Source organism: Pseudomonas sp. Q1, from assembly GCF_009935975.1.
Classification (GTDB): Bacteria; Pseudomonadota; Gammaproteobacteria; order Pseudomonadales; family Pseudomonadaceae; genus Aquipseudomonas; species Aquipseudomonas palleroniana.
Map to the genome: position 1 here is coordinate 110,592 of NZ_QODI01000011.1, position 57,671 is coordinate 168,262.

The 57,671-nt window shown below is 60.5% G+C and carries 55 protein-coding genes and 1 tRNA gene (2 of these 56 cut by a window edge); 28 read left to right on the plus strand and 28 right to left on the minus strand.

Translation table 11 applies throughout. The features are described from left to right. The 4 genes from scpB to DK870_RS18600 form a co-directional block, all read right to left on the minus strand. On the minus strand, positions 1-226 hold the beginning of the coding sequence (scpB, locus tag DK870_RS18585) for an SMC-Scp complex subunit ScpB (protein ID WP_161549369.1). 719 nt of this gene lie to the left of the window's left edge; only the first 226 of its 945 coding nucleotides appear in the window; it begins with the start codon at positions 224-226; its stop codon lies beyond the left edge, outside the window. Between the two features lie 12 nt (positions 227-238). Further along, on the minus strand, positions 239-937 hold the full coding sequence (locus DK870_RS18590; RefSeq protein ID WP_174554055.1) for a ScpA family protein: 699 nt from the start codon (positions 935-937) through the stop codon (positions 239-241). 120 nt (positions 938-1,057) lie between these two features. Next, positions 1,058-1,687 (minus strand): L-threonylcarbamoyladenylate synthase, encoded by a 630-nt coding sequence (locus DK870_RS18595; protein WP_060754154.1) that lies wholly within the window; start codon positions 1,685-1,687, stop codon positions 1,058-1,060. Positions 1,688-1,700: 13 nt separating this feature from the next. After that, the gene (locus DK870_RS18600) at positions 1,701-2,564 is read right to left on the minus strand and encodes a PHP domain-containing protein (RefSeq protein WP_060754155.1); all 864 of its coding nucleotides are present in this window, start codon (positions 2,562-2,564) and stop codon (positions 1,701-1,703) included. A gap of 87 nt (positions 2,565-2,651) precedes the next feature. Here DK870_RS18600 and DK870_RS18605 point away from each other — a divergent pair, with 87 nt between their 5' ends. From DK870_RS18605 to DK870_RS18635, 7 genes are all read left to right on the plus strand, one after another. Next, the gene (locus DK870_RS18605) at positions 2,652-3,248 is read left to right on the plus strand and encodes a septation protein A (protein ID WP_060754156.1); all 597 of its coding nucleotides are present in this window, start codon (positions 2,652-2,654) and stop codon (positions 3,246-3,248) included. Between the two features lies 1 nt (position 3,249). Beyond that, the gene (locus DK870_RS18610) at positions 3,250-3,549 is read left to right on the plus strand and encodes a YciI family protein (protein WP_060754157.1); all 300 of its coding nucleotides are present in this window, start codon (positions 3,250-3,252) and stop codon (positions 3,547-3,549) included. Positions 3,550-3,655: 106 nt separating this feature from the next. Beyond that, positions 3,656-4,063 carry a hypothetical protein gene (locus DK870_RS18615; protein ID WP_060754158.1) on the plus strand — a complete coding sequence of 136 codons (408 nt, stop codon included), beginning with the start codon at positions 3,656-3,658 and terminating at the stop codon, positions 4,061-4,063. Positions 4,064-4,070: 7 nt separating this feature from the next. Beyond that, positions 4,071-4,748 (plus strand): response regulator transcription factor, encoded by a 678-nt coding sequence (locus DK870_RS18620; RefSeq protein WP_090368910.1) that lies wholly within the window; start codon positions 4,071-4,073, stop codon positions 4,746-4,748. A 182-nt stretch (positions 4,749-4,930) separates the two neighbouring features. After that, a complete protein-coding gene (locus tag DK870_RS18625; protein WP_090368908.1) occupies positions 4,931-5,395 on the plus strand; it encodes an LTXXQ domain protein in 465 nt (154 codons plus the stop codon). A 66-nt stretch (positions 5,396-5,461) separates the two neighbouring features. After that, a complete protein-coding gene (locus DK870_RS18630; protein ID WP_104994674.1) occupies positions 5,462-6,805 on the plus strand; it encodes a HAMP domain-containing sensor histidine kinase in 1,344 nt (447 codons plus the stop codon). A 40-nt stretch (positions 6,806-6,845) separates the two neighbouring features. Further along, on the plus strand, positions 6,846-8,195 hold the full coding sequence (locus DK870_RS18635) for a CoA transferase (protein ID WP_161549370.1): 1,350 nt from the start codon (positions 6,846-6,848) through the stop codon (positions 8,193-8,195). Between the two features lie 102 nt (positions 8,196-8,297). Here DK870_RS18635 and DK870_RS18640 read toward each other — a convergent pair whose 3' ends face one another. Together DK870_RS18640 and arcD (DK870_RS18645) are read right to left on the minus strand one after the other, a co-directional pair. Next, positions 8,298-9,161, minus strand: coding sequence for a DNA-3-methyladenine glycosylase 2 family protein (locus DK870_RS18640; RefSeq protein WP_161549371.1), 864 nt, complete (start codon positions 9,159-9,161; stop codon positions 8,298-8,300). Then, on the minus strand, positions 9,158-10,585 hold the full coding sequence (gene arcD, locus DK870_RS18645) for an arginine-ornithine antiporter (RefSeq protein WP_161549372.1): 1,428 nt from the start codon (positions 10,583-10,585) through the stop codon (positions 9,158-9,160). Before arcD (DK870_RS18645) ends, DK870_RS18640 begins: the two co-directional genes overlap by 4 nt. Before the next feature lie 432 nt (positions 10,586-11,017). On the opposite strand from arcD (DK870_RS18645), the gene arcD (DK870_RS18650) reads away from it, so the two are divergent. The 12 genes from arcD (DK870_RS18650) (at position 11,018) to DK870_RS18705 (ending at position 25,441) form a co-directional block, all read left to right on the plus strand. Further along, positions 11,018-12,445 carry an arginine-ornithine antiporter gene (gene arcD, locus DK870_RS18650; RefSeq protein WP_060754165.1) on the plus strand — a complete coding sequence of 476 codons (1,428 nt, stop codon included), beginning with the start codon at positions 11,018-11,020 and terminating at the stop codon, positions 12,443-12,445. Between the two features lie 40 nt (positions 12,446-12,485). After that, a complete protein-coding gene (arcA, locus tag DK870_RS18655) occupies positions 12,486-13,742 on the plus strand; it encodes an arginine deiminase (protein WP_060754166.1) in 1,257 nt (418 codons plus the stop codon). 69 nt (positions 13,743-13,811) lie between these two features. Beyond that, the gene (locus DK870_RS18660) at positions 13,812-14,822 is read left to right on the plus strand and encodes an ornithine carbamoyltransferase (protein ID WP_161549373.1); all 1,011 of its coding nucleotides are present in this window, start codon (positions 13,812-13,814) and stop codon (positions 14,820-14,822) included. Between the two features lie 152 nt (positions 14,823-14,974). Next, positions 14,975-15,904, plus strand: a complete 930-nt coding sequence (gene arcC / locus DK870_RS18665) for a carbamate kinase (RefSeq protein WP_104994678.1) — start codon at positions 14,975-14,977, stop codon at positions 15,902-15,904. 18 nt (positions 15,905-15,922) lie between these two features. Further along, entirely contained in the window at positions 15,923-16,285 is a 363-nt protein-coding gene (locus DK870_RS18670) for a DUF5064 family protein (protein WP_104994679.1), read from the plus strand. Between the two features lie 130 nt (positions 16,286-16,415). Beyond that, on the plus strand, positions 16,416-17,924 hold the full coding sequence (locus tag DK870_RS18675; protein ID WP_104994680.1) for a sigma-54-dependent transcriptional regulator: 1,509 nt from the start codon (positions 16,416-16,418) through the stop codon (positions 17,922-17,924). Between the two features lie 406 nt (positions 17,925-18,330). Beyond that, positions 18,331-18,714 (plus strand): glycine cleavage system protein GcvH, encoded by a 384-nt coding sequence (gene gcvH, locus DK870_RS18680; protein WP_060754171.1) that lies wholly within the window; start codon positions 18,331-18,333, stop codon positions 18,712-18,714. A 10-nt stretch (positions 18,715-18,724) separates the two neighbouring features. After that, positions 18,725-21,565 carry an aminomethyl-transferring glycine dehydrogenase gene (gene gcvP / locus DK870_RS18685; protein ID WP_161549374.1) on the plus strand — a complete coding sequence of 947 codons (2,841 nt, stop codon included), beginning with the start codon at positions 18,725-18,727 and terminating at the stop codon, positions 21,563-21,565. 148 nt (positions 21,566-21,713) lie between these two features. Beyond that, positions 21,714-23,090 (plus strand): L-serine ammonia-lyase, encoded by a 1,377-nt coding sequence (locus DK870_RS18690; RefSeq protein ID WP_104994682.1) that lies wholly within the window; start codon positions 21,714-21,716, stop codon positions 23,088-23,090. 39 nt (positions 23,091-23,129) lie between these two features. Further along, positions 23,130-24,254 (plus strand): glycine cleavage system aminomethyltransferase GcvT, encoded by a 1,125-nt coding sequence (gene gcvT, locus DK870_RS18695; protein ID WP_060754174.1) that lies wholly within the window; start codon positions 23,130-23,132, stop codon positions 24,252-24,254. Positions 24,255-24,644: 390 nt separating this feature from the next. Beyond that, a complete protein-coding gene (locus DK870_RS18700) occupies positions 24,645-24,857 on the plus strand; it encodes a cold-shock protein (protein WP_034109143.1) in 213 nt (70 codons plus the stop codon). Between the two features lie 95 nt (positions 24,858-24,952). Then, the gene (locus tag DK870_RS18705; RefSeq protein WP_104994683.1) at positions 24,953-25,441 is read left to right on the plus strand and encodes an RDD family protein; all 489 of its coding nucleotides are present in this window, start codon (positions 24,953-24,955) and stop codon (positions 25,439-25,441) included. Positions 25,442-25,505: 64 nt separating this feature from the next. Here DK870_RS18705 and nadA read toward each other — a convergent pair whose 3' ends face one another. Next, on the minus strand, positions 25,506-26,564 hold the full coding sequence (gene nadA, locus DK870_RS18710) for a quinolinate synthase NadA (protein WP_161549375.1): 1,059 nt from the start codon (positions 26,562-26,564) through the stop codon (positions 25,506-25,508). Between the two features lie 703 nt (positions 26,565-27,267). Between nadA and DK870_RS18715 the strand changes: the two genes are divergently transcribed. The 6 genes from DK870_RS18715 (at position 27,268) to pstB (ending at position 37,920) form a co-directional block, all read left to right on the plus strand. Beyond that, entirely contained in the window at positions 27,268-28,980 is a 1,713-nt protein-coding gene (locus tag DK870_RS18715; protein WP_372241680.1) for a ShlB/FhaC/HecB family hemolysin secretion/activation protein, read from the plus strand. Between the two features lie 99 nt (positions 28,981-29,079). Beyond that, entirely contained in the window at positions 29,080-34,023 is a 4,944-nt protein-coding gene (locus DK870_RS18720; protein ID WP_161549376.1) for a hemagglutinin repeat-containing protein, read from the plus strand. Positions 34,024-34,195: 172 nt separating this feature from the next. Next, positions 34,196-35,212, plus strand: a complete 1,017-nt coding sequence (gene pstS, locus DK870_RS18725) for a phosphate ABC transporter substrate-binding protein PstS (RefSeq protein ID WP_081086997.1) — start codon at positions 34,196-34,198, stop codon at positions 35,210-35,212. 64 nt (positions 35,213-35,276) lie between these two features. Then, a complete protein-coding gene (gene pstC / locus DK870_RS18730) occupies positions 35,277-36,272 on the plus strand; it encodes a phosphate ABC transporter permease subunit PstC (protein ID WP_104994687.1) in 996 nt (331 codons plus the stop codon). Further along, positions 36,269-37,141 carry a phosphate ABC transporter permease PstA gene (gene pstA, locus DK870_RS18735; protein WP_161549377.1) on the plus strand — a complete coding sequence of 291 codons (873 nt, stop codon included), beginning with the start codon at positions 36,269-36,271 and terminating at the stop codon, positions 37,139-37,141. Before pstC ends, pstA begins: the two co-directional genes overlap by 4 nt. Then, positions 37,141-37,920: a phosphate ABC transporter ATP-binding protein PstB gene (gene pstB, locus DK870_RS18740; RefSeq protein WP_161549378.1), complete on the plus strand. Its 780-nt coding sequence runs from the start codon at positions 37,141-37,143 to the stop codon at positions 37,918-37,920. Before pstA ends, pstB begins: the two co-directional genes overlap by 1 nt. A 105-nt stretch (positions 37,921-38,025) precedes the next feature. Here pstB and DK870_RS18745 read toward each other — a convergent pair. From DK870_RS18745 to DK870_RS18825, 17 genes are all read right to left on the minus strand, one after another. Beyond that, positions 38,026-38,101 (minus strand) — tRNA-Lys (locus DK870_RS18745). A gap of 215 nt (positions 38,102-38,316) precedes the next feature. After that, positions 38,317-38,964 (minus strand): 7-carboxy-7-deazaguanine synthase QueE, encoded by a 648-nt coding sequence (gene queE, locus DK870_RS18750; RefSeq protein WP_104994690.1) that lies wholly within the window; start codon positions 38,962-38,964, stop codon positions 38,317-38,319. Positions 38,965-39,128: 164 nt separating this feature from the next. After that, a complete protein-coding gene (gene ybgF / locus DK870_RS18755) occupies positions 39,129-39,965 on the minus strand; it encodes a tol-pal system protein YbgF (RefSeq protein WP_161549379.1) in 837 nt (278 codons plus the stop codon). A 6-nt stretch (positions 39,966-39,971) separates the two neighbouring features. Continuing rightward, positions 39,972-40,472, minus strand: a complete 501-nt coding sequence (pal, locus tag DK870_RS18760; protein ID WP_003209827.1) for a peptidoglycan-associated lipoprotein Pal — start codon at positions 40,470-40,472, stop codon at positions 39,972-39,974. 55 nt (positions 40,473-40,527) lie between these two features. Continuing rightward, complete coding sequence (gene tolB, locus DK870_RS18765; RefSeq protein WP_060754185.1) at positions 40,528-41,808, minus strand: Tol-Pal system beta propeller repeat protein TolB; 1,281 nt, start codon at positions 41,806-41,808, stop codon at positions 40,528-40,530. 17 nt (positions 41,809-41,825) lie between these two features. Next, a complete protein-coding gene (tolA, locus tag DK870_RS18770) occupies positions 41,826-42,899 on the minus strand; it encodes a cell envelope integrity protein TolA (protein WP_090368866.1) in 1,074 nt (357 codons plus the stop codon). Next, positions 42,899-43,351: a protein TolR gene (tolR, locus tag DK870_RS18775; protein WP_161549410.1), complete on the minus strand. Its 453-nt coding sequence runs from the start codon at positions 43,349-43,351 to the stop codon at positions 42,899-42,901. Before tolR ends, tolA begins: the two co-directional genes overlap by 1 nt. A 23-nt stretch (positions 43,352-43,374) precedes the next feature. Then, entirely contained in the window at positions 43,375-44,070 is a 696-nt protein-coding gene (gene tolQ / locus DK870_RS18780) for a protein TolQ (RefSeq protein ID WP_060754188.1), read from the minus strand. A 1-nt stretch (position 44,071) separates the two neighbouring features. Further along, the gene (ybgC, locus tag DK870_RS18785) at positions 44,072-44,527 is read right to left on the minus strand and encodes a tol-pal system-associated acyl-CoA thioesterase (protein ID WP_060754189.1); all 456 of its coding nucleotides are present in this window, start codon (positions 44,525-44,527) and stop codon (positions 44,072-44,074) included. Between the two features lie 139 nt (positions 44,528-44,666). Further along, a complete protein-coding gene (gene ruvB / locus DK870_RS18790) occupies positions 44,667-45,725 on the minus strand; it encodes a Holliday junction branch migration DNA helicase RuvB (RefSeq protein ID WP_090368863.1) in 1,059 nt (352 codons plus the stop codon). Next, positions 45,726-46,337: a Holliday junction branch migration protein RuvA gene (ruvA, locus tag DK870_RS18795; protein ID WP_003193868.1), complete on the minus strand. Its 612-nt coding sequence runs from the start codon at positions 46,335-46,337 to the stop codon at positions 45,726-45,728. 67 nt (positions 46,338-46,404) lie between these two features. Further along, positions 46,405-46,929 (minus strand): crossover junction endodeoxyribonuclease RuvC, encoded by a 525-nt coding sequence (gene ruvC, locus DK870_RS18800; protein WP_025854762.1) that lies wholly within the window; start codon positions 46,927-46,929, stop codon positions 46,405-46,407. A 154-nt stretch (positions 46,930-47,083) separates the two neighbouring features. Continuing rightward, complete coding sequence (locus DK870_RS18805; RefSeq protein WP_060754191.1) at positions 47,084-47,830, minus strand: YebC/PmpR family DNA-binding transcriptional regulator; 747 nt, start codon at positions 47,828-47,830, stop codon at positions 47,084-47,086. A 150-nt stretch (positions 47,831-47,980) separates the two neighbouring features. Continuing rightward, positions 47,981-49,756 carry an aspartate--tRNA ligase gene (gene aspS, locus DK870_RS18810; RefSeq protein WP_060754192.1) on the minus strand — a complete coding sequence of 592 codons (1,776 nt, stop codon included), beginning with the start codon at positions 49,754-49,756 and terminating at the stop codon, positions 47,981-47,983. 107 nt (positions 49,757-49,863) lie between these two features. Beyond that, complete coding sequence (locus DK870_RS18815; protein WP_010208103.1) at positions 49,864-50,085, minus strand: FmdB family zinc ribbon protein; 222 nt, start codon at positions 50,083-50,085, stop codon at positions 49,864-49,866. A 182-nt stretch (positions 50,086-50,267) separates the two neighbouring features. Next, entirely contained in the window at positions 50,268-50,609 is a 342-nt protein-coding gene (locus DK870_RS18820; RefSeq protein WP_060754193.1) for a ribbon-helix-helix domain-containing protein, read from the minus strand. Between the two features lie 181 nt (positions 50,610-50,790). Next, positions 50,791-51,264: a Dps family protein gene (locus DK870_RS18825; RefSeq protein WP_003193874.1), complete on the minus strand. Its 474-nt coding sequence runs from the start codon at positions 51,262-51,264 to the stop codon at positions 50,791-50,793. Positions 51,265-51,692: 428 nt separating this feature from the next. Between DK870_RS18825 and DK870_RS29850 the strand changes: the two genes are divergently transcribed. Further along, complete coding sequence (locus DK870_RS29850) at positions 51,693-52,295, plus strand: cold-shock protein (RefSeq protein WP_090368859.1); 603 nt, start codon at positions 51,693-51,695, stop codon at positions 52,293-52,295. Positions 52,296-52,367: 72 nt separating this feature from the next. Here the strand turns inward: DK870_RS29850 and DK870_RS18835 are convergent, their stop codons facing one another. Continuing rightward, positions 52,368-52,574, minus strand: a complete 207-nt coding sequence (locus DK870_RS18835) for a SlyX family protein (protein WP_015885618.1) — start codon at positions 52,572-52,574, stop codon at positions 52,368-52,370. 3 nt (positions 52,575-52,577) lie between these two features. Beyond that, positions 52,578-53,003, minus strand: a complete 426-nt coding sequence (locus DK870_RS18840; protein WP_060754196.1) for an HIT domain-containing protein — start codon at positions 53,001-53,003, stop codon at positions 52,578-52,580. 743 nt (positions 53,004-53,746) lie between these two features. Between DK870_RS18840 and DK870_RS18845 the strand changes: the two genes are divergently transcribed. Continuing rightward, positions 53,747-55,048, plus strand: coding sequence for an OprD family porin (locus tag DK870_RS18845; RefSeq protein ID WP_161549380.1), 1,302 nt, complete (start codon positions 53,747-53,749; stop codon positions 55,046-55,048). A gap of 187 nt (positions 55,049-55,235) precedes the next feature. Here DK870_RS18845 and DK870_RS18850 read toward each other — a convergent pair whose 3' ends face one another. Continuing rightward, complete coding sequence (locus DK870_RS18850; RefSeq protein ID WP_161549381.1) at positions 55,236-56,078, minus strand: mechanosensitive ion channel family protein; 843 nt, start codon at positions 56,076-56,078, stop codon at positions 55,236-55,238. Positions 56,079-56,213: 135 nt separating this feature from the next. Continuing rightward, on the minus strand, positions 56,214-56,699 hold the full coding sequence (locus tag DK870_RS18855; RefSeq protein WP_060754199.1) for a YajQ family cyclic di-GMP-binding protein: 486 nt from the start codon (positions 56,697-56,699) through the stop codon (positions 56,214-56,216). A gap of 123 nt (positions 56,700-56,822) precedes the next feature. On the opposite strand from DK870_RS18855, the gene DK870_RS18860 reads away from it, so the two are divergent. Beyond that, a protein-coding gene (locus DK870_RS18860; protein ID WP_161549382.1) for a putative 2-dehydropantoate 2-reductase crosses the window boundary here: on the plus strand, positions 56,823-57,671 show its 5' portion. Its footprint extends 69 nt past the window's final position; 849 of the gene's 918 nt are visible here — the first part of the coding sequence; its start codon is at positions 56,823-56,825; its stop codon lies off the right edge, out of view.

Consider the following 57,671-nt stretch of genomic DNA (forward strand, 5'->3'; position numbering starts at 1 on the left):
TCTCACGGATCTGCAGGCGATAACCCGAAGCCACTTCCAGCAGCTCAAAGGCACGGCCCTCGCAGGACTTGCGCAGAATCTCCAGCGCCTTCTTGAACACTGGCGGCTCGGGGCGCTCGGCTTCTTCAAACAGTTCGAACAGGCGCTCCAGGGATTGCGGCTTGCCCGAGGCCAGGAGAAAAGCTTCCAGCAACGGCGCCAGTTCGCGGGGTTCAGTCAGATTCATCGATTCAGCTCTTTATTCGGCTCGCGCCCGCACGTGGATAGCCGCAAAAGGCTCATTCTGGACCAGCTCGACCAACGATTCCTTGACCAGTTCGAGGATCGCCATAAAGGTCACCACGACTCCCAGGCGCCCTTCTTCAGCGGTGAACAGTTCGACAAAGGGCACAAAACCACCGCCTTTCAGACGTTCAAGCACATCGCTCATGCGTTCGCGCGTCGACAGCGCCTCGCGACTGACCTGATGGCTTTCAAACATGTCGCCACGGCGCAGCACCTCGGCCATGGACATCAACAGTTCTTCCAGGCTCACGTCCGGCAACAGCTTGCGCGCCCGTGCCTGCGGGGCATCCAGCTTGGGGACCACCACATCACGACCGACCCGGCTCAAGCCATCAATGCCTTCGGCGGCGGCCTTGAAGCGTTCGTACTCTTGCAGACGGCGGATCAGCTCGGCACGCGGGTCGTCCTCTTCGGCTTCCACCGTCTCCGAGCGCGGCAACAGCATGCGCGACTTGATCTCGGCGAGCATGGCCGCCATCACCAGGTATTCGGCGGCCAGTTCCAGGCGTACCGATTGCATCAGCTCGACATAGCCCATGTATTGGCGGGTGATTTCCGCCACCGGAATATCGAGGATGTTGATGTTCTGCTTGCGGATCAGGTACAGCAGCAAGTCGAGCGGGCCTTCGAAGGCTTCAAGAAAGACTTCCAGGGCGTCCGGCGGGATGTACAGGTCCAGCGGCATTTCCATGACCGCCTGGCCATACACCATGGCGAACGGCAGTTCCTGCTGGGCGCCCGCCTGGGGGTCAACGGTTTCCACGACCGACATTCAGGCCTCGACCATAAACGGCGCCGGGTCGCCACAGCCCACGCGGACCACTTCGGGCTCGCCGTCGGCCAGGTTGATCACGGTGGAGGCCTTGTTGCCGCCGTAGCCGCCGTCGATGATCAGGTCGACATGTTTTTCCAGCAAACGGCGCATCTCGTAGGGGTCATACAAGGGCTCTTCTTCACCCGGCAGGATCAGCGACACACTCATCAATGGCTCGCCCAGCTCAGCCAACAGCGCCAGGGCAATCGGATGCTCCGGCACCCGCAGGCCGATGGTGCGTTTTTTCGGGTGCAGCAACAGGCGCGGCACTTCGCGGGTGGCGTTGAGGATAAAGGTGTAGGGCCCCGGCGTGTGTGCCTTGAGCAGGCGGAAAGTGCCGGTGTCGACCTTGGCGAACAGCCCCAGTTGGGACAGGTCGCTGCAGATCAGTGCAAAGTTGTGGTTCTTGTCCAGATCCCGCAGGCGTCTGACCCGCTCGACCGCACTTTTGTCACCGATCTGGCAACCGATGGCGTAGGACGAGTCCGTGGGGTAGATCACCACACCGCCGGCGCGAATGATCTCCACGGCCTGTTTTATCAGGCGCGCTTGCGGGTTTTCCGGATGAATCTGGAAGAATTGGCTCACGTGTTCTACCTGTTCAGACGGTGGCAGTAATGGGGTCATGCTTGAATCGCCCCCACAGGAGCGGCAGGTCTTCCGGGACTTGGCGATACTCGCCGATCTCGGACCAGCCGCCTGGGCCATGAAAATCACTGCCGGCGCTGACCAGCAGACCAAATTCGCGGGCAAGGATCGCCAGGCTGCCGACTTGTTCGGCGGGCTGATGCCCATTGACCACTTCGATTGCGTGGCCACCCGCTCCAATATAGTCGCCAATCAGCTTGCGGCGCTTGCTGCGGGTGAAATCGTAATGCCAGGGGTGCGCCAGGCTGACCCAGGCACCGGAGGCGCGCAATGTCTCGACGGTGTCTTCCAGGGTCGGCCAATGCAGCTTCACATCGCCCAGCTTGCCGGCGCCCAGCCATTTGCGGAAGGCCTCGGCACGGTCTTTGACAAACCCTTCACGCACCATCCAGTCGGCAAAATGCGGCCGGGCCGGCGCGTTGCCGCTGTCACCCAGCTCCTGCTGGATGGCGCGGGCACCGTCGAGGGCATTGGGCATGCCTTTGAGGCTGAGTTTGCGGCTTATTTCTTCGGACCGCAGCCAGCGGCCATCGTGCAATTGGGCGATGGCCTTCACCAGTGGCGGGGCTGCCTGGTCGAAACCGTAGCCCAGCACATGAATAGTGGCGCCGCCCCAAGTGCAGGACAATTCCACGCCGTTGACCAGTTGCATGCCCAGGGCATGGGCGGCTGCGCGGGCTTCATCCAGCCCCTCGAGGGTGTCATGGTCGGTCAATGACAAGACTCGCACGCCTTTTTCAAACGCTCGCGCAACCAGTGCCGCGGGCGCCAGGGCGCCGTCGGAGGCTGTGCTGTGGCAGTGCAAATCAACATTCACGGGACTGTGTAACCTCAAGTCAGCTGGCGCTTTCGCTACCAAGGATGTTTGTTATTATGCCGCCACATCCAGCTTCTGGCTCTTACTGTGAAACAATTCATCGACTTCATCCCGCTGTTGCTGTTTTTCATCGTTTACAAACTCGACCCCAGGGTCATCGATCTAGCGGGCCACGAGCTGACCGTCGGAGGCATCTACAGCGCCACTGCCGTGCTGATCATCAGCTCCGTGGTGGTCTACGGCGCGATCTTCATTTCCCAGCGCAAACTGGAAAAAAGCCAATGGCTGACCCTGGTCGCCTGCCTGGTCTTCGGCAGCCTGACCCTGGCCTTCCACAGCGAAACCTTCCTCAAGTGGAAAGCCCCGGCGGTGAACTGGCTGTTCGCCCTGGCGTTCATCGGCAGCCACTTCGTCGGCGACCGCCTGTTGATCAAGCGGATCATGGGCCATGCACTGACCCTGCCGGAGCCGGTCTGGACACGCCTGAACGTGGCCTGGATCGTGTTTTTCCTGTTCTGCGGCGCCGCCAACCTGTTCGTGGCCTTTACCTTCCAGGACTACTGGGTGGACTTCAAGGTGTTCGGCAGCCTGGCCATGACCGTGCTGTTCCTGGTCGGCCAGGGTATCTACCTGTCCCGTCACCTGCATGACACCGACCCTACCACGCCGAAAACCGAGGACTGACATGCTCTACGCAATCATTGCCACCGACGTCGCCAACTCCCTGGAAAAACGCCTGAGTGTGCGCCCAGCCCACGTGGAGCGCCTGCATGTGCTGCAAGCCGAAGGCCGCCTGGTGCTGGCAGGCCCGCACCCTGCGGTCGACAGCAACGACCCGGGCGCGGCCGGCTTCATTGGCAGCCTGATCGTCGCCGAGTTTGCGTCCCTGGCCGATGCCCAGGCGTGGGCGAAGGCCGATCCGTATGTCGCGGCCGGCGTCTACGCCGATGTGCTGATCAAGCCGTTCAAGCAAGTCCTGCCGTAATGCAAGGAGCGTCGAACCTAATCGGTTCGGCGTACTCCTAATGGCTCATTATTCCCGGTAACCTGCCGACAACGTTCTGAATATTCGTGTGGAATCAGGAGTTCCGATGCGCTTACGTCAGTTGTGTCTGTTGGCAGTGTTAACGATCGGGGCTACGGCCCACGCTGAAGAAACCTCGAGCACCGGCAGTTCCACGCCCCTGTCCTTGAGTGCCGGCAGCCAGATCACCGAGTTGCAGCAACGCTTGCAAGAAAGCGAACGACAACGGGAAGAACTGAGCAAACAACTGCAAAGCGCGGATGCCGCCCGCGAAAGCGCCCAACTGAATCGCTTGCGCCAGGAGAACCAACGCCTGGCCCAGCAACTCAAAGAAACACAGGGTGGCGCCTTGACGCGCTGGCTGACCGAACAACAACAGTGGTTCGTCACGGGTGCGGCCGTCGCGCTGATCGCCTTGCTGTGCGGGATCTTCGCCAGCGGTGGGCACCGTCGCCGTCGACAATGGCTAAATTGAGTAAGTCATGAGCGAGCTGTTACTGATAGATGATGACCAGGAGCTCTGTGAGCTGCTGAGCAGTTGGCTGAGCCAGGAAGGCTTTCACGTACGCGCCTGCCACGATGGCTTGAGCGCCCGCAAAGCCTTGGCCGACGCCGCCCCGGCGGCGGTGGTGCTTGACGTGATGCTGCCCGACGGCAGCGGCCTGGAATTGCTCAAGCAATTGCGCACCGACCATCCGGAGCTACCGGTACTGATGCTTTCGGCCCGTGGCGAACCGCTGGACCGTATCCTCGGCCTGGAACTGGGCGCCGACGACTACCTGGCCAAACCCTGCGACCCTCGGGAACTCACCGCCCGCCTGCGCGCCGTGCTGCGCCGCAGCCACCCTGCGGCCGTATCCACGCAGATGGAACTGGGTGACCTGTGCTTCAGCCCGGTGCGCGGCGTGGTCAGCATCGATGAACAGGAATTCTCTCTCACCGTCTCCGAAAGCCGTCTGCTGGAAGCCTTGCTGCGCCAGCCCGGCGAACCGCTGGACAAGCAGGAACTGGCGCAGATCGCACTGGGGCGCAAGCTGACGCTCTACGACCGCAGCCTGGACATGCACGTCAGCAACCTGCGCAAGAAGATCGGCCCGCACCCGGACGGTCGGCCACGGATCGTGGCATTGCGTAGCCGCGGTTATTACTACAGCCTTTAAGGCAGTTCTAAGTGGCAAGCTGCAAGCGGCAAGTGAAAAGCGCTGACTTGCTGCTTGCAGCTGACAACTTGCAGCTGCGCCTCTCCCTTACCAAACCTTTACCCTCTCCTGACGGCGCCTGACCTTGATCTCCTTAATCTACCCACATCCGGACTCACCGGAATAGAGACAGGAGAATCACCATGCGCAAGACCCTTATCGCTCTGATGTTCGCCGCTGCCCTGCCGACCGTTGCCATGGCCGCCATGCCGGAAGGCCCAGGCCCGATGGGCGGCCCTGAAGGTCACATGATGGGTGGCCCGGGCCACGGCGGTGAACACGGTCCACGCGGCAGAGGCGGCCCATTCCGCGAGCTGGACCTGAGCAAGGAACAACGCCAGCAAATCGGCAAGTTGATGGGTGAGCAATGGCACGCTCGCAAAGACCTGGTCAAAAAGTACCTGGACAAACTCCCGGCCGCCGACCAGAAAGCCATGCAGGATGAGATCGAGGCGGGCAAGCTGAAAACCCAGGCCGACATCCGCGCCGTGCTGAAACCCGATCAGCAGAAGAAATTCGACGAGATCGTCAAGAAACAAGCCGAGCGCCGTGCCGAATGGAAGGAATTCCAAGCCTGGAAAGCCCAACAGCCGCAAAAAGCGCAATAATGCTCTAGCTTTACTTCCCCAGCCCAGCGGCGCACCCGCTGGGCTTTTCCTGTTTGAGGGTTTCCTGTGCGCTCATTGTTCTGGCGGATCCTGGCAAGTTTCTGGCTGGCCATCGCCTTGGTTGCCGGGTTATCGATCCTGCTTGGGCACATGCTTAATCAAGATGCCTGGATTCTCAGCCGCCACCCCGGCCTGCGCAATCTGGCGCAGGAATGGACCCAGCTCTATGAAGCCCAGGGCGAGGACGCCGCGCAGGACTTGCTGCAGCAGCGCAAACGCCAGTACCACATCGACGTGCAAGTGCTGAACGAAAGCGGCGATCCAGTGGTGCGCGGCACCTTCCCGCGCCGCGCCGCCGCTTTCGAAGCCAAACAGAACGACAGCAAGGACGGCCACCTGCCGTGGCGGCGCCTGACCGCCGAGTACACCAGCGAAAAAACCGGTGACACTTACCTGCTGATCTACCGCATCCCCCACCCGGAACTGGACGCCTGGCATCGGGGCAGCCTGATGTGGCCGCTGAGCGCCTTGGCGATTGCCTTGGTGGTGCTGACCTTGTTCAGCCTGCTGGTGACGCTGTCCATCACCCGTCCGCTCAGCCGTCTGCGCGGGGCCGTGCACGATCTTGGCCAGACCACCTACCAGCAGAACAGCCTGGCGAAACTGGCCAACCGCCGCGATGAGTTCGGCGTACTGGCCAACGACTTCAACCGCATGGGCGCACGCCTGCAAAGCCTGATCGGCAGCCAACGCCAGTTGCTGCGCGATGTGTCCCACGAACTGCGTTCACCGTTGGCCCGCCTGCGCATCGCCCTGGCCCTGGCCGAACGCGCCAGCCCCGAAGAGCGCGAGCGCCTGTGGCCGCGCCTGACCCGCGAATGCGACCGCCTGGAAGCGCTGATCAGCGAAATCCTGGTGCTTGCCCGCGTCGATGCCGACAACGCCAGTGCCGAAGAAATGGACCTGGTCCCGCTGCTCAAAACCCTGCAAAAGGACGCCCAGCTCGGTGCACCGGAGCAGGTAGTCGCGCTGAACGCCGACGCCGACCTGCACCTCAAAGGCTGGCCGACCATGATCGAACGGGCGGTGGATAACCTGTTGCGCAATGCCCAACGCTTTAACCCACCGGGGCAGCCTATCGAGTTGCAAGCCCAACGCCAGGGTGAGCGCATTCTGATCAGCGTGCGTGACCATGGCCCCGGCGTCGAAGCCGAGCACCTGAGCCAGCTGGGCGAACCGTTTTACCGCGCCCCCGGGCAGACCGCCCAGGGCCACGGTCTTGGCCTGGCCATTGCGCGCCGCGCCGCCGAACGCCATGGCGGCAGCCTGCTCCTGAGCAACCATCCCGACGGCGGTTTTATCGCCAGTATCGACCTGCCGTTGCAACCTGGGGTTGTCACGCCGGTGTGATGATCTTCTATAGTGGCCCTTCTCTTACGGAGGGCCTTTGATGATTGACTTGCTGACACCCATCCAAGCCGCACTCGATTTACCGCCGACCCCACTGGCCAGAACCTCGGCCGGTGCCCTGCCCTCGACCTTCGCCGTCACCGAACTGGCCGTTGCCAGCATCGGCGCCGCCGGCCAGGCCGTCGCGCAGCTGGTCCAGCAACAGACCGGGCGCTTGCCTGCGGTCACGGTGGACCAGCGCCTGGCGTCCTTCTGGTTCTCGTCGTCGATTCGCCCGGTTGGCTGGCAGGTACCGCCGCTGTGGGACCCGGTAGCCGGTGACTATGCCAGTGCCGATGGCTGGATTCGTTTACACACCAACGCACCCCATCACCGCGCGGCCGCCGAAAGCATACTGGGCAAAGTCACCGACCGAACCGACATGGCCGGCAAAGTGGCAACCTGGAACGCTGCAGACCTGGAGCAGGCGATCGTCGATGCGGGCGGTTGCGCCGCGCAGATGCGTAGCTGGCAGGCCTGGCAAACCCACCCCCAAGGGTTGGCGGTGAATGCCGAGGCGTTGGTACAGCGACGTACCTTCGACACGGTGACTGAACAACCCTGGCTCGGCTCCGTCGCGCGCCCACTGGCGGGGATCAAGGTGCTTGACCTCACCCGGGTTTTGGCCGGCCCCGTGGCCAGCCGCTTCCTGGCTGGCCTCGGCGCCGATGTGCTGCGTATCGATTCACCCAGCTGGAACGAACCGGGCGTGGTGCCGGAGATGACCCTGGGCAAACGCTGCGCCCGTCTGGACCTGAAAAGCGCCGAAGGCCGGCAGATCTTCGAGACGCTGCTCAAAGATGCGGACATCCTGTTCCACGGCTATCGCGCCGACGCCCTGGAGCACCTGGGCTACAACGCCGAGGAACGGCAACGACTCGCCCCCGGCCTGATCGACGTGAGTCTCAACGCTTACGGCTGGAGCGGGCCGTGGCGCAATCGGCGGGGTTTCGACAGCCTGGTGCAGATGAGCAGCGGGATTGCCGAAGCCGGCCTGGCCTGGCAACAGGCGGACAGACCGGTGCCGCTACCGGTACAGGCGCTGGATCACGCTACCGGGTATCTGCTGGCGGCCGGTGCGATTCAAGCCTTGAGTGAGCGCTTGAAAACCGGGCGTGGCAGTTCGGCGCGGTTGTCATTGGCCCGCACGGCGAAGTTGCTGGTGGACGCCGGGCAAGTGCCCGCGCAACCGGCGCTACGCGCTGAAGGGCCGGATGATCAAGGCTTGGTGGTGGAGCCGACGGCCTGGGGCCCGGCGCATCGGTTGCTGGCGCCGTTGAGCATCAGCGGGACGCCATTGCAGTGGGAGTTGCCGGCTGGGGAACTGGGTTCGCATCGACCGCAGTGGTGACCTTAAGACTGCTATCGGGAGCAAGCCCCCTCCCACACTCGACTGCATTGCAAATCAAGTGTGGGAGGGGGCTTGCTCCCGATGAGGCCAGTACTGCCACACTCAATCCCCCCGGCTCAGCGACGTCCACAAATGCTGCGCCGCATAGGCCCTCAAAGGCCGCCATGCCTCGGCGCGGGCCAGCAATTGTCGCGCCGAAACCGGCCCGCCCTCTAACGCTGCCAACGCATTGATCAAGCCGATATCGCCGGAGGCAAACGCATCCGGCTCGCGCATCTGACGCATGGCGATGTACTGCGCGGTCCAGTCGCCGATGCCCGGCAAAGCCACCAGCCGCGCCACGCCCTCCTTGAGAGTGGCCTTGGGCTCGAATACTTGCGGATCATCCAGCCACGCCTGGGCCACTCCCGACAAGGTCCGTCCCCGCGCCTTGGGCATGCCCAGGCTCGCCAGGTCCGCTGCGGCGAGGACCTGGGCCGTGGGGAACGCATGGGTGATGCCCGGGTGCGGTGTTTGCAGCGGCCGCCCATAGTGCGCCACCAACTTGCCTGCCAGGCGGATAGCCGCAACCACTGTGATCTGCTGCCCCAGCACCGCGCGAATCGCCAGCTCCAGCCCATCCCAAGTGCCTGGAACCCGAAGCCCCGGGCGAGCGGCGACCAATGCGGCCATCAGCGGATCGGCAGCCAATTGCGCGCCGATCAACTCGGGCTGTGCATCCAGATCAAACATTGCCCTCAAGCGTCGCTCGATCTCGGGCAGGGCCTGCGCGTCGGGAAACGCCACCTCAACCTCCAACCAATCGCCCGAACCCGGCGCCACACAGATCCAACCCAACTGCCCATTCACACTGATGCTGCGCCGATACACGCCGTCGACCAGGGTTTCCAGGCCGGTAATTGCACGCATCGTCAGAAAATCCACCATCGCAGCCCAATCATATGGCGGCTGATACACCAGTCTCACAACGACAACACCCCGCTGTACAAGCCATACGCCGCCAGGCCTGCGCCAGCGATCACGCCGCTGAAAATGCCTTTTTCCATCAGCGTGAACAAGGGGCGGCCCTGTTCGCGCTTGGCCTGGGCGAACAGAATCACCCCCGGTGCGTAAAGCAGTGCTGACAACAACAGGTATTTCAGGCCCGCGGCGTAGAGCAGCCAGAGGGCATAACCGAGGGCGATCAGCCCGACCAGTAAATCCTGCCGGCGTCGGCGCTGGGCGCCTTCATAGGTTTCGCCGCGCCCACTCAGCAACACGGCATAGGCCGCCGACCAGAGGTAGGGCACCAGAATCATCGAAGACGCGAGGTAAATCAGGGTGGTGTAGGTGCTTTGGGAAAACAGCGTCACCACCAGAAAAGCCTGGATCATCACGTTGGTCAGCCACAAGGCGTTGACCGGCACCTGGTTGGCGTTTTCCTTTTTCAGGAAGGCCGGCATGGTCTTGTCCTGCGCCGTGGAGTAGAGGATCTCGGCGCAGAGCAACGCCCACGAGAGCAAGGCCCCCAGCAATGACACCGCCAGGCCGAGGCTGATCAGCATCGCGCCCCACGGGCCAACGATATGTTCCAGCACGCCGGCCAGGGACGGGTTTTGCAATTGCGCCAACTCCGGCCGGCTCATGATGCCCAGGGACAACACATTCACCAGCACCAGCAGCGCCAGCACGCCAAGAAAGCCGGTCACCGTGGCGCGCCCCACATCCACGCGTTTCTCGGCCCGCGCCGAATACACGCTGGCCCCTTCGATGCCGATGAACACAAACACGGTGACCAGCATCATGTGGCGCACCTGGTCGACCACGCTGCCGATCTTCGGGTTGCCCAGGCCCCAGATATCCCGGGTGAAGATATCCGCCTTGAACGCCACGGCGGCGATCACGATAAACATCAGCAGCGGCACGATCTTCGCCACGGTAGTGATCTGGTTGATGAACGCCGCCTCCTTGATCCCGCGCAGTACCAGAAAATGCACCGCCCACAGCAACAGCGACGCACAGCCGATGGCGACCGGCGTATTCCCCTGGCCGAACACCGGAAAAAAGTAGCCGAGGGTGCTGAACAGCAAGACGAAGTAGCCGACGTTGCCCATCCAGGCACTGATCCAATAGCCCCACGCCGATGAGAAACCCATGTAGTCGCCAAACCCGGCCTTGGCATAGGCATACACTCCGGAATCCAGCTCGGGCTTGCGATTGGCCAGGGTCTGGAACACGAACGCGAGGGTCAGCATGCCGACGGCGGTGATGGCCCAACCAATCAATACGGCACCCACCTCGGCGCGGGCAGCCATGTTTTGCGGCAGAGAAAAGATCCCGCCGCCAATCATCGATCCCACCACCAAGGCAATCAGGGCACTGAGTCGCAGTTTCTGCGGCGATTGGGACATGAACACTCCTGATGAACAACAACTTGAGCTGAAAACTGTGCACTTCGCTCATTGACTCGGCGAGCGCAACGTTTATTAGAAACCGCGATAAAACTTACTTATTCATAACGTAGCGGCATTTCAATTAATCCGATTCGGGTTTATTTAGAATTTAAATACTGCAATCTATGGCCTATCGCCATCTTTCTGTCAAAAGTTTGCACAATCGAGAATACAGACTAGTTTAAAACATCCATACCGCTGCCCACTGATTAACCACAAAGAAGAGAGCGCTCTAGAAAGCGTTTCTCCGAGGATTTTCATCGCCCGCGAATCGCCATCCTAAGTCATTAATTCACAATGGAATGTGCCAATGAAGTGATCTGAGTCAGCTGTTTGATTAGCGCACAGAATTATTCTGTGGTCTCTCTTCTCCTGCATTGGAGTCATGCAATGTCTGAAACTCCCGGAAAACTTAGGCTGGGTGCACTGGTTGCACTTGTCGTGGGTTCGATGATTGGCGGCGGGATATTTTCTTTGCCGCAAAACATGGCCGCCAGCGCCGACGTCGGCGCCGTATTGATTGGCTGGTTCATCACCGCCATCGGCATGCTGACCCTCGCATTTGTGTTTCAGACCCTGGCCAATCGCAAGCCCGACCTCGACGGCGGGGTGTATGCCTACGCCAAGGCCGGGTTCGGCGACTACATGGGCTTCTCATCGGCGTGGGGCTATTGGATCAGCGCCTGGCTGGGCAACGTCGGCTACTTCGTCTTGCTGTTCAGTACCCTCGGTTACTTCTTCCCGATCTTCGGCGAGGGCAACACGCCGGCGGCCGTGATCGGCGCCTCGGTGCTGCTGTGGGCCGTGCATTTCCTGGTGCTGCGTGGCATCAAGGAAGCGGCGTTCATCAACCTGGTGACTACCGTCGCCAAGGTGGTGCCGCTGCTGCTGTTCGTGTTGATCGCCCTGTTCGCGTTCAAGCTGGAGATCTTCACCGCTGACATCTGGGGCGTGAAAAACCCCGACCTGGGCAGCGTGGCGAACCAGGTGCGCAACATGATGCTGGTCACCGTGTGGGTGTTCATCGGCATCGAAGGCGCGAGCATCTTCTCGTCCCGTGCGCAAAAGCGCAGTGACGTGGGCAAGGCCACCGTGATCGGCTTTATCACCGTGCTGCTGTTCTTGATGCTGGTGAACGTGCTGTCCCTGGGGATCATGACCCAGCCGGAACTGGCCAAGCTGCAGAACCCGTCGATGGCCGCCGTGCTGGAACATGTGGTGGGCCACTGGGGCGCGATACTGATCAGCGTCGGCTTGATCATCTCGCTGCTGGGAGCATTGCTGTCGTGGGTGCTGCTGTGTGCGGAGATCATGTTCGCCGCGGCCAAGGACCACACCATGCCGGAGTTTTTGCGCCGCGAAAACGCCAACCACGTGCCGGTCAACGCGCTGTGGTTGACCAACGCGATGGTGCAGCTGTTCCTGGTGATCACGCTGTTTTCCGCCAGCACCTACCTGTCGCTGATCTACCTCGCCACCTCGATGATCCTGGTGCCTTACCTGTGGTCGGCGGCCTACGCCCTGTTGCTGGCGGTACGCGGCGAGACCTACGAAAACGCCCTGCGCGAACGCAGGAAAGACCTGTGCATCGGCGCCATCGCCCTGATCTACGCGATCTGGCTGCTCTACGCCGGCGGCACCAAATATCTGTTGCTCTCCGCCCTGCTCTACGCCCCCGGCGCGATCCTGTTCGCCAAGGCCAAGCATGAACTGGGCAAACCGATTTTCACCAACGTCGAGAAGCTGATTTTCGCCGCTGTGGTCATAGGCGCCCTGCTGGCGGCCTACGGCCTCTACGACGGCTTCCTGACCCTATAGCGCTTTATCCAAAAGAAGTGTTTCTACTGGAGGATCTGTAATGACCACCGAAAAAGTGAAGTACGGCGTACATTCCGAAGCCGGCAAACTGCGCAAAGTCATGGTGTGCTCCCCAGGCTTGGCCCACCAGCGGCTGACCCCCAACAACTGCGATGAACTGCTGTTCGATGACGTACTGTGGGTCGCCCAGGCCAAGCGCGACCATTTTGATTTCGTCACCAAAATGCGCGAGCGGGACGTTGATGTGCTGGAAATGCACAACCTGCTCACCGATATCGTCGCGATCCCTGAAGCCCTGGATTGGATCCTGGAACGCAAGATCACCGCCAATACCGTGGGCCTGGGCCTGGTCGATGAAGTCGGCTCGTGGCTGCGCAGCCTTGAGCCGCGCAAGATCAGCGAATTCCTGATTGGCGGCGTGTCGGCCGATGACCTGCCGAGCAGCTTCGGTGGCAGGACCCTCGAGATGTTCCGCGACTTCCTCGGGCATTCGAGCTTCATCCTGCCGCCGCTGCCCAACACCCAGTTCACCCGCGACACCACCTGCTGGATCTACGGCGGTGTGACGCTGAACCCCATGTACTGGCCGGCGCGACGCCAAGAGACGCTGCTGACCACCGCCATCTACAAATTCCACCCTGAATTCACCAACGCGGACTTCCAGATCTGGTACGGCGACCCCGACCAGGAGCACGGTGCCTCCACCCTGGAAGGCGGCGACGTGATGCCTATCGGCAACGGCGTGGTGTTGATCGGCATGGGCGAGCGTTCGTCCCACCAGGCGATCGGCCAACTGGCGCGCAACCTGTTCAAGAACAAGGCGGTGGAGAAAGTGATCGTTGCCGGCCTGCCGAAATCCCGTGCGGCGATGCACCTGGACACCGTGTTCAGCTTCTGCGACCGCGACCTGGTCACCATCTTCCCCGAAGTGGTCAACCAGATCGTGCCCTTCACCCTGCGCCCTGACGAGAGCAAGCCCCACGGTATCGATATTCACCGGGAGAAAACCAACTTCCTCGACACCGTCGCCGCCGCCCTTGGCCTCAAGGCCCTGCGCGTGGTGGAAACCGGCGGCAACAGCTTCGCCGCCGAACGCGAGCAGTGGGACGACGGCAACAACGTCGTCGCCCTGGAGCCGGGAGTCGTGATCGGCTACGACCGCAACACCTCCACCAACACCCTGCTGCGCAAGGCCGGTGTGGAAGTCATCACCATCAGCGCCGGTGAACTGGGCCGTGGCCGTGGCGGCGGCCACTGCATGACCTGCCCGATCATCCGCGACCCTATCGACTACTAAACGACCATCTTCCCGGCGGCGTCCACCCGAAGCCGACCGGGCCGATTACCGAATCCAAGGAGAATCATCATGGCGTTCAACATCCACAACCGTAACCTGCTCAGCCTGGAACACCACACCCCGCGCGAGCTGCGCTACCTGCTGGACCTGTCCCGCGACCTCAAGCGCGCCAAGTACACCGGCACCGAACAGCAGCACTTGAAGGGCAACAACATTGCGCTGATCTTCGAAAAAACCTCGACACGCACCCGCTGCGCTTTCGAAGTGGCAGCCTATGACCAGGGCGCCAATGTCACCTACATCGACCCGAACTCCTCGCAGATCGGCCACAAAGAGAGCATGAAGGACACCGCCCGCGTGCTCGGGCGCATGTACGACGCCATTGAATACCGCGGTTTCAAGCAGGAAATCGTCGAGGAGCTGGCCAAGTTCGCCGGCGTGCCGGTGTTCAACGGCCTGACCGATGAATACCACCCCACCCAGATGATCGCTGACGTGCTGACCATGCGTGAACACGCTGACAAGCCCATCCACGAGATCAGCTACGCCTACCTGGGTGACGCACGCAACAACATGGGCAATTCGCTGTTGCTGGTGGGCGCCAAGCTGGGTATGGACGTACGCATCTGCGCGCCCAAGGCTTTGTGGCCTCACGACGACCTGGTGGGCCGCTGCAAGCAATACGCGCAAGAAAGCGGCGCACGCATCACCCTCACCGATGACCCGAAAGCTGCGGTCAAAGGTGTGGACTTCATCCACACCGACGTATGGGTATCCATGGGCGAGCCCGTGGAAGCCTGGGCAGAGCGTATCGAGCAATTGCTGCCGTACCAGGTCAACAGCCAATTGATGAAAGCCACCGGCAACCCGCGCACCAAGTTCATGCACTGCCTGCCGGCGTTCCATAACAGCGATACCAAAGTCGGCAAGCAGATCGCCGAGCAATACCCGCACCTGGCCAACGGCATTGAAGTGACCGATGACGTGTTCGAATCGCCAGCCTGCATCGCCTTCGAACAGGCGGAGAACCGCATGCACACCATCAAGGCGATCCTGGTCTCGACCCTGGCTGATTTGTAAACCATTGAAGGAACACGGATAAAACTGTGGGAGGGGGCTTGCTCCCGATGGCGGTGGGTCAGTTAACAAATTTGCTGAATGACACACCGCTATCGGGAGCAAGCCCCCTCCCACACTGTGTTCACAACGCAGAATTACAGAGGGACTTTTGTATGCGTATCGTCGTTGCACTGGGCGGTAACGCCCTGCTCCGCCGTGGCGAACCCATGACAGCGGACAATCAACGCGCCAATATCCGAATCGCCACCGAACAGATCGCCAAGATCCACCCCGGCAACGAGCTGGTGATCGCCCACGGCAATGGCCCGCAGGTTGGCCTGCTGTCGTTGCAGGCGGCGGCCTACACCCAGGTTTCACCGTACCCGCTGGACGTATTGGGTGCCGAGACCGAAGGCATGATCGGCTACATCATCGAACAGGAACTGGGCAACCTGCTGGACTTCGAAGTGCCGTTCGCCACCCTGCTCACCCAAGTGGAAGTCGACGCCAAGGACCCGGCCTTCCAGAACCCGAGCAAACCCATCGGCCCGGTGTACTCCAAGGCCGAAGCCGAAAAACTGGCGGCCGAAAAAGGCTGGGCCATTGCTCCGGACGGCGACAAGTATCGTCGTGTGGTCGCCAGCCCACGCCCCAAACGTATCTTCGAAATCCGCCCGATCAAGTGGCTGCTGGAAAAAAGCAGCATCGTGATCTGCGCCGGCGGCGGCGGTATCCCGACGATGTACGGCGAAGACGGCAAGCTGCGCGGCATTGAGGCAGTGATCGACAAAGACCTGTGTTCCTCGCTGCTGGCCTCGCAACTGGACGCCGATTTGCTGGTGATCGCCACCGACGTCAACGCCGCCTTCATCGACTACGGCAAGCCGACCCAGAAAGCGATCGCCCAGGCCCATCCGGACGACATCGAAAAACTCGGCTTCGCCGCCGGCTCCATGGGCCCCAAGGTCCAGGCGGCCTGCGAGTTCGCCCGCCGAACTGGCAAAACCGCGGTCATCGGTTCACTCTCGGACATCGAAGCCATTGTCCAGGGCCACGCCGGTACACGCATCAGCACGGCAAAACCTGGCATCACCTATCAGTGAAGTAGAGGAGAGACGCCTATGGCTACCTTTGAACCCGGTCACTTGCACGTTGAACGTCACGCACTCAACAAGGATGACTACAGCTACAACCTGTGCATCGACTATGAAGTCAGCCAGGATCCAAAGGAAGGCAAAGGAATGCTGTTCAAGCTGCACGGTTCGGTGCAGGGCAAGGAACTCAAGGAAGAGTTCTACCTGCCCAAGGACCAGGCTTTCGACTTTGCGCGCCATGCGATGAACATTGCGCAGAAGTACGGGATGCCGAAGATCGCCGTACTCAATGGCTCGATGCACAAGCAATACGACTTGATGTTCGAGGACGTGCGGCATCAGTTGAATGTGAAGTCCGGCGACCCGATCAAGCCAGAGCACCTGGCCTGACCGCCACGACCAAGCTCTTGTAGTGAGCGGGCTTGCCCCGCTCACGACAGAGCGCCCTCCCACAGTTTGAACTCGATCGTCTGCAAGGCATACTGGCCACCTTCCGCATCACAGAACCCAACACCACCCCATGCGTATTCACGTCAGCTTCATCGACCGCGTCGGCATTACCCAGGAAGTCCTGGCCCTGCTCGGTGGGCGCAATCTCAACCTGGATGCGGTGGAAATGGTACCGCCCAACGTCTACATCGACGCACCGACCCTCAGCGCCGAGGTGCTGGAAGAGCTGCGCGATGCGCTGTTCAGCGTGCAGGGGGTGCAAGCGGTGACGGTGGTGGACATCCTCCCGGGCCAGCGTCGCCACCTGCAGCTCGACGCCCTGCTGGCCGCCATGACCGACCCGGTATTGGCCCTGGACAGTGCCGGCAAGATCCTGCTGGCCAACCCCGCACTGATCGCCTTGTATGGTCGCGAACCCGCCGGGGAAAGCATCAGCGAGCTGTTCAACGACCCGGCACTGCTGGAGACCTTGCTGGAACAGGGCTTTCGTTTGCCCCTGCGCGAGATCAGCGTCAACGGCCAGACCCTGCTGCTGGACGCCACGCCGATCACCGACGCCGGCGCCCTGCTGACCCTCTACCCACCCAACCGCATCGGTGAACAGCTGTCGGCCTTGCACCACGACCATGCCGAAGGTTTTGATGCGCTGCTGGGCGAGTCTGCGGTGATCCGCACCCTCAAGGCGCGCGCGCAGCGGGTGGCCGCCCTGGATGCACCGCTGTTGATCCAGGGCGAAACCGGCACCGGCAAAGAGTTGGTGGCGCGGGCCTGCCATGCGAGCAGTGCGCGACACAGTGCGCCGTTTTTGGCCTTGAACTGCGCGGCATTGCCGGAGAACCTCGCCGAGAGTGAGTTGTTCGGCTACGCCCCGGGCGCCTTCACCGGCGCCCAGCGCGGCGGCAAGCCGGGGCTGATGGAACTGGCCAACCAAGGCACGGTGTTCCTGGATGAGATCGGCGAGATGTCGCCGTATTTGCAGGCCAAGTTGCTGCGGTTTCTCAACGATGGCAGTTTCCGTCGTGTGGGCGGCGACCGTGAAGTGCGGGTCAACGTGCGCATCCTCAGCGCCACCCACCGTGACCTGGAGAAGATGGTCAGCGAAGGCACCTTTCGCGAAGACCTGTTTTATCGACTCAATGTGCTCAACGTCGAAGTGCCGCCATTGCGCGAACGCGGCCAGGACATCCTGCTACTCGCCCGCTACTTCATGCAGCAGGCTTGCGCGCAGATCCAGCGCCCGGTGTGCCGCCTGGCGCCCGGCACCTACCCGGCGCTGCTCGGCAACCGCTGGCCGGGCAATGTGCGCCAACTGCAAAACGTGATCTTCCGCGCCGCCGCCATCTGCGAAAGCAGCCTGGTGGACATCGGCGACCTGGACATCGCCGGCACGTCGGTAGCACGCCAGAGCGACGGCGAAGTCGACAGCCTGGAACAGGCCGTGGAAGACTTCGAGCGCAACCTGCTGGAGACGCTCTACACCAGCTACCCCTCGACCCGCCAACTGGCGAGCCGCCTGCAAACCTCCCACACGGCCATCGCCCATCGCCTGCGTAAATACGGCATCCCCAACAAACCCTGACTGAACAGCGATCCAATTGTGGGAGGGGGCTTGCTCCCGATGGCGGTGTGTCAGCCAACACATGAGGTGTCTGATTTGCCGCCATCGGGAGCAAGCCCCCTCCCACAGGTGAGTGCACTGCAAAATCAGGTCCAGGAACGACATTGGCTGTACTGAAAGCGCTACAGCGTAACGATATCGCTACAACCCTGTTTTTTGCGCGCCATGCAAGGCTTTGATCCGCATAGGCTTTTTTTCGCAGGTCGCGCTGTAGCGAAATCGCTACAGCCAAAACGCATAGCGCTATAACCATTTTTAATAACTGACTGATTTATAACGGTTTTATAAGATTGGCCGCAATATTGCTAAGCAACTCCCCATTATTCCAATCCCGTCCACCAGACGAATCTGGCCCTGAGGAGTTTCCATGAGCGAGTTGCGTTTCACTGAAGATCACGAATGGCTGCGCGCCGAAGCTGACGGCAGCGTCACCGTGGGTATCACCGCTTTTGCGCAGAATGCGCTGGGTGACGTGGTTTTCGTGCAACTGCCGGAGTTGCAGAGCTACGACAAGGGTGCCGAAGCGTCCACCGTGGAGTCGGTAAAAGCCGCCAGCGGTGTGTACATGCCGCTGACCGGCGAAGTGCTGGCAGTGAACGAAGCCTTGAGCGACAGCCCGGAACTGGTCAACGAAGACCCGATGGGCGAAGGCTGGTTCTTCCGCTTCAAACCGGCTGATGCCGGTGCAATGGCTAAGCTGTTGGATCAGGATGCGTACGACCGCCTGATCAAAGCCAACGCTGACGCTTGAGGAGCCCGCCATGACGATCAATCTCAGCACCGCCAACGAATTCATTGCCCGCCACATCGGCCCGCGCCAGGCAGATGAACAGCAAATGCTCGCCAGCCTGGGTTTCGATTCCCTGGAAGCCCTGAGCGCCAGCGTGATCCCGGAAAGCATCAAGGGCACCAGCGTGCTCGGCCTGGAAGATGGCCTGAGCGAGGCCGAGGCCCTGGCCAAGATCAAGGCCATCGCCGGCAAGAACCAGCTGTTCAAGACCTACATCGGCCAGGGTTACTACAACTGCCACACCCCCTCGCCGATCCTGCGCAACCTGCTGGAAAACCCGGCCTGGTACACCGCCTACACCCCCTACCAGCCGGAAATTTCCCAAGGCCGCCTGGAAGCGCTGCTGAACTTCCAGACCTTGATCAGCGACCTCACCGGCCTGCCGATCGCCAACGCCTCCCTGCTCGACGAAGCCACCGCTGCCGCCGAAGCCATGACCTTCTGCAAGCGCCTGAGCAAGAACAAGGGCAGCAATGCCTTCTTTGCCTCGGTGCACAGCCATCCACAAACCCTCGACGTGCTGCGTACGCGTGCCGAGCCGCTGGGCATTGACGTGGTGGTGGGCGATGAGCGCGAACTGACCGACGTCAGCCCGTTCTTCGGCGCCCTGCTGCAATACCCGGCCAGTAACGGTGACGTGTTCGACTACCGTGAGCTGACCGAGCGCTTCCACGCCGCCAACGCCCTGGTGGCCGTGGCGGCTGACCTGCTGGCCCTGACGCTGCTGACCCCACCGGGTGAGTTCGGCGCAGACGTGGCCATCGGTAGCGCGCAACGCTTCGGCGTCCCCCTGGGCTTTGGTGGCCCGCACGCGGCGTACTTCTCCACCAAGGATGCGTTCAAGCGCGATATGCCGGGGCGTCTGGTCGGCGTGTCCGTGGACCGTTTCGGCAAGCCGGCCCTGCGCCTGGCCATGCAAACCCGCGAGCAACACATCCGCCGCGAAAAGGCCACCAGCAACATCTGCACCGCCCAAGTGCTGCTGGCCAATATTGCCAGCATGTACGCCGTGTACCACGGTCCAAAAGGCCTGACCCAGATCGCGCAGCGCGTCCACCAGTTGACCGCGATCCTGGCCAAGGGCCTGACCGCCCTGGGCCAACAGGTCGAACAAGCGAATTTCTTCGACACCCTGACCCTCAACACCGGCGCCAACACCGCAGCCCTGCACGACAAGGCCCGCGCCCAGCGCATCAACCTGCGTGTGGTGGATGCCGAGCGTCTGGGAGTCTCGGTGGATGAAACCACCACCCAGGCCGATATCGAAACCCTGTGGGCGATCTTCGCCGACGGCAAAGCCTTGCCGGACTTCAACGCCAGCGTTGAAAGCAGCCTGCCGGCCGCCCTGCTGCGCCAGTCGCCGATCCTCAGCCACCCGGTGTTCAACCGCTATCACTCGGAAACCGAGCTGATGCGCTACCTGCGCAAGCTGGCCGACAAGGACCTGGCACTGGATCGCACCATGATCCCGCTGGGCTCGTGCACCATGAAGCTCAATGCCGCCAGCGAAATGATCCCGGTGACCTGGGCCGAATTCGGTGCCTTGCACCCCTTCGCCCCGGCCGAACAAAGCGCCGGCTACCAGCAACTGACGTCCGAGCTGGAAGCCATGCTCTGCGCAGCCACCGGCTACGACGCGATTTCGCTGCAACCGAACGCCGGTTCCCAGGGTGAATACGCTGGCCTGCTGGCCATCCGTGCCTATCACCAAAGCCGTGGCGAAGAGCGCCGCGACATCTGCCTGATCCCCTCGTCGGCCCACGGCACCAACCCCGCGACCGCCAACATGGCCGGCATGCGCGTGGTCGTCACCGCGTGCGACGCGCGTGGCAACGTGGATATCGAAGACCTGCGGGCCAAGGCCATCGAGCATCGCGACCACCTCGCCGCGCTGATGATCACCTACCCGTCTACCCACGGCGTGTTCGAAGAAGGCATCCGCGAGATCTGCGGCATCATTCATGACAACGGCGGCCAGGTGTACATCGACGGCGCCAACATGAATGCCATGGTCGGGCTGTGCGCGCCGGGCAAGTTCGGCGGCGACGTGTCCCACCTGAACCTGCATAAAACCTTCTGCATCCCCCATGGCGGTGGCGGCCCGGGCGTTGGCCCGATTGGCGTGAAATCCCACCTGACGCCATTCCTGCCGGGCCATGCGGCCATGGAACGCAAGGAAGGTGCGGTGTGCGCGGCGCCGTTCGGCAGCGCGAGCATTTTGCCGATCACCTGGATGTACATCAGCATGATGGGCGGCGCGGGCCTCAAGCGCGCTTCGCAGTTGGCGATCCTCAACGCCAACTACATTTCCCGTCGCCTGGAAGAGCACTACCCAGTGCTGTACACCGGCAGCAACGGCCTGGTCGCGCACGAATGCATCCTAGATCTGCGCCCGCTGAAAGACAGCAGCGGCATCAGCGTGGACGACGTGGCCAAGCGCCTGATCGACTTCGGCTTCCACGCGCCGACCATGTCGTTCCCGGTCGCCGGGACCTTGATGATCGAGCCGACCGAAAGTGAATCCAAGGAAGAACTGGATCGCTTCTGCAACGCGATGATCGCCATCCGTGAAGAAATTCGCGCGGTGGAAAACGGTACCCTCGACAAGGACGACAACCCGCTCAAGAACGCGCCGCACACCGCGGCGGAACTGGTGGGTGAATGGTCGCATCCGTACAGCCGTGAACAAGCGGTGTACCCGGTGGCGTCGTTGATCGAAGGCAAGTACTGGCCACCGGTGGGTCGTGTGGACAACGTGTTTGGCGACCGTAACCTGGTGTGTGCGTGCCCTTCGATCGAGAGCTACGCATAACCGAAAGGTCAACTCGGTCCCCTGTGGGAGGGGGCTTGCTCCCGATAGCGGTGGGTCAGCTACAGATAAGCTGGCTGAACCACTGCAATCGGGAGCAAGCCCCCTCCCACACTGACCCAGCCAAATAATAAGAAACCGGAGAACAACCATGTCCCTCAGCGTGTTCGACCTGTTCAAGATTGGCATCGGCCCCTCCAGTTCCCACACCGTCGGCCCGATGCGCGCCGCCGCTCGCTTTGTCGAGGGGCTCAAGCGTGACAACCTGCTGAGTGCCACCGCCTGCGTCAAGGTGGAACTCTATGGCTCCCTCGGCGCCACCGGCAAAGGCCACGGCAGCGACAAGGCCGTGCTGCTGGGCCTGGAAGGCGAACACCCGGATACCGTGAATACCGACACCGTGGCTGCCCGCCTGGCCCACATGCGCCAAGATGGCCGCCTGAATCTGCTCGGTGAACACAGCATTGTGTTCAACGAGAAAGAACACTTGGCGATGATTCGCAAACCCCTCGCCTACCACCCCAACGGCATGATCTTTCGCGCCTTCGACGCCGCCGGCATCCAGATCCGCAGCCGCGAGTACTACTCGGTCGGTGGTGGTTTCGTGGTGGATGAAGACGCGGCCGGCGCCGACCGGATTGTCGAAGACGCCACGGCCCTGACCTTCCCGTTCAAGAACGCCAAGGAGTTGCTGGGCCATTGCACCACCTATGGGTTGTCCATCAGCCAGGTGATGTTGACCAACGAAAGTGCCTGGCGGCCCGAAGTGCAAACCCGCCTCGGCCTGCTGAAGATCTGGCAAGTGATGCAGGACTGCGTGGACGCCGGTTGTCGCAACGAAGGGATTTTGCCCGGTGGCTTGAAGGTCAAGCGCCGTGCGGCCGCCCTGCACCGGCAGTTGTGCAAGAACCCGGAGTCCTCGCTGCGCGACCCACTGTCGGTGCTCGACTGGGTCAACCTCTACGCCTTGGCGGTCAACGAAGAAAACGCCAACGGCGGGCGCGTGGTCACGGCGCCCACCAATGGTGCAGCCGGGATCGTGCCGGCGGTGCTGCATTACTACATGCGCTTTATTCCGGGCGCGAATGAAGATGGCGTGGTGCGCTTTCTGCTCACCGCCGCCGCCATCGGCATTTTGTACAAGGAAAACGCCTCGATCTCAGGCGCCGAAGTTGGTTGCCAGGGCGAGGTCGGCGTGGCCTGTTCCATGGCGGCCGGTGCGTTGTGCGAGGTATTGGGCGGCACGGTATCCCAGGTAGAAAACGCCGCCGAGATCGGGATGGAGCACAACCTCGGCCTGACCTGCGACCCGATCGGCGGGCTGGTGCAGGTGCCCTGTATCGAGCGCAACGCGATGGGCTCGGTCAAGGCGATCAATGCCGTGCGCATGGCCTTGCGTGGCGATGGGCAGCACTTTGTGTCCCTCGACAAGGTGATCCGCACCATGCGCCAGACCGGCGCCGACATGAAAAGCAAATACAAGGAAACCGCCCGTGGCGGTTTAGCCGTCAACATTATCGAGTGCTGACGCCCCACGGCGCGCCGGCACGTTTTTCAGGAGCTGAATATGTCCACCGAAACCCTGTTGAAAACCCCACTGCATGCGCTGCACATCGAACTCGGCGCACGCATGGTGCCCTTCGCCGGCTACGACATGCCGGTACAGTACCCGTTGGGCGTGATGAAGGAGCACCTGCACACCCGTGAACAGGCCGGGTTGTTCGACGTGTCCCACATGGGCCAGATCCGCCTCACCGGCGCCAATGCCGCCAAAGCCTTGGAAACCCTGGTACCGGTCGACATCATCGACCTGCCGGTCGGCATGCAACGCTACGCGATGTTCACCAATGAGCAAGGCGGCATCCTCGACGACCTGATGGTGGCCAACCTGGGTAACGACGAACTGTTCCTGGTGGTCAATGCCGCCTGCAAGGACCAGGACCTGGCGCACCTGCGCAAGCATATCGGCGAGCAGTGCAGCATCGAGCCGCTGTTCGAAGAACGCGCCCTGCTGGCCCTGCAAGGCCCGGCGGCAGTGAAGGTGTTGGCGCGCCTGGCGCCGCAGGTCACCCAGATGACTTTCATGCAGTTCGCCAGCCTGCGCCTGCTGGGCGTGGACTGCTATGTCAGTCGCTCCGGCTACACCGGTGAAGACGGCTTCGAAATCTCGGTGCCGGCCGCCAACGCTGAAAGCCTGGCCCGCAGCCTGCTGGCCGAAACCGAAGTACAGCCCATCGGCCTGGGTGCCCGCGACTCGCTGCGCCTGGAAGCCGGCCTGTGCCTGTATGGCCATGACATGAACACTGACACCACGCCGATCGAAGCGAGCCTGTTGTGGGCGATCTCCAAGGCTCGTCGGGCCGACGGCGCACGTGCCGGTGGGTTCCCCGGCGCAGATCGCATCTTCACCCAGCAGCAAACCGGCGTGAGCCGCAAGCGCGTTGGCCTGCTGCCCCAGGAGCGCACACCGGTGCGTGAAGGTGCGGAAATCGTCGACGCCCACGGCACCGTGATCGGCAGCGTGTGCAGCGGTGGCTTTGGTCCAAGTTTGGGCGGCCCACTGGCCATGGGTTACCTGGACAGCACACACACCGCACTGGACACCGAAGTCTCTGCGTTGGTGCGTGGGAAAAAGGTGCCACTTCGTGTAAGTAAAATGCCATTTGTGCCACAACGTTACTATCGTGGCTGAGTGACTGTTCCTATAAGTAACGCGGTTGCGTTAACGTGCACTAAACTGTAACGCAACCGCCATAAAACAGTGCATTGACGATAGTCAATGCACTAGAAGTAAACCTATAACAAGTGATCCTTTCTATCGAATAAGCCAACCGGGCACTGTTGACCAAAGTGTCATGAAGCCAAGCAAAACCTGGGCTTTTGGCGGGGCTTGTATTTTCTGTCTTAGTTGGCGTAGAGTTTGGTTACTGTGTTTGCATGGGTCGCTTTGAACCTGGACCTGGGCAGTAGCCAAAGTTTGCTACAACCCGTTCGACGTCTCTTACTTTCCTGCAACTCAGCCCAGTACTCTTTCATGTGAAAGGGGCTGTCATTAATTTTTAGCGTCAAAGGAAAGAAGAAAATGTCAGATCGTCAGAGCGGCACCGTCAAGTGGTTTAACGACGAAAAAGGGTTTGGTTTTATCACTCCAGAAAGCGGTCCGGATCTGTTCGTGCATTTCCGCGCTATCCAGGGCAACGGCTTCAAGAGCCTGAAAGAAGGCCAGAAAGTCACCTTCAAAGCCGTGCAGGGCCAGAAAGGCATGCAGGCTGATGAAGTACAAGCAGAAGGCTGATCCTTCCTGCGACAAAAAGCCCCTGATGGTGACATCAGGGGCTTTTTTATGCGCGTTTGTTCGTAGAATGGCTTTTTTATCTTGAGAGCCCTGCCATGTCCAAACCCCTGCTGAGTCCCCAAGGCGAATTCCCCGCCGTTGGCCTGGGCCGTCGACTGGCAGCAATGTTCTATGACTTCCTGCTGTGCACCGCCTTGCTGATCGTTACGGCGTTTATCTACAAGCTGGTGTGGATCGCCTTTATCGGCGAAGCCAGGATGCGCACCCTCACCGAGTCCGGGGCACTGGACGGTGACCCGTTGTTGTCGACCCTTCTGTTCTTTGTGCTGTTTGGGTTCTTCGCCAAGTTCTGGACCCATTCGGGGCAAACCCTGGGCATGCAGGTATGGGGCGTGCGCGTACAGAACGCCGACGGCTCACGCATCAGCCTGTGGCAGGCGCTGCTGCGCTTTGTGGTCGCGATTGCGTCGTGGTTGTGCGTGGGGCTGGGGTTTGTCTGGTCGCTGTTCGACAAGCGTAAACGCAGCTGGCATGACATCTATTCGGATACGCAGTTGGTGCGAATCCCGAAGCAAAAGAAATAATCCCAGGGACACCTATCAACTGTGGGAGGGGCAAGTCCCCTCCCACAGTTTGACCTGACTCAAGTCAGGCGTTACCGGCCAGTTTGAGACGCGCCGCCTGGGTGAACTCCAGCATGCGCTTGAGCGGCCGCACGGCCTGCGGGATCACCGAAGGCTCGACGAAGATCTCATTGCTGCCCTCACGCAGGCATTGCAGCGTGCGTTCCAGCGTGTTCATCGCCATCCAGGGGCAGTGTGCGCAACTACGGCACGCGGCACCGTTGCCGGCGGTAGGCGCTTCGACAAAGACCTTGTCCGGGCACAGCTGCTGCATCTTGTAGAAGATGCCGCGGTCGGTGGCGACGATAAAGGTCTTGTTCGGCAAACGCTGGGCAGCGGCAATCAGTTGGCTGGTCGACCCCACGGCGTCGGCCAGCTCGATCACCGACGTCGGCGACTCCGGGTGCACCAGGATGGCGGCATCCGGGTACAACGCCTTCATGTCCTCCAATTGCTTGGACTTGAACTCTTCGTGGACGATGCAGGCACCGTCCCACAGCAGCATGTCGGCCCCGGTCTGGCGCTGGATGTAGGTGCCCAGGTGCTTGTCCGGCCCCCAGATGATCGTCTCGCCGTTGTCCATCAGGCTCTCGACGATTTCCAGCGCGCAACTTGAAGTCACGACCCAATCCGCCCGGGCCTTGACCGCCGACGAGGTGTTGGCATACACCACCACGGTGCGCTCGGGATGCTGATCGCAGAACGCCGAAAACTCATCCACCGGGCAGCCCAGGTCCAGGGAGCACGTGGCTTCCAGGGTCGGCATGAGAATGCGCTTTTCAGGGGTGAGGATTTTCGCGGTCTCACCCATGAAACGCACACCGGCGACCAGTACGGTCTTGGCCGGGTGAGCGGCGCCGAAGCGGGCCATTTCCAGGGAATCGGAAACGCAGCCACCGGTTTCTTCGGCCAGGGCCTGAATCACCGGGTCACAATAGAAGTGGGCAACCAGCACCGCGTCTTGAGCTTTAAGCTCAGCGGCGATGGCGGTTCGCAGGCTCGCCTCTTCATCGGCGCTAAGGGCCTTGGGCTGCTTGGCGTCGAGGTGGGCTTGAACCAGTAGGCGTTCGGAAATTTGCGTCATGTTCGCAAGACCTGCAGGCGCAGTTGCGCGAAAGTCGAGTGTACCACCGGCTCTGGAGCCCTTCGGGCACCGCCGGACGAAGTGATTGTATTCATCAAGCACGGGTGAAGCTGCGCAAGGCTACAGAATATCCAATGGATTCAAAAGCCTAATCTGGCTTTCTAAAGGCGCGCCTGTCGGGCAATAACGGCGGGGCCGTCCTGCAGCAGAATCGAGTCTTGCAGACTGGCCGGGATTTTCTGGGATTTTTTGCCGGCCCGGGCCGCATGCTCGAGCAGCGCCAGGTAATCGCGCCTGGACGAACCTCCGAAATTGACAGCGCGGGCGGCAACATTGACGCAAAAGAGCAATGTCCAAACTGGCTGATTGCCGTAGCCCCTGCTCAGAAACGGCAAGCAGTGGGTCAGCACACTGCCGATAAACGCGGCGATTAAGATGATTCAACGCAACAATCAAAACCACCCCGCAAGCTACTTCCCGCCAGACTCTCCCGAGAACAAAGACCAAAAAGGCATAAACCCAGCCTGAGCGCACCAAAACTGTGCGATTTTTTACTAAATAACGCGGCATTCCTCACGTTTTTTGCAATAAATCCTACAACCCATGTAACAATTCGTTTAATGATGGCTCAAGTATGGCAAGTCCCCCGGCTTCACGATTTGGCTCAGGGACATCGTTTGTGTGATTACGTTAAGGAAGTCGAGTGCCGAGTCAGCCCTCAACCGAACGCCTGTGGGGTATCCAGAAACTGGGCATCGCCCTGCTCTGCCTGTGCGCGCTACCGGCAGGTGCCGCCGATGGGCCGCAGCCCGATCTGGAAGCCCTGCGTTTGCAGCAACAACAACAGCGCGATCTGCAGCAATTACAACTGGAGCAGCGCCAGCGCCAACTGCAACGCGGCAGTTTCGCTCCCGCCGTGGCAACGCCGGCCTTGCCTGCGACCGCCAAAGATGAGCGTTGCTGGCCCCTGAGCGGCACGCGCCTGGCTGGTGTCACCTTGTTCAGCAAGGCGCAGTTGAACAAACGCATCGAACCCTACGTGGCCCCCTGCATGGGCGTCGCCCAGATCAACCGCCTGTTGGCCGAGATTACCCGCCTGTATGTCGACGCCGGCTACATCGCCAGTCGTCCGTACCTGGTCAGTAAGCCGACCGCCGGCCAGCCGCTGGCTATTCACGTCGAAGAAGGCTACCTCGAAGCCATCGAGCTGGCCGACCAGAGCCTGCCGGTGTCGCTGGGCGGAGCGTTCCCCGGCATGCTGGGCAAGCCGCTGAACCTGCGCGACCTGGAACAGGGCCTGGACCAACTCAACCGCCTGCGCTCGGTCGACCTCACCGCCGACATCGCACCAGGCAGCGCGCCCGGCGCCTCACGCATCCTCCTGCGCCCACGCAGCAGCGCCTCGCGCTGGGCGCTGGGGCTTGGGCTGGATAACCTCGGCAGCGCCGGCACCGGGCGCGATCGCAACGCCGTCAACCTGAACCTGGACAGCCCACTGGAGCTCAACGACTCGCTCAACCTGAGCTTCAGCGACACCCTCAACCATGGCCCGCGCTACAGCCGCAGTCACAGTCTGTTTTATTCGATCCCCTACGGGTACTGGACCTACAGCCTGTTCGCCAGCCACGTCGAATACCGCTCGCCCTATACCGTCGGCCGCACGACGCTCTACAACGGCGGCCGCACCGATCAGGTCAGCCTGCGCAGCGACCGGGTGTTGTGGCGCGACCAAGGCCATCAACTCAGCGCCAACCTGCAATTGGCCTACAAGGACGTCGACAGCTACCTGCAAAAAGCCCACCTGGAGATTCAGAGCCCCACACTGACCGTGGCCCAGGCCGGTGTGAACCTGTTCTGGCTCAACAGCGCCGTGTGGAACCTCGACGTCAATTACGCCCAGGGCCTGACCTGGTTCGGCGCTGATCGTGACGCTGACTCAACACAGAAGAATCTGCCCAAGGCGCAATTTCACAAGTACCGCGCCAACCTGACTCAATGGCGCAACGGCCAATGGGTCGGGCAACCGTGGCAGTGGCAGAGCCAGTTATCCGCGCAATACAGCCCCGACGCGTTGCCCGCTATTGAACAACTGCTGGGCACCGACGATTCGGCGGTACGTGGCTATCGCGAAAACAGTGCGTCCGGCGCCATCGGCGCGCTGTGGCGCAACACCCTGAGCCTGCCGCTCAACAACAACTTGCCAGTGAAGATCACCCCACGACTTGGCCTCGACAACGGCTGGGTCAAGCGTGAACACGGTGCCCCGGGCCAACGCCTGAGCGGTGCCAGTGCCGGGCTCAACCTGAGCTGGAAGAACGTACAGCTCGACTTCGATTACCAACGCAGCCTCAACACACCCGCAGGTTTCGGCCAGGAGCCCGAAGTCTGGCTGACACGCCTCAGCCTGCAGATTTAACCCGGATCAGCCTGAAACAACCGCTGCACCTGACCACCACAGTGACGTTGCAACGAACAACGCACGTTGCGGATCAGCCAACACAGAGCGAAATTTTATATGCCCAATGACACCCCCACGTTTCACCTCTCTCCCCAGGGCAAACTGCGCTGGGCCATCGCCAGCCTGTTCCTGCTGCCCCAACTGGTACTGGCCGGTGGCGTGATCGTCGCCGAAGGGCCCGGCGGTACGCCGCAGCTGCAAAACCAGGGCGGTGTGCCGATCGTCAACATCGTCGCGCCGAATGCCGGCGGCCTGTCGCATAACCAGTTCCTGGACTACAACGTCGACCGCCAGGGCCTGGTGTTGAACAATGCCTTGCAGGCCGGCCAATCCCAGCTCGCCGGGCAGTTGGCGGCCAACCCGCAGTTCCAGGGCCAGGCGGCCAGCGTGATCCTCAATGAAGTGATCAGCCGCAACGCCTCGAACCTCAACGGCGCCCAGGAGATTTTCGGCCACGCCGCCGATTACGTGCTGGCCAACCCGAACGGTATTTCCGTGAATGGCGGCAGTTTCATCAACACCCCGAATGCCAACCTGGTGGTGGGCCACCCAGAACTCAACGACGGCAAACTGCAAGCCTTGAGCACCCGCGACGCCCACGGTCAACTGACGGTGCACGGCCAGGGCCTGCAAAACCGCGAAGGCTCGATCAACCTGATCGCGCCGCGCATTGACAGCGACGGTCGCCTCAGCGCCCGTGACCAATTGAACCTGACGGTCGGCCGCAACCAGGTCGACTTCGCCAGTGGGCAAGTCCGCCAGGTGGACCCGGCCGGCAAGGCCCAGGACCAGCGTATCGACGCCAGCCTGTTCGGTGCGATGCAGGCCGGGCGCATCAACATCATCAGCACCGCCGAAGGCGCGGGCGTGCGTGTGGGTGCGGTGCAAGTGCAAGGCCGCGACGGTGTGAAGATCAGCTCGGCCGGCGACCTCGATATCAGCGGGCAGGTCCACGCCAACAGCCTCGACGCTACCCGTGCCGGCGTGCAGAGTCATCAGGGCGATGTGGACGTGCATGCAACCCGGGACTTGAGCCTGGCCGCCGCCGATGTCGGCGGGCGTAATGTCAAACTCGATGCCGGACGCAACCTGACCCTCAGCAGCCTGGAAAGCCGCAAGCTCCAGCAAAAGCGTGAGCAGTGGAACAACAGCAACTTCCTGTTCACCTACGAAACCTACGACCGCACCACCACCGACAACGACTCGCGCCAGCACGGTAACAACGTCGTCGCCCAGCAGGATGCTGCACTGTCGTCCGGCGCCACCACCCAGATCAACGCCAGCCATGTGAACGCGGGGGCGGACTTGCGCGTCAACAGCGGCGCCGACCTGCAGGTGAATGCCGCCACCGAAACCCATGAAACCACCGATCAAGGCAAGCATCGCAAGCACCTGTGGACAGCCAACTGGGACAAGTCCACCCGCGAACAACGCAGCGTCACCAGCAACCTCAAGGCCGGCAATGCGCTGGAACTGAACAGCCAACAGACCCTGCAATTGCAAGGCGCCGAGCTGAAAACCCCTGGCGACATTCAATTGGCCGCCCGCCACGTGGCTATCACCAGCGCCGCCCGCACTCAGAGCAGCAGCGACAATGCGTACTCCGGCGACCTGGTCGGCGGCAGCTTCTTCGGCCAGAACGGCGATGGCAACCAAGGCAAGACCTTGAACACCGCGAGCCAGGTGAATGCCGACGGCAAGTTGATCGTCAAGGCGGACGACGTCCGCATCAGTGGCAGCCAGGCGCGGGGCGGCAAACAGGCCAGTGTCATCAGTGACAAGGGCTCGCTGGTGATCGACGGCGTACAGAACACCTCCCACGACAATCGCTACAGCAACGACAGCAAGTTCTTCGGTATCTCCAAAGATGAAAGCCGCAAGAACCTCAAGGACAGCACGGTCGTCGCCAGCCACCTGCGCTCGGACAGCAACCTGAAGCTGCAAAGCGCCAAGGACATCCAAGTCAGCGGCTCAAAAGTCTCGGCCGCCGCTGAACTGCAGGCCGATGCCAAGGGTGATATCAAGATCGCGTCGGCTGAAAATACCGCCCACGACACTACCGACACGCACACGCGCGGTTTTGCTGCTTACGCCAAGGAGACGGCGCCTGGCACCCGCCAGTACCGGGCGGGCGTGAACTATGCAGACCAGCAGCAAACCCGCAAGACCGACACCACCCGGCAGCAGGCGTCCAGCCTCAGCGGCGACAGCCTGGTCGTGACGGCCGGGGGCGATGTGAGCATCAAGGGTTCCGACCTCAAGGCCACCGACGGCGATGCGACCTTGAGCGGTAAAAATGTCAAACTGTTGGCGACCGACGACACCGTCCACAGCGACACGGACAAGACCACCCTCGGCGGTGGCGTCTACTACACCGGCGGCCTGGACAGAGCCGGTAACGGCGCACAGTTCAGCCATCAAAGCAGCCATGACACCCGCAGCACGACCACGGCGCAAACCAGCAGCCTGGCGGCGACGGGCAAACTGACCGTCAACGCCGGCAACACCCTCACCAGCCAGGGCGCACAGGTCAAGGCCGGTTCCGAGTTGCAGGTCAACGCCGGCCAGGTCGATAACCAGGCGGCGCACAACAGCCAGACCAGTACCCACAAGGAGAATGGCTGGACGGCCGACATCGGCGCCAATCTCGAATACCGAGGCCTCACCCGGCCAATCGAAAAAGCCGTCGAAGGGGTAGCCCAGGCCAAATTCCATCAGCCTGGCCTGCTGGATGCGCTCGAACAACCCAACGTCGGGCTGGATGTGGAAGTCGGCCATACCCACAAGACCGGCACACAGCAGGACAGCACAGCGGTGGTCAGCCAGTTCAGTGGCGGTGCGGTGCAGGTCAACGTCGCGGGTAAATTGCAGGATGAAGGCACTCAATACCAGGCCACCCAGGGCGCGCTGAAGATCCAGGCTGACGAGCATGTCGCCACGGCGGCGACCGATACCCACAGCAATAGCGAGCAGGGTGTAGACGCCAAGGTTGGCGTACGGGTCTATACCACCACCGGTGAAGACCTGAACGTGCGTGGCAGCGGCAGTGGCGGCAGCAGCGATGTGCGCGAATCGCGCAGCACAGCGGTGGTTGGCAGCTACGTCGCCACTCAAGGCGTTAACATCGAGGCCAAGGGCGACGCGCGGTATGCAGGCAGTCAATTCGATGGCGGCCAGGCGGGCGTCAACCTCAAGACGGGCGGTGAGTTGGCGCTGAATCAGGCCAACGACAGCCAAAGTACCGCCAGCAACAGCCTGCGCGGCAGTGGTTCGCTGACGGTCGGCACGGCGCCAGGCACCAGCGTTACCAACGTCAACCTCGGTGCCGGCGTGCAATTGGACCACAAACAGCTGGACACGCAAGACAGCCAGGCCCGGGTTGCAACGATTCAGGGCAGCGGTCCGATCCAACTCAGCAGCGGCGGCGACATGACCCTGCAAGGCACCCGGATCGGTAGCAGCACCGATAAAACCGGCGACATCAGCCTCAGTGCCGGCGGCAAGCTGGACCTGCAAGCCGCCACCCACACCCATCTGAGCCATGGCAACAACCTGGGCGGCGGCCTGACCGTCGGCGCCGGCAAGACCAGCAGCGCCGAAAGCAGCAGCACGACCGGCAGCCTGAGCGCCAATTTCAACCTGGGCAAGGTGGCGGAAAATGATAGCGGCGTGAGCGTCGGGCAGTTGCACAGCAACGGCAATGTCGCCCTGCACAGTGGCGCCGGCGCAACCGATGCCATCCACTTGCAAGGCACTCAGGTGACGGCGGCCAGCGTCAATCTCACTGCGCAAAACGGCGGCATCCTGCAAGAGTCGGCGCAATCCACGCAGGCCCACAACAGTTGGGGCGTGACCCTGGGCGCGGGCGGCAGTGGCGGAACAACCACCTTGGCCGATGCCGGTGAGCACGATACCCCCAAGACCCAGCACGGCATCAATGCGCGGGCCAAGGTCGACATAGACCACCTGCAAGGCACCACGCAACACAACAGCCTGGTCAAGGCGGCTAACGTGGTCATCGACAGTGCCGGTGATACCCGCCTGGCAGGGGCACGTATCGAAGCCGATCAGGTGAGTGGCAACGTGGGCGGCGACCTCATCGTCGAGAGCCGCAAGGACCAGGTCAACAGCACCCAGGTCAATGTCGACGCCAAGCTCGATGTCGAGAAGAACCAGCCCGGCGTGGTCAACAAGCTGGCCAAGGCCACCGGCCCACTCAAGGACAAGGTGCAGGCCAAGGCGGAAGGTGCGTTCGACAAGCACCGGGAGAAGCTCGAAAACGCAGTCGACAAAGGCGTCGACCACCTGGCGTCGGCCAAGGACAGTGTGGTCAACGCCAAGGAACGTTTGGCTGAAAAACTCACCCGCAGCGGCAGTTACGACGTCAACCCTGAGCCCCGCGGAGCCTTCGGCACTCGCGTGGACCAAGCCAAGGCCTACCTCGCCGACAAGAAGGATGCGTTGGGGACTCGCCTGTCCAGCTTCAAAGACAAGGTTTGGCCAAAAACCAGTGACAGCTACACCGTCAGCGGCAAGAACACCACCGGCAGCTCGGTGGCTGATACCACGCAAAACGTGCTGTTCGGTGACAAGAGCGGCAACACCAACTACACCCCTACGCTGAACCTGGACGTCAGCCATGTGGTCAAGGACAGCGTCGCTCAGGCATCGGGCATTCTCGGTACCCACGGCGTCAGCCTGCAGGTGAATGGCGATACTCGCCTCACAGGCAGCCGGATCAGCGCGCAGAACGGCATGGTCGATCTGGGGTGGTCCACGGTCACGGCGACAACCTTGGCAGGTAGCGACTATCGCGCCGATCTCGGGCTGAATCTGTCGAAGTCACCGGTCAACCTGCTGTTGGGTGCCAAGGACGAACTGACGCAGAAACAGGACGACGCCACGCGCAAGGATCAGGCATTCAACCTGGGACCGCTGCGGGTCGGCGGGCACAGTGATAGCCAGGCGTTGCAGGCCGGGATCGATCAGGGCATCAACTAAGTAGCATTGCTTCGGTGGAAATGGGCAAGCCTGGCTCCACCGAAGCAAACATTTCTAAATGTTTCTTCATAAAGCCAATGGGTCATTAAACAGACATATATCAGGAATTAAATCGTCACGTCTTAGACAGGTGGACCCTTCCACTTACCCCTTCCCACGAGGTGTTGTCGTGATGTTGCCGACTAAAAAAAGTCTGTCTGTTTTGTTGACCGCCCTGTGCCTGAGCGGCGTGGCCCACGCCACTGACGTGACCGGTGCCGGCTCAAGCTTCGTCTACCCGGTGCTGTCCAAGTGGTCCCAGGACTACAGCAAAACCTCCAGCAACCGTATCAACTATCAATCGATTGGCTCCGGTGGCGGCATTGCCCAGATCAAGGCAGCGACCGTCGACTTCGGTGCTTCCGACGCCCCGCTGTCGGCCGAAGATCTCAAAACCGCCGGCCTGGGCCAGTTCCCCAGCGTGATCGGCGGTATTGTCCCGGTCATGAACGTCGAAGGCCTGACGGCAGGGCAGCTGAAGCTCGACGGCGATACCCTGGCGAAAATTTTCCTCGGTGATATCAAGGCCTGGAACGACCCGGCCATCGCAGCGCTTAACCCCGGCGTGAAACTGCCAAGCGCAAACATCACCGTCGTGCACCGTTCCGACGGCTCCGGCACGTCGTACAACTTCACCAACTACCTGGCCAAAGTCAGCGACAGCTGGAAAACCAAAGTGGGTTTCGGCACCACCGTACCCTGGCCGGTCGGCGTTGGCGGCAAGGGCAACGAAGGCGTTTCGGCCTACGTGAAGCAGATCAAGAATTCGATCGGCTTTGTGGAATACGCCTACGCCCTGCAGAACAAGATGGCCTACGCCTCGCTGAAGAATGCTTCAGGCAAGTTCGTCGAACCTGACGCCAAGGCGTTCCAGGCCGCAGCCGATACCGCCGACTGGGCCGGGGCCAAGGACTTCAACCTGATCATGACCAACGCGCCGGGCGAAGGCGCGTGGCCGATCACGGCCACCACCTGGATCATCATGTACAAGCAGCCCAAGAATGCCGAACAAAGCCAGGCAGCCTTCAACTTCTTCAAGTGGTCCCTGGAAAAAGGCCAGCAACAGGCCGCAGCGCTGGATTACGTAGCACTGCCGTCCTCCCTGGTGACGCGAATCGAAGATTACTGGAAGTCTGACTTCACTCACTGATTCGCCCTGCAACCCCTTCCTCCTTCACTTGCGGTGATCGAGGAAGGCGGTGAGTACATCTGATATGAACGACACGGTCCAACCCCTGGTTATGCCTACTCACGCGAGCGACACACGGGGCGACAGCCGCGCCGCCCGCGATCAACGCCACGACCTGTGGTTCAAGCGCTCGATGTTTGGCGCAGCCATGCTGGTGTTGGTGTTGCTTGGCGCCATTGCAGCCTCCACGCTCTGGGGCGGAGGCTTGGCGTTCAAGACCTTCGGTTTCGATTTCCTTACCAGCACCGAGTGGGATGCCGTCAATAACCACTTTGGTGCCGTGGTGCCGATTTACGGCACGCTGGTCACCTCGTTCCTGGCTTTGCTGATTGCCGTTCCGGTGAGTTTCGGCATTGCGATTTTTCTCACAGAGGTCGCGCCGCCCTGGCTGAAGATGCCGGTGGCATCGGCCATCGAATTACTGGCGGGTATTCCTTCGATCATCTATGGCATGTGGGGCCTGTTCGTGTTCGGGCCCTTTATGGCCGAACATCTCTCGCCGCTGATCAACGACTACCTGGGTGCCCTGCCCTTTGTCGGTTCGCTGTTCCAGGGCCCGCCACTGGGGATCGGCATGCTGACCGCCGGCATCGTGCTGGCGGTGATGATCATGCCGTTTATCACGTCGGTGATGCATGAAGTGTTTCGCAGCGTGCCCACGCAATTGAAAGAATCGGCCTACGCCTTGGGCAGCACCACTTGGGAAGTGGTGTGGGACATCGTCCTGCCCTATACGCGCTCGGCAGTGGTCGGCGGCATCTTCCTCGGCCTGGGCCGCGCCCTTGGCGAGACCATGGCCGTCACCTTCGTACTGGGCAACGCGCAACAGTTTTCCGCCTCATTGTTGATGCCCAGCAGCTCGATTGCGTCGGTGATCGCCAATGAATTCAGCGAGGCCTACACCGACCTGCACCGTTCCGCGCTGATCGCCCTGGGCTTCCTGCTGTTTATCGTGACCTTCGTCGTGCTGGCGGCGGCGCGCTTGCTGCTGATGCGCCTGTCACGCAAGGAGGGCCTATGAACACCAACGAACGCCTGTATCGCAGACGTGCGCTGAAAAACGGCGTGGCCATGTTCCTCAGCTGCGGCGCGACAGCCTTCGGTTTGCTGTGGCTGGCGTGGATTCTGCTGACCACCGTCATCAATGGCTTCCAGGCCCTCAACCTGCGCCTGTTTACCCAGATGACGCCACCACCCGGTACCGAAGGCGGCTTGGCCAACGCGTTTTACGGCAGTGCGCTGATGTCCGGGATTGCCTTGCTGATCGGCACGCCCATCGGGTTGATGGCCGGCATCTGGCTGGCGGAATTCGCACGGCATTCGCGCCTGGGTACCACGGTGCGCTTTATCAACGACATCCTGCTGTCAGCCCCGTCGATCGTGCTGGGGTTGTTTGTCTATACCGCCGTTATTCTGCCGCTGAACCAACTGAGCCATCACCAGCTGGGGTTTTCCGCGATCGCCGGTGCCTTGGCCCTGGCGCTGCTGGTGATTCCAGTGGTGGTGCGCACCACCGATGAAATGCTTCAGTTGCAACCCTCGACCATGCGCGAAGCGGCCCTGGCGCTCGGTGTGCCGCAGTGGAAGTTGACACTGCAGATCGTGTTGCGAGCGGCCAAGGCCGGTGTCGTCACCGGCATCCTGCTCGCGCTGGCCAGGATCACCGGGGAAACCGCGCCCCTGCTATTCACCGCCTTCGGCAACCAGTTCTGGAGCAGCAACCTGCTCAAGCCGATCGCCAGCGTCCCGGTGGTTATCTTCCAGTACGCCATGAGCCCATTCGACGACTGGCACTCACTCGCCTGGGCCGGCGCCCTGGTCCTGACGCTGTTCGTGCTGGTACTCAGCCTGATCTCTCGCCTGATTCTTTTACGCAATAGGTCCCACTGATGGACACCACCCGTATCGAACCCGAAAAAACCAAAATCCAAGTCCGTGGGCTGGAGTTTTTCTACAACCAGCAACGCTCCCTGAAATCCATCGACATGGATATCCCGGAAAAACGCATCACCGCCATCATCGGTCCTTCGGGCTGCGGCAAATCCACGCTGTTGCGCGTGTTCAACCGCATCTACTCGATGTACCCCAAGCAGGAGGCCCGTGGCGAAGTGTTGCTCAATAACGAGAACATCCTCGCCCCCGGCTACTCGATGAACCGCCTGCGCAGTCACGTCGGCATGGTTTTCCAGAAACCCGTGCCCTTTCCGATGTCGATCTACGACAACATTGCCTACGCCGTACGCCACCACGAAAAGCTCTCACGGCGGGAAATGGATGAACGCGTCGAGCAGGCCCTGCGCGGCGGCGCCCTGTGGGATGAAGTGAAGGACAAACTCAACCAAAGCGCACAAAGCCTCTCCGGCGGCCAGCAACAGCGGTTGTGCATCGCCCGCACCATCGCGCTGCGCCCGCAGGTATTGCTGCTGGACGAGCCCACTTCGGCACTCGACCCGATCTCCACCGGGCGCATCGAGCAACTGATCACCGAACTGAAGACCCAATACACAGTGATCATCGTGACCCACAACATGCAGCAAGCGGCGCGGGTATCGGACAACACCGCGTTCATGTTCATGGGGGAATTGATTGAGTATGGCAATACCGATGAAATCTTCACCAAGCCTAAGATGAAGCAGACGGAGGACTATATTACCGGGCGGTTTGGCTGAAACCCTGCGCGCCGCCCATTGCAGGCGGCGCTTATTCACAAGGCAAAAAAAAACCCGGAAATCCTCACTTTCGTGGGCCTTCCGGATTTTCTAAACCGCCAAATATGGTGGGTCGTGTGGGATTCGAACCTACGACCAATTGGTTAAAAGCCAACTGCTCTACCAACTGAGCTAACGACCCGCTGTGTGGTGGCGCGTATAATACTGATTTTTAAGGACTATTCAACACTTTATTTAAAATAAATCAGAAATAATGCGTAGGGTGCGTAATTCCGGCCGTTTTGACGCCTTCCGCACGCCGTCGGCAGGCGTTCTATTCCCACAAGCACGGCCGGCATCATCAGGCCGGTAGCAGGATGACCGCGCCCTTTTTGATAAGCAGAGCGACCAACCCTGTCAGCGACCTGGTTCGTCGTTCCACAGGTATTTATGCAACTGCAACTGCAGGCGCACCGGCAGGTTATCGGCCACGACCCAGTCAGCCAGATCACGGGCGTTCAAGTCATGGTGGCTTGGCGAAAACAGCACCTCGCCCGCCCGACGCTCCAGGCCGTATTGAATCAGCTTGGAGGTCGCCCAGTCGTAGTCCTCGCGGGAGCAGATCACGAACTTGACCTGATCGTTAGGCGTCAGCAGGTCCATGTTCGCGTACAGGTTGCGGTGCGCTTCCTTGGAGCCTGGGGTCTTGAGATCGACCACGCGGCTTACACGCGGGTCAACGGCCGAGATATCCAGGGCGCCACTGGTCTCCAGCGAGACCTCGTAACCGGCATCACATAGCTGCTTGAGCAAAGGGATAGCATTGGGTTGAGCCAGGGGCTCGCCACCCGTCACACAGACGTAGCGCGGCTTGAAACCCGCAACCTGCTCCAGGATGTCGTCCAGGGTGCGCACCGTGCCGCCACTGAAGGCGTAGGCGCTGTCGCAGTATTGGCAACGCAAAGGGCAGCCGGTCAACCGTACAAATACGGTGGGCAGGCCAGCCGTTCGCGTTTCACCCTGCAAAGAGTAAAAAACTTCGGTAATACGTAATGTGTCTTGCATAGTCGCCACGGGCGTAACAGCTAAACAGGCTGTCCGCCTCCGTCAGGCACTTCAAGGGATCGCGACAACGCGTCAACCCCAGGAAGCGTGTCTCAATAAAAGGGCATGGATTCTAACGAAAAAACCCGCGTCAGGCGCGGGTTTCTTCTAAACGGCTGCATCGCTTAAAGGCGCTGCAGATCCCGTTGAGCCAACTGTGCGGCGGAAGTGCCCGGATATTGGGCAACCACCTGCTGCAGAATGCCCTTGACCTTGTCGGCATGACCCAGGCGGCGTTCTACGTCTGCCAGCTTGTATAGCGAATCCGGCACCTTGGCATGCTTGGGGTACAGTTGGCTGACCTTGGCAAACGCCTGGCCCGCTGCTTGTAAATCACCCTTGGCCAGGTTGACCTCGCCCAGCCAGTATTGGGCATTGCCCGCGTATTGGCTGTTCGGATATTTGCGCAGGAATGCGGTAAAAGCCTGGCTGGCCTTATCGAAATCCTTGGCCTTGATCAGGTCGAAGGCTGCATCGTAATACAGCTTTTCCTTCGCCGGATCACCCGGTTCACTGCTGGCGGCAGGGGCTTGGCTGGCAGCCGCGGCCCCTGCTGCTGCACCACCGGCGGCAGCGCTTGGCGCGCCACCGGTAGAAGAATTATCAGGAGTAGCGGCTGGTGTAGCGCCGGCTCCAATGCGTCGATCAAGATCCTGGTAACGCTCCAGGCCTTCTTGCTTCAGCTGGTTCACTTGGTTTTGCAGTACTTCAATGGCGCCTTGTTGCTGCGCAATTTGATCCTGCATGCGTTGCAGCTGGTTGAACAGTTCGCCCTGTGCCGAGGGGGCGGGCGTAGCCGCTCCCCCAGCATAGGCGCCGTTCGTGCCATAACCTGCTGGCGGATAACTGCTCCCGCTATTGTTATAGCCAGAGTTGCTATCTTCCACAGGAACCGCAGCCCACACCGCAAGCGGCGCGAGGCTGAGAGCCAATACAGTCAGAGCACGACGGCACGTTCGCATGACGAATTACTTACGCAGTTCGACGCGACGGTTTTGAGCCCAGGACTGCTCGTCGTGGCCAGTAGCAACTGGACGCTCTTTACCGTAGGAAACCAGTTCCAGTTGGCCTGGAGCAACACCTTGCAGTACCAGGTAGCGCTGAACGGCTTTCGCACGACGCTCGCCCAGTGCCATGTTGTACTCACGAGTACCACGTTCGTCAGTGTTACCTTCCAGAACAACGCGAGCGCCGTTAGCTTTCAGGTCCTTGGCGTGAACGTCCAGAGCGCGCATGGCTTCTGGCTTCAGGTCAGAACTGTCGTATTCGAAGTAGAAAGTGGTGATAGCGCGCAGAGCAGCTTCTTCGCTCAGGGAGCCGTCAACTGCACCAGTGTTAGCGCCGTAACCAGCGTTTGGATCAACAGCTGCGCCTTCACCGGCATTGTCGCCGCCTTTAGACGAGCAACCAACGGCTACGGACAGAGCCAGAGCCAGAGCAGCAAACTTACCAAACTTCAGCATTTCCATCGTGAAACTCCTAATGAACCCCAGTGTGTTAAGCAAATCTTTTTGTAGCGCCGCGTCAGTTCAGGTAAGGGGACCAGGATGGTTCTCTGACTTCGCCTTGTGCGGTAGGAAGCGGGAGCCTTACACGTCCATTAATGGACACGAGCATCAAGACTCCCCGGCCCTGCTGGCGGGTGGCGTAGATTACCATGGTGCCGTTGGGCGCAACAGTGGCTGACTCATCAAGGTTGGTATCTGTAAGGATTTTTACGGTTCCGCGCTGCAAATCCTGGGCCGCAACCCGGAAATTAGTGAAACCATCCTGACGGTGAATCATCACCAACGTCTTTTCATCGGCCGAAAGCTTAGGGTTGGCGTTGTAGTTACCGATAAAAGTAACGCGCTCTGCGCCCCCGCCATTCACGTTCGCCTTATAGACCTGTGGCTTGCCGCCACGGTCGGAGGTGAAGTAGATGGTCGAACCATCCTTGCCCCAGAACGGTTCGGTGTTGATGCCAGGGCCTGCGGTCACGCGATTGATCTGGCGCGAAGCCATGTTCATCACGTAGATGTCCGGGTTACCGTCCTTGGACAGTACGAATGCCAGGCGCGAACCATCCGGCGACCAGGCCGGGGCACCGTTGAGGCCTTCAAAGTTGGTGATCTGCTCACGACGGCCAGTATCGATGTGCTGGACGAAGATACGCGGACGTTTCTGTTCAAACGACACATAGGCAATACGCTTGCCGTCCGGCGCAAAACGCGGCGACAGGATTGGCTCACGCGATTGCAGCAAGGTCACGGCGCGAGCACCGTCGTAGTCCGAACGCTGCAAGGTATAACGGGTGTTGTCTACCGAGAAACGCTCTGCGGTTACGTACAGCAGGCGTGTCGAGAAAGCACCTTTGATACCGGTGAGCTTTTCAAACGACTGGTCCGAGATGTAGTGAGCCATGTCACGCAGTTGTTCGGCGGTGCCCGAAACGCTGCCGGTCAGGACCTGCTGCTCGGTGGCCACGTTGAACAATGCGTACTGGATCTGCAGGCGACCGCCGGCCGGCGTGATGCTGCCGACCATCAGGTACTGGGCGCCCACGGCCTTCCAGTCGCGGAAGATGACTTCGCTGGCCTGGGTCGGCTGGCTGATCATGTTGCCTTTCGGAATCGGTGCGTAGTAACCGGAATTGCGCAGGTCGTCGCTGACGATCTGGGCCATGTCGTCCGGCAATACGCTGCCGCCCTGCCAGCCAAACGGTACCACCGCGATCGGAGTGGCCCGATCGCTACCGCTGGTGACCAGGATGTTCTTTTCATCCGCCGCCGCTATCCCTGCCATACAGCAAATAACGACAAGCATTCCTCGAAGAAGGTTTCTCACAAGGCTAGATCCTCAGGTGTGAATGTCATCTTGAATGAACGATAGGGAGCGAAGTCGCTTGGTTTCATTCCCTGCATCTCGGTCAACCGGCCAATATTCTTGACTGCGGCAACCGCTGAACTGTCGAACGAGCCGTCACCACTGGACTTGGCCACGCTGACCGAAGTCACCGTACCGTCCGGCAACATGCCGATCTGCAGCACTACTGTCATGCCTTTGCGTGCCGAAGGTGGACGTGTCCAGCCTTCTGCTGCCCGTGCCCGAATCAGGTCGTCGAAACTGCCCGCGACGTCATCACCACGTTCATCGGCCAGGGCTTGCTGACGCTGAGGCGTGTCGGAAAGCAAATCGGCCAAGGCCTGGGCCTTTTTCTCTTCGGCGGATTTACGTGCTGCTTCCTGGGCCTTTTTCTTCTGGGCGTCGGCGGCAGCTTTCTTCTTCGCTTCGTCGGCGACTTTCTTCTTCGCCTCGTCTGCTTCAGCTTTTTTCTTGGCGTCTTCGGCGGCTTTCTTCTTCGCGTCTTCGACTATCTTTTTCTTGGCCTCTTCAGCGGCCTTTTTCTTGGCCTCTTCTTCGGCAGCCTTTTTGGCTTCTTCTTCAGATTTCTTCTTGGCTATATCAGCCAATTGCTTCTCTTCGGCCTTTTTCGCTTCGGCAGCTTTCTCGGCTTTCTTGGCTTCATCAGCCTTTTTCGCCTCGTCCGCTTTCTTGGCTTCGTCAGCCTTTTTCGATTCCTCGGCCTTTTGAGCCGCCTCTTCTTTCTTTTGTTCCGCAGCAGCCTTCACCGCTTCCTGCTCGACCTTCTTCTGTTCCATCTGCTCGACTTCAGTCTGGCGCGCAGCCGACTTCTGGGCTTCACCCGCAATCTTCTGATTGGTCTGGGTGGTGGCCTGACTTTTCGATTTCAGCTGATACAGGGTCGCCTGCACGATCGGCTTGGCTGGCGGCAGGTCCGGGGTCATGGCAAAGCTGACGAACAGCATGCCAAACACCAGGACGTGCAGGGCGATTGCCCAGACGCTAGGCCAGAAGTAGCTTTCCGAGGCGGACGGCTCTCGCTGTTGCTGCATCAGGGCGCCTCGGTAATCAAGCCAACGTTACCGACGCCGGCCTTCTGCAGCCCGCCCATGGCACCCATGACGGAGCCGTAGTCGACCGCCTTGTCACCGCGGATGAAGACCTGGGTGTGCTTGCCGCCTTCGTTGCCCGCGCGAATGATCTTGGTCACCGCATCGGTCATCGCCGGCAAGGTCATCGCCTTGTCCTGCTGCTTCTGCGTGTCGACTTCGCTGCCAAGGTTCCAGTAATAGGTCTTGTCGGACTTGATCGAAATGGTCAGCACCTGGGTGTTGTTGTCCTGGGGCAAGGCTTCGCTGGAAACCTTGGGCAGGTCAACCTTCACACCCTGGTTGAGCATCGGCGCGGTCACCATGAAGATCACCAGCAGCACCAGCATCACGTCGATGTAAGGCACCACGTTCATCTCGGCGACCGGCTTGCGCTTGGTTCGAGCTCGAGTGATTAAAGCCATCGGGAAGTACCTGCTTATTCTTCGCTGGTGTGCACTTTACGGTGCAGGATCGCCTGGAACTCGTCGGCGAAGGTGTAGTAACGGCCAATCAGGTTTTCGCCGCGAGCGGCAAAACGGTTGTAGGCGATTACTGCGGGGATGGCAGCGAACAGGCCGATCGCGGTGGCGACCAAGGCTTCGGCGATACCCGGGGCCACGGTCGCCAGGGTCGCTTGCTGCGCCTGGGCCAGGCCACGGAAGGAGTTCATGATCCCCCATACGGTACCGAACAGGCCGATGTACGGGCTGACGGAACCTACGGTGGCGAGGAACGGCAGGCTTTGCTCCAGCTTCTCTTCTTCGCGGGAGATAGCGACGCGCATGGCACGGGCCACGCCTTCCATCACCGCTTCCGGGTCAACACCTGGCTGCTGGCGCAGACGGGAGAACTCCTTGAAACCGGCGCGGAAGATCTGCTCGACGCCGGAGTCCGGGTCCGGGTTGCTGCCGGCCTGGCGGTACAGTTTGGACAGGTCGATACCCGACCAGAAGCGCTCTTCAAAGCTCTCCAGGGCACGTCGACCGGCACGCAGCAAATTGCTGCGCTGAAAAATCATGACCCAAGAGGTAACCGATGCGGCTACCAGGGTCAGCATGACCAGTTGAACCACGACACTGGCATTGCTGACCAGGCTCCACATGGAGGAATGGTCGACGACGGTAGGTTCCACGCTAAATCTCCTGCTTTGATTGTTTACCCGCGCCGCTTACGCCGGCAAAGGCCGCACGCAGAGCTTCGGGAATGGCCCGGGGTTTCAAACTATTGGTGCGCACACAGGCCACCAGGAACTGCCCCTCACAGAGCAGCGTTGCATCCGTAGCCCGCCTGACCTGCTGCTTGAAACGCAGGCTGACACGGTTCAATTCGATTACTTCAGCGCTTACCAGCAGCTCATCGTCCAACCGCGCCGGCGCGTGATAGCGCGCCTCGCTGGAATGCACGACAAACAACAGGTCCTCTCCCGCCAGCTCGGATTGGGCAAAGCCCAGCTCTCGTAGCCGCTCGGTGCGGGCCCGCTCCATGAACTTGAGGTAATTGACGTAATACACGATGCCGCCGGCATCGGTGTCTTCGTAATAAACGCGACAGCGATGTACGAACGACTGATCCCCGTTTTGCGCGCGCATACTCTAGTGCTTACTCCTCAGGTTGCCAATCCGGCTGGGCAACTGTTTTTTCGTTGTCTGAAACATTTCTACTGACTGAATGACGACACCAGCCACTAGGACAGCACAAACCTCGGATAAATCGTCTGGCGTGAAGCTTTTAATCGTCCACTGCATCGAGAAATTCGTCTACTACAGGCATCTCGCCCAATCGTGACGGAATGTTTAGCCCAAAGTGCAAATAGGCATGCCGCGTCACCACTCGCCCTCTTGGCGTACGCATGATGTAACCCTGTTGGATCAGGTACGGCTCGAGTACGTCCTCGATGGTATGACGCTCTTCACTGATCGCAGCCGCCAGGCTGTCCACACCGACCGGGCCACCGTCGAATTTCTCGATCAGGGTCAAGAGTAGACGCCGATCCTGGTGATCGAAGCCATGTTCATCCACATCCAGCAGGTTCAAGGCCAGGTCCGCGACGGCCTTGGTGATATGCCCCTTGGCCCGCACCTCGGCAAAGTCGCGAACCCGGCGCAGCAAGCGGTTGGCAATCCGTGGCGTGCCCCGGGCCCGACGGGCAATTTCAAACGCGCCGTCCGGGTCCAGCGGCAAGCCGAGAATGCTCGCCGAACGGCTGACAATGGTCGCCAGATCGGCAGTGCTATAGAACTCCAGACGTTGAACAATGCCGAAACGGTCTCGCAGCGGGTTGGTCAGCATGCCGGCGCGCGTGGTCGCCCCCACGAGGGTAAAGGGCGGCAGGTCGAGCTTGATCGAACGTGCGGCCGGGCCTTCGCCGATCATGATATCCAGCTGGAAATCTTCCATGGCCGGGTACAGCACTTCCTCGACAATCGGCGACAACCGATGGATTTCGTCGATAAACAGCACGTCGTGGGGTTCAAGATTGGTCAGCAAGGCCGCCAAGTCACCCGGACGCTCCAGCACGGGCCCCGAGGTCGACTTGATCGACACGCCCATTTCCTGGGCGATGATATTGGCCAATGTGGTTTTACCCAGCCCCGGCGGCCCGAAGATCAGCGTGTGGTCCAGGGACTCAGTGCGCCCGCGTGCAGCCTGGATGAACAGCTCCATTTGCTCGCGCACGGTCGGCTGGCCGATGTATTCGGCCAGGCTCAGGGGGCGAATAGCCCGGTCCTGGACTTCTTCACGGTCACGCGGGCCGGTGGCCGCGATCAGACGATCAGCTTCAATCACTTAAATCATTCCCTTCAGGGCTCGGCGGATCATGTCTTCGGCGCTCAGGTTCTTGTCCTTGATGGCCGACACCGCCTTGCTCGCTTCCTGGGGCTTGTAGCCCAGGGAAATCAGCGCATTGACGGCATCGCTTTCTGCACTGGCGACCTGGGCCGCCGGCATATCCGGCTGGTTCGGCACCAGCGCGAACATGCTCGGTACGACCTCCCAGGCTTTGAAACGATCCTTGAGTTCCACCAGCAGGCGTTCCGCAGTTTTCTTACCGACACCCGGCACCTTGGTCAAGGCCGAGGTGTCCTGGGCCGAAACCGCGCGGACCAACTCGTCCACCTCCAGGCTGGACATCAAGGCCAAGGCAAGTTTGGGCCCCACGCCATTCAGGCGGATCAGCTCGCGGAAGAAGTCGCGGTCGCGCTTGCCGATGAAACCATAGAGTAATTGCGCGTCTTCGCGAACCACCAGGTGAGTGTGCAACGTAATCGGCTCGCCGACCGACGGCAGGCGATAGAGGGTGGTCATGGGCACTTCCAGCTCATACCCCAGCCCATTGACGTCCAGAATCAGGTGCGGCGGCTGTTTCTCAGCCAGGGTGCCGCGCAAGCGTCCAATCACGGTTCAGATCCTTAAAGCTTGGGGTCAGATCAAAGCCTGACCGGAAATAACGATTGCGCTGATGCTATCAGAGACGCAGCCGCCCGCCACGACTGCGTGCAGTGCCGAGACCATGGGGCAGCAGACTGGAACGGGTGTGCGCATGGCAAATGGCAATAGCCAGGGCGTCGGAGGCGTCGATTTGCGGTTTGGCGGTGAGCTTGAGCATGTGCATGACCATCATCTGTACTTGCTCTTTATTGGCCGCGCCGGTGCCGACCACGGCCTGCTTGACCTGGGTCGCGGTGTATTCGGCGATCTCCATGCCCTCCTCGGCACCGGCGACGATGGCGGCGCCACGGGCTTGGCCGAGCTTCAGGGCTGAGTCGGCATTTTTTGCCATGAACACTTTTTCGATGCCCATCGTCACCGGGCCATAGGTCTGGATGACCTCACGCACGCCGCGATAAACGATCTGCAGGCGCTCGGCCAACTCGCCCGCACCGGTGCGGATACAACCCGAGGCCACATACACGCAGCCACGCGGGGTCTGCTGCACCACGCCAAAACCGGTGATGCGTGAACCGGGGTCGATACCTAGGATTAAAGTCATAACGCCTGCGGGTTGAATAAAACAAATGTTGATACATCAACGTGCCAATGTGGGAGGGGGCTTGCTCCCGATAGCGGGGTGTCAGTTATCCATAAGTCGACTGAGCCACCGCCATCGGGAGCAAGCCCCCTCCCACATGGATCTACATCGCTTTTCAGCCTAGCTGTTCGGCGACGGATTCCGGGATGTCCGCGTTGGAATACACGTTCTGTACATCATCCAGGTCTTCAAGCATATCCAGCATCTTCAGCACTTTCTGCGCGCCGTCCAGGTCCAGCTCGGCGCTGGTGGTCGGCAGCATCACGATTTCCGCGTCGGTGCCTTTGAAACCAGCGGCGTCCAATGCGTTGCGCACGGCGTAGAAACTGGCGAACGAGGTGAACACGTCGATGGAGCCATCTTCGTTGGTCACCACATCGTCGGCGTCCGCCTCCATCGCGGCCTCCATCAACGCATCTTCATCCGTTCCCGGTGCGAAGCTGATCTGCCCCTTGCGCTCGAACAGGTAGGCCACCGAACCGTCGGTACCGAGGTTGCCGCCGCACTTGCTGAATGCGTGGCGCACGGCCGCAGCGGTGCGGTTGCGGTTGTCGGTCATGCACTCGACCATTACCGCCACACCGCCTGGGCCGTAGCCTTCGTAGCTCAGTTCGACCATGTCGTCGGTGTCGGCGGCGCCGGCGCCACGGGCCACGGCGCGGTCAATGATGTCACGGCTCATGTTCGCGCCGAGGGCCTTGTCGAGCGCCAAACGCAAGCGCGGGTTGGAACCCGGATCCCCACCGCCCTGACGGGCCGCAACGGTCAGTTCACGAATCCACTTGGTAAAGATCTTGCCCTTCTTGGCATCCTGACGCTCTTTGCGGTGCTTGATGTTCGCCCACTTGGAATGGCCAGCCATAACACAACTCCGAAATTCTGTAGAAACCTTATCAACCCCGCCCCAGGGCGGACTTTTCTTTTTAAAGTGCAGCCCTTGTAACGCAAAGGCGCATCCGAAGATGCGCCTTTTTAGACTGCGTAAACCTCAGTGCGCTTTCACGCAGCGGCCTTACTCAGCCTTCGGCGTCTCACGCAGGCGGATGTGCAGCTCGCGCAGTGCCTTGGCATCCACCACACCCGGCGCCTGGGTCATGACGTCCGCAGCACTCTGGGTTTTCGGGAAGGCAATCACTTCACGGATCGACTGGGCGCCGGTCATCAGCATCACCAGACGGTCCAGGCCGAACGCCAGGCCACCATGGGGCGGCGCGCCGTACTTCAGGGCGTCGAGCAGGAAGCCGAACTTCTCTTCCTGTTCCGCTTCGTTGATGCCCAACAGGCGGAACACCGCTTGCTGCATCTCTTTACGGTGGATACGGATCGAACCGCCGCCCAACTCCGTGCCGTTGAGCACCATGTCGTAGGCACGGGACAGAGCGCCCGCCGGGTTGGCTTCCAGCTCGGCCGGCGAGCACTTCGGCGCGGTGAACGGGTGGTGCAAGGCGCTGAAGCTGCCGTCGTCGTTCTCTTCGAACATCGGGAAGTCAACGACCCACATCGGGGCCCACTCACAGGTCAGCAGGTTCAGGTCATGACCGAGCTTGATACGCAGTGCGCCCAAGGCTTCGCTGACGATCTTGGCCTTGTCGGCCCCGAAGAACACGATGTCGCCGTCGACGGCACCGACGCGATCGAGGATCGCGTTCAGGTTCTCCAGCGGAATGTTTTTCACGATCGGCGATTGCAGGCCATCAACACCGTTGGCGCGCTCGTTGACCTTGATGTAAGCAAGGCCCTTGGCACCGTAGATGCCGACGAACTTGGTGTAGTCGTCGATCTGCTTGCGCGGCATGCTCGCGCCGCCAGGCACGCGCAGGGCGGCAATACGGCATTTCGGATCGTTGGCCGGGCCACTGAACACCTTGAAATCAACTTCTTTGAGCTGATCGGCAACGTCCACCAGTTCCAGCGGGTTACGCAGGTCTGGCTTGTCGGAACCGTAGCGGCGCATGGCTTCTTCGAAGGTCATGTGCGGGAACTCGCCGAACTCCAGGCCCAGCACTTCCTTGAACAGGTTGCGGATCATTTGTTCGGTCAGGCCCATGATCTCTTTTTCATCGAGGAAGCTGGTCTCGATGTCGATCTGGGTGAATTCCGGCTGACGGTCGGCGCGCAGGTCTTCGTCGCGGAAGCACTTGGCGATCTGGTAGTAACGGTCGAAGCCGGCCACCATCAGCAGTTGCTTGAACAACTGCGGCGATTGCGGCAGGGCGAAGAACGACCCCGCGTGGGTACGGCTAGGCACCAGGTAGTCACGTGCGCCTTCCGGCGTGGCACGGGTCAGGATCGGTGTTTCAACGTCGAGGAAGCCGTTCTCGTCGAGGAAGCGACGGATGCTGGTGGTCATGCGCGAACGCAGGCGCAGCTTCTCGGCCATTTCCGGGCGACGCAGGTCCAGGAAGCGGTAGCGCAGGCGGGTTTCTTCGCCCACGTCGGAGTATTCGTTGAGTGGGAACGGCGGAGTTTCGGCCTCGTTCAACACTTCCAGCTCATAGCCCAGCACTTCAATACCGCCGGACGCCATGTTCTTGTTAACGGCACCAGCCGGACGCAGGCGCACCTTGCCGGTGATCTTCACGACGTATTCGCTGCGCACACGGTCGGCGGCGGCGAAGCTCTCGGCGCGGTCCGGGTCGAACACCACCTGGGCCAGACCATCACGATCACGGATATCGAGGAAGATCACCCCGCCGTGGTCGCGACGACGGTGAACCCATCCGCAAAGGGTGATTTCCTGACCTTCCAGGGTCTCGTTCAGTTGGCCGCAATAGTGGCTGCGCATCATGGTAGTGGTTTCACTTCTCGTAATTCGAAATTCGGTGGAGGCCCGCCTCGTCACCGTACATTAAAGCAGGGGACGGATAATGCAGGAGCCTGCGCGTAGAGTTCAACTCAGTCTGCTTTGTCGCCGCCCGCCAGGTTCTTCTTCGAACCGGTCTTGAAGTCGGTTTCGTACCAGCCGCTGCCACTCAGGCGAAAGCCCGGCATCGACAACATCTTCTTCAGCTCAGGCGCCTGGCAGGCAGGGCAATCGACCAGCGGTGCTGCGCTGATCTTTTGAATGGCTTCCAACTGATGACCACAGGAAGCACATTGATAGTCGTACATGGGCATGGAGATGTCTCGGCGATCAGATCGTTACGGCGCCACGCCTGCTCACTGCTCCATGGAGCACGAAGAAAGCCGGCATGCGCGGCAAAGCGCGGGATTATATCTGGTAAATCGGCACAGCGCAGCCGCCTTTCTGCCCGAAGCCCGGCCCGCCTTGACAGTGGGCCGGCTTCGCTACCGCCAGGCTAATCGGGGGGCATGAGGGCAACGCGGCCTTTTAACAGGTGAACCACGCATACCACCCTGACCAGCCCGCTGAAGTTTTTCACCCCCCCATACCGCAAGTGCACTTCCCGATCGACATAGGACAACAATGCACTGACCGAGCAGGCATTGATCCTGGCTATTTCCGTGAGGATATTCCAATAGATCTGTTCAAGCCGCAGGCAGGTGGAAAACCCATTGAGCCTCACCGACCGCGACAGCGGTTTGGCCAGCCCCATGTCGAACCCCTTGGCGAAGGGGTCGACCTTTATCTTGTGAAAACCGCAGGTCTCCATCACTCCCTTACCCATTCCGCGTGACATACACCTGACACTCCATTGCCAAACAGCAGCCCATGGGCTTGTCCCATTGGGCAGTGGGCCTATAAAACAGCAGGACGCGAGGAGCAGCCAGAAGACACGGCGTTGATAATCGTAGGACAACGCCAGGAAGTGCGCGGAAACAAGCGGGCAGCGCCAGGAAGGCGCCACCCGGATTTAACCTTTACTGGTTTTCAAGCAGGGAGCGCAACATCCATGCGGTTTTCTCGTGGACCTGCATGCGCTGGGTCAACAAGTCCGCCGTCGGCTCGTCGCTGACCTTGTCGAGCAATGGGAAGATGCCGCGCGCGGTGCGCGTTACCGCTTCCTGGCCGGCGACCAGTTGCTTGATCATCTCTTCGGCGCTCGGCACACCCTCCTCCTCCTTGATGGAAGAAAGACGGGCGTAGATCGAATAAGCACCCGGCGCCGGGAACCCCAGGGCACGGATGCGCTCGGCAATGGAGTCCACCGCCAGCGCCAGTTCGTTGTACTGCTCTTCAAACATCAAGTGCAGCGTACGGAACATGGGGCCGGTGACGTTCCAATGGAAATTGTGGGTTTTCAGATACAACACATAGGTATCGGACAGCAGCCGTGAAAGTCCGTCGACGATGGATTTACGATCTTCTTCACTGATACCAATATCGATTGCCATGTTTTTCCCCTTCAATTGACGAGCATTCATTGATCAGGTGCAGGACCACTCTAGCAAGAGTGCCGGCGGCGTGCAGCCCGCCCTCCCGAGGTGGAGTGCGGCAAATCGTCCCTGTGCGGCTTGTCGGCCCGCGACCGGCAAGCCTTCAGGGAGTAGGAAAATGCCGAAAATGCCGCTCAAAAAACCCGCACCTGTCTAGGACAAGCGTTTGACGCAGAAATGCCCAAGCAGCCGCAACACCCCGAAATGCTTGATTTGAGTAGGCACAGCCTTTGCTGTTAAATAGGTGACGTGGGGCGGCCGTTCATTTCTGCGGCACATCCCATAGGCTGATACCCGCGCACGTGCTCAACGCCTCCCATTGTTCAGAAGCGAACCGTGCCGGTCAGCTCTTCCTTAGTGTTCCGTCTTAACGTGAGTTAATCAAAATGTTGAAAATCGTCCACCTGCTAACGGGCGTTGCAGCTTTGCTGCTGTCGTTTATCCCGAGCCTGCAGCCTGAAAGCCTGCCCTATCTGGAACAACACGATGCCCTGTACCTGGCCTTGTTCGGCCTTCTCAACCTGGCGCTCGCACCGGTAATTCCTTACTGGAACAAAGGCACGCGTCATCAACTGCAAAACCTGGTCAGCGCGCTGCTGGTACTGACCGTTGTCGTTCAAACCCTCACCCTCCTGGCACCGATGCCTGAAGTGGGCGGCCATCCGGCCATCCTGCTCAGCCTGGTGATTGCTGTGGTCGCCATCGTTCTTCACCTGGCCATCAGCTTCTACCGCTCGTCCCCTGCGGCCGCGTCGCAAAACTACGACATGACCAACCGGGATACCGGTACCGTCAAGTGGTTCAACACGTCCAAAGGCTTCGGCTTTATTTCCCGCGACTCGGGCGACGATATTTTCGTCCACTTCCGGGCTATCCGTGGCGAAGGCCATCGCGTCCTGGTCGAAGGCCAGCGCGTGGAGTTCTCTGTCATGAACCGTGACAAAGGCCTGCAAGCCGAAGATGTCATCGCTGCACTGCCGCGTCGCTGACCCCAGCCTGCGCAGCAAAAAAAACCGCGACCCAGCCTGCTGGATCGCGGTTTTTTTATTCGCGCCGATTGATCAATAGTGCGGCGGCGGCGCTTCTTCTTCAGACGTCTCGAACTGGCCACCCATTTCTTCCTGGCGCTTGAGCAGCGCGGTCATCTGCAGTTGCAGGCGCTCGACGGCCCGCTGCTGGGTAACCAGAATGTCATTGAGGGTTTCGATGGTGTCGTCCTGGAAGGCCAGGCGGCTTTCCAGGTCAGTGACGCGGTCTTGCAGGTCCATGGTTCAATCCTGGGTAAAAATGAAGCTGGCAGGCAATAGCTCGCGCAATCGACTGCGGATAGCCGCCACTTGCTCTTCAGTGTAAGGCTGCGCCGGATGCTTGCCCCAGACCGGTGCAGGCCAGGCGGCGTCATCGCGTTTACGCACGATCACATGCACGTGCAACTGGCTGACCACATTGCCCAATGCACCAATGTTCATCTTATCGGCCGCCAGCCCTTCATTGAGCAGCTGCGCCAGGGCGGTGGTTTCCTGCCACAGGGTCTGCTGATCGGCAACATCCAGTTGAAACACTTCACTGATACCTTCAATACGCGGAACCAGGATGAACCAGGGGTAATGGGCATCGTTGGACAGCAGCAGGCGGCAAAGCGGGAAATCCCCTATGACCTTCGTGTCTTGTTGCAGGCGTTGATCCAAGGCGAACACGTGAGTACTCCGTTGCGCGGGTCGATTTCAGGCGCCCAGCATACCTTCGATTACACGCGGCTTCACGACGAATGCGCAGGGCCTTGAGTCAACCGACGAAAATTCATGCCCTGTTTCGATGCAGGCAAATAGTTGAGCTACGCTGATCCTGGCCGCTAGCAGTTGCACCAAAATGACCCACTTGTGCCTCAAAGAGATCCGCCGATTACCCACCAAGGAGTGTGAACCGGTAACGTTTTGCTCTGGCACAGGATTCATGGACCACCGAAGGGGTAAACGGCACGTGCGTCAAGCCCAAACCAAACGGCGTAAAAAGCCCGTGCTTATGCGGTTTTTACAGGGCCATAATGTTTTTCACGAAAAAATGACATTCGGTTACCCCTTTGTGCACGCTTGTTGCATTCACACCCACATCGTCGGCAACGACACTCGCCTGGAAGCCGGTGTTTCGCGATAAAAAACAGCAGCGTTTCAATGCACGCCAAGGATGAGTTCAAACTTCGAAGGGTGGTTTGAAAGAGTATTGAAGTTGTCAGCCCAGTTACAGTCGGGCTGTGAATTTGCGACATGGAGCTAGCGATTTACGACAGCCTCGTAAAGAAGCTGAAAGGATAGATGGGTAAGTATCGTCAATAACGTCTGCGTGATATAACTTTGCGCCGACACAAAAAAGAAAGAGCCGCCCAGATAAAAATACAGGTGGGACGGCAGTACTCTTCCTAAAACCAAAGGAGCAAATCACGATGCGCGTGATGAAGTGGAGCATGATCGCCCTGGCTGTTTCAGCAGGCACCTCGCAGTTCGCAATGGCGTCCGCCCAGGACGACTCCAAGGGCTTTATCGAGGACAGTACAGCCAGCATTCTGACTCGTACTCTGTACTTCAGCCGTGACTTCCGTAACAACGCGCCAGGCACCCAGAGCCGCCGCGAAGAAACGGGTCTTGGCTTCCACGGTCTGTTCAGCTCGGGCTACACCCAAGGCACCATCGGGGTCGGTGTCGATGCCATCGGCTTGCTGGGCCTCAAACTCGACAGCGGCAAGGGCCGCGCCGGTACCGGCCTGTTCCCTAACGGCTCCGACGGCCGTGCGCAGGACGACTATTCCAAGGGTGGCGCAGCCATCAAGTTCCGTATTTCCGATACGGTCCTGAAAGTGGGCGACCAATACACCACCGCTCCGGTATTCGCATCCGACGACAGCCGCCTGCTGCCAGAGCTGCCGCAAGGTATCTCGATCACCAGCAACGAGATCAACGGCCTGAAACTGGAAGCCGGTCACTTCACCTCGATCGTTGCCCAGGACCACACCTACAAGGACAGTATCGCCAGCGCCGAGCCAGGCACCGGTACCGGCCTGCGCGATGCCAACTTCGTCGGCGGCGTGTACTCCTGGACGCCTGAGTTCACCACCAGCCTCTACTACTCGAAAGTAGAAGACTACTGGAAGAAGCTCTACGCCAACGTGAACTGGACTCACGCGCTCGACAAAGATCAGTCGGTAGCCGTTGACTTCAACATCTACAGCACCAAAAGCGACGGTGCCGGCCTGCAACGCGCAGAAAAAGACGGCACCACCAAACTGGATAACCGTGCCTACAGCTTGCAAGGCGCGTATACCTACCAGGCTCACACATTCACCTTGGCCTACCAGAAGGTCAGCGGTGACGGTGACTACGGCTATGGCGTAGACGGTGGCGGCACGATTTTCCTGGCCAACTCCGTCGCCCGTTCCGACTTCAACGCTGAAGACGAGAAATCCTGGCAAGCTCGCTATGACCTGAACATGGCCACCTTCGGCGTGCCAGGCCTGAGCTTCATGACTCGTTACGTCAGCGGTAGCGGCGCCAACACCGGCACCACGTCGAACGGTAAAGAGTGGGAACGCGACATCGAAGCCAAATACGTGATCCAGAGCGGCCCGGCCAAAGACCTGAGCCTGCGCGTACGTCAAGCGACCTATCGTTCGTCTGACGGCGTGTACTACGGTTCGGCGTCCATCGACGAACTGCGTCTGATCGCGCAATACCCGCTGAACATCTTGTAATTAGCCGTTTGATTGCAATGATGACCTAAGGCATCCGCCTTAACTAAAAAGCCGCTCCCCTGTTCACAAGGGAGCGGCTTTTTTATTGCAGTTATATTTCACTGGAAAAATAGCAAGCTAACTAACCAGACAAAAACCCGCACACCTGACCTGACCGCTCAGCCAAGTTTTGCAGCATCACACTTAGTTACTTCGTAGCACTTTCCTGCATTACACGAATAACCCGCTGCGGAAACGGAATATCAATACCTGCCGCTTTCAAACGATCACGCGCCAGTTCATTGAGCATGAACATCACATCCCAATAATCCGCCGTCTTGGTCCAGCAGCGCAGCGAAACGGTGATCGAACTGTCGCCCAAGGTCGACACCACGGCTACCGCCGCCGGGTCGGCCAATACGCGAGGGTCCTTGGCCAGTTCCAGCAGCACTTCACGGGCTTTCTGCAGATCAGCGTCATAGTCCACACCCACATCAAACACCACCTTGCGGGTCGGCTGACGGTTGGTGTTGGTGATGATGCCGTTGGACAGGCTGCCATTCGGGATGATCACCGTCTTGTTGTCGCCGGTGCGCAACACGGTGTGGAAGATCTGGATACTGTCGACGGTACCCGAGGTGCCCTGGGCTTCGATCCAGTCACCAATGCGGAACGGGCGGAACAACAGAATCAGCACGCCACCGGCAAAGTTCGCCAGGCTGCCTTGCAATGCCAAGCCAATGGCCAAGGTCGCGGCACCAATCGCAGCCACGAACGAGGTGGTTGCCACGCCGATCATCGAGGCCACGTTGACCACCAGCATCATCTTGAGCGCGATGTTCGCAAGGCTGGTGATGAAGTGCTGCAGCGCCAGGTCCGCATTGCGCAGCGCCAGCAAACGCCCGACCCGATGGGTCAAGACGTTGATCAGCCACCAGCCGATGGCCAGGGTGACCACCGCCAGTAAAAACCGGCTGCCGTATTCCATGATCATCGGGACCCACGACTGCGAGGTCTTGATCAACTGATCCACTTCTGCGTTTAAATCCATGTAGCTTCTCCTGTTGGGCGGTGTGCGGCTTTATCAACTGCCTGAAAACGCAAATGAGCCCCTTGGGGCTCAATGGCAGGCGCAGGTTCCGGGGCGTGGGACGTCAAAAACGCCGACGGGTTCCCCGCAGAGCCATCAGTCGCGGAAGTTATTGAACTGCAGCGGCATGTCGAAGGACTTGGCGCGCAGCGCTGCGATCGCTTCTTGCAGGTCATCACGTTTCTTGCCCGTGACCCGCACCTGCTCACCCTGGATGGCAGCCTGCACTTTGAGCTTGGCATCCTTGATGTGGGCGACGATTTTCTTGGCCAGCTCTTTGTCGATGCCTTCCTTGAGGACGGCTTCCTGCTTCATCAGCTTGCCCGAAGCGTAGGCATCCTTGATTTCAAGGCATTGCGCGTCGATCTTGCGTTTAACCAGGGACAGCTTGAGGATCTCGATCATCGCTTCCAGCTGGAAATCGGCTTCAGCGGTCAGGTTGACGGTCAGTTCCTTTTCCTTGAATTCGAAGCTGCCCTTGCCTTTCAAGTCATAGCGACGGTCCAGCTCCTTGACGGCGTTCTCGACGGCGTTGGTGACTTCGTGTTTGTCCAGTTCGGATACCACGTCGAACGAAGGCATGTCATTTCTCCAATATAAGGGGCGGGCTCAGTAGAGATGGAGCGCGCCCGAGCTAAAATGCCGGGGCATTATAGCGGTTCTTTCGCCGCGTTCACTGCGAGCAGCCCTACGGAGTAAAAACTGATGTCGACCACCTGGCACATTCTCGGCGCCGGCAGCCTGGGCACCCTCTGGGCTGCGCGCCTGGCACGCGCTGGCCTGCCCGTACGGCTGATCCTGCGTGATGATGCACGCCTGGCCAGCTATCGGGCGGGCCCGGGGTTGACGCTGGTCGAACAAGGCATAGCGCACACCTATCCGGTAATCGGCGAAACGCCTGACAGCCCGGAACCGATTCATCGCCTGCTGGTGGCGTGCAAAGCCTACGACGCGCAAAGCGCAGTAGCCCAGTTGCAACATCGATTGGTACCGGACGCCGAACTGGTCCTGCTGCAAAACGGCCTCGGCAGCCAGGACGCCGTCGCCGCCCAACTGCCCCAGGCCCGCTGCATCTTTGCCTCCAGCACCGAAGGCGCATTCCGAGACGGCGACTGGCGCGTGGTATTTGCCGGCCATGGCTACACGTGGCTGGGCGATGCCGCCCACCCCACGCCACCGCTATGGCTGGATGACCTGCACGCCGCGGGCATCCCCCACGAGTGGAGCACCGCGATTCTCACGCGTCTATGGCGCAAGCTGGCCCTCAACTGTGCGATCAACCCTTTGACCGTGCTGTACCAGTGCCGCAACGGCGGCCTGCAAAACCATCAATGTGAAGTGGCGACCCTGTGCGCCGAGCTGACCGAGTTACTCGAATGCAGCGGCCAGCCGGCCGCTGCCGAGCATTTGCACAGTGAAGTGGAACGGGTGATCCAGGCCACCGCCGCCAACTACTCGTCCATGTATCAGGATGTGGCCAACCGCCGCCGTACCGAAATCAGCTACCTGCTGGGCTACGCCTGCGAAGCCGCTGCCCGCCATCAATTGGCCCTG

Excerpts from the sequence above, each read along its gene's own strand:
- DK870_RS18610 (WP_060754157.1), top strand. The coding sequence starts at position 3,250 with ATGCTCTACGCAATCATTGCCACCGACGTCGCCAACTCCCTGGAAAAA.
- DK870_RS18615 (WP_060754158.1), top strand. The coding sequence starts at position 3,656 with ATGCGCTTACGTCAGTTGTGTCTGTTGGCAGTGTTAACGATCGGGGCT.
- DK870_RS18620 (WP_090368910.1), top strand. The coding sequence starts at position 4,071 with ATGAGCGAGCTGTTACTGATAGATGATGACCAGGAGCTCTGTGAGCTG.
- DK870_RS18625 (WP_090368908.1), top strand. The coding sequence starts at position 4,931 with ATGCGCAAGACCCTTATCGCTCTGATGTTCGCCGCTGCCCTGCCGACC.
- DK870_RS18635 (WP_161549370.1), top strand. The coding sequence starts at position 6,846 with ATGATTGACTTGCTGACACCCATCCAAGCCGCACTCGATTTACCGCCG.
- arcD (WP_161549372.1), bottom strand. The coding sequence starts at position 10,585 with ATGTCCCAATCGCCGCAGAAACTGCGACTCAGTGCCCTGATTGCCTTG.
- arcD (WP_060754165.1), top strand. The coding sequence starts at position 11,018 with ATGTCTGAAACTCCCGGAAAACTTAGGCTGGGTGCACTGGTTGCACTT.
- arcA (WP_060754166.1), top strand. The coding sequence starts at position 12,486 with ATGACCACCGAAAAAGTGAAGTACGGCGTACATTCCGAAGCCGGCAAA.
- DK870_RS18660 (WP_161549373.1), top strand. The coding sequence starts at position 13,812 with ATGGCGTTCAACATCCACAACCGTAACCTGCTCAGCCTGGAACACCAC.
- arcC (WP_104994678.1), top strand. The coding sequence starts at position 14,975 with ATGCGTATCGTCGTTGCACTGGGCGGTAACGCCCTGCTCCGCCGTGGC.
- DK870_RS18670 (WP_104994679.1), top strand. The coding sequence starts at position 15,923 with ATGGCTACCTTTGAACCCGGTCACTTGCACGTTGAACGTCACGCACTC.
- DK870_RS18675 (WP_104994680.1), top strand. The coding sequence starts at position 16,416 with ATGCGTATTCACGTCAGCTTCATCGACCGCGTCGGCATTACCCAGGAA.
- gcvH (WP_060754171.1), top strand. The coding sequence starts at position 18,331 with ATGAGCGAGTTGCGTTTCACTGAAGATCACGAATGGCTGCGCGCCGAA.
- gcvP (WP_161549374.1), top strand. The coding sequence starts at position 18,725 with ATGACGATCAATCTCAGCACCGCCAACGAATTCATTGCCCGCCACATC.
- DK870_RS18690 (WP_104994682.1), top strand. The coding sequence starts at position 21,714 with ATGTCCCTCAGCGTGTTCGACCTGTTCAAGATTGGCATCGGCCCCTCC.
- gcvT (WP_060754174.1), top strand. The coding sequence starts at position 23,130 with ATGTCCACCGAAACCCTGTTGAAAACCCCACTGCATGCGCTGCACATC.
- DK870_RS18700 (WP_034109143.1), top strand. The coding sequence starts at position 24,645 with ATGTCAGATCGTCAGAGCGGCACCGTCAAGTGGTTTAACGACGAAAAA.
- DK870_RS18705 (WP_104994683.1), top strand. The coding sequence starts at position 24,953 with ATGTCCAAACCCCTGCTGAGTCCCCAAGGCGAATTCCCCGCCGTTGGC.
- nadA (WP_161549375.1), bottom strand. The coding sequence starts at position 26,564 with ATGACGCAAATTTCCGAACGCCTACTGGTTCAAGCCCACCTCGACGCC.
- DK870_RS18720 (WP_161549376.1), top strand. The coding sequence starts at position 29,080 with ATGCCCAATGACACCCCCACGTTTCACCTCTCTCCCCAGGGCAAACTG.
- pstS (WP_081086997.1), top strand. The coding sequence starts at position 34,196 with ATGTTGCCGACTAAAAAAAGTCTGTCTGTTTTGTTGACCGCCCTGTGC.
- pstC (WP_104994687.1), top strand. The coding sequence starts at position 35,277 with ATGAACGACACGGTCCAACCCCTGGTTATGCCTACTCACGCGAGCGAC.
- pstA (WP_161549377.1), top strand. The coding sequence starts at position 36,269 with ATGAACACCAACGAACGCCTGTATCGCAGACGTGCGCTGAAAAACGGC.
- pstB (WP_161549378.1), top strand. The coding sequence starts at position 37,141 with ATGGACACCACCCGTATCGAACCCGAAAAAACCAAAATCCAAGTCCGT.
- queE (WP_104994690.1), bottom strand. The coding sequence starts at position 38,964 with ATGCAAGACACATTACGTATTACCGAAGTTTTTTACTCTTTGCAGGGT.
- ybgF (WP_161549379.1), bottom strand. The coding sequence starts at position 39,965 with ATGCGAACGTGCCGTCGTGCTCTGACTGTATTGGCTCTCAGCCTCGCG.
- pal (WP_003209827.1), bottom strand. The coding sequence starts at position 40,472 with ATGGAAATGCTGAAGTTTGGTAAGTTTGCTGCTCTGGCTCTGGCTCTG.
- tolB (WP_060754185.1), bottom strand. The coding sequence starts at position 41,808 with ATGCTTGTCGTTATTTGCTGTATGGCAGGGATAGCGGCGGCGGATGAA.
- tolA (WP_090368866.1), bottom strand. The coding sequence starts at position 42,899 with ATGCAGCAACAGCGAGAGCCGTCCGCCTCGGAAAGCTACTTCTGGCCT.
- ybgC (WP_060754189.1), bottom strand. The coding sequence starts at position 44,527 with ATGCGCGCGCAAAACGGGGATCAGTCGTTCGTACATCGCTGTCGCGTT.
- ruvC (WP_025854762.1), bottom strand. The coding sequence starts at position 46,929 with ATGACTTTAATCCTAGGTATCGACCCCGGTTCACGCATCACCGGTTTT.
- DK870_RS18805 (WP_060754191.1), bottom strand. The coding sequence starts at position 47,830 with ATGGCTGGCCATTCCAAGTGGGCGAACATCAAGCACCGCAAAGAGCGT.
- aspS (WP_060754192.1), bottom strand. The coding sequence starts at position 49,756 with ATGATGCGCAGCCACTATTGCGGCCAACTGAACGAGACCCTGGAAGGT.
- DK870_RS18815 (WP_010208103.1), bottom strand. The coding sequence starts at position 50,085 with ATGCCCATGTACGACTATCAATGTGCTTCCTGTGGTCATCAGTTGGAA.
- DK870_RS18820 (WP_060754193.1), bottom strand. The coding sequence starts at position 50,609 with ATGTCACGCGGAATGGGTAAGGGAGTGATGGAGACCTGCGGTTTTCAC.
- DK870_RS18825 (WP_003193874.1), bottom strand. The coding sequence starts at position 51,264 with ATGGCAATCGATATTGGTATCAGTGAAGAAGATCGTAAATCCATCGTC.
- DK870_RS29850 (WP_090368859.1), top strand. The coding sequence starts at position 51,693 with ATGTTGAAAATCGTCCACCTGCTAACGGGCGTTGCAGCTTTGCTGCTG.
- DK870_RS18835 (WP_015885618.1), bottom strand. The coding sequence starts at position 52,574 with ATGGACCTGCAAGACCGCGTCACTGACCTGGAAAGCCGCCTGGCCTTC.
- DK870_RS18845 (WP_161549380.1), top strand. The coding sequence starts at position 53,747 with ATGCGCGTGATGAAGTGGAGCATGATCGCCCTGGCTGTTTCAGCAGGC.
- DK870_RS18850 (WP_161549381.1), bottom strand. The coding sequence starts at position 56,078 with ATGGATTTAAACGCAGAAGTGGATCAGTTGATCAAGACCTCGCAGTCG.
- DK870_RS18855 (WP_060754199.1), bottom strand. The coding sequence starts at position 56,699 with ATGCCTTCGTTCGACGTGGTATCCGAACTGGACAAACACGAAGTCACC.